The organism is Phenylobacterium sp., from assembly GCF_035569475.1.
In the GTDB taxonomy this organism is placed as follows: domain Bacteria; phylum Pseudomonadota; class Alphaproteobacteria; order Caulobacterales; family Caulobacteraceae; genus Phenylobacterium.
On the sequence record NZ_DATMNA010000020.1, the window covers coordinates 1 to 57671 of the forward strand.

46 protein-coding genes (1 of these 46 running past the window's edge) are annotated in these 57671 nt (G+C 70.1%); 21 read left to right on the forward strand and 25 right to left on the reverse strand.

Features of this window, described 5'->3' with window-relative positions; genetic code table 11:
* The 6 genes from VNW53_RS02805 to VNW53_RS02830 all read right to left on the reverse strand — a co-directional run.
* A partial coding sequence (locus tag VNW53_RS02805; protein WP_325553499.1) for a DUF1275 family protein occupies positions 1–223 on the reverse strand: 223 nt, incomplete at its 3' end.
* A 16-nt stretch (positions 224–239) separates the two neighbouring features.
* Positions 240–1490: a threonine/serine ThrE exporter family protein gene (locus VNW53_RS02810; protein WP_325553500.1), complete on the reverse strand. Its 1251-nt coding sequence runs from the start codon at positions 1488–1490 to the stop codon at positions 240–242.
* Between the two features lie 65 nt (positions 1491–1555).
* On the reverse strand, positions 1556–2986 hold the full coding sequence (gene fumC / locus VNW53_RS02815; protein WP_325553501.1) for a class II fumarate hydratase: 1431 nt from the start codon (positions 2984–2986) through the stop codon (positions 1556–1558).
* Between the two features lie 346 nt (positions 2987–3332).
* Entirely contained in the window at positions 3333–5174 is a 1842-nt protein-coding gene (locus VNW53_RS02820; protein WP_325553503.1) for a hypothetical protein, read from the reverse strand.
* Between the two features lies 1 nt (position 5175).
* The gene (locus VNW53_RS02825) at positions 5176–6048 is read right to left on the reverse strand and encodes a hypothetical protein (RefSeq protein WP_325553504.1); all 873 of its coding nucleotides are present in this window, start codon (positions 6046–6048) and stop codon (positions 5176–5178) included.
* Positions 6049–6051: 3 nt separating this feature from the next.
* Positions 6052–8496 (reverse strand): cyclic nucleotide-binding domain-containing protein, encoded by a 2445-nt coding sequence (locus tag VNW53_RS02830; protein ID WP_325553505.1) that lies wholly within the window; start codon positions 8494–8496, stop codon positions 6052–6054.
* A gap of 164 nt (positions 8497–8660) precedes the next feature.
* Here VNW53_RS02830 and VNW53_RS02835 point away from each other — a divergent pair, with 164 nt between their 5' ends.
* The 4 genes from VNW53_RS02835 to ccmI are packed head-to-tail and all read left to right on the forward strand — an operon-like array spanning position 8661 to position 12809.
* Complete coding sequence (locus VNW53_RS02835; RefSeq protein ID WP_325553507.1) at positions 8661–10625, forward strand: heme lyase CcmF/NrfE family subunit; 1965 nt, start codon at positions 8661–8663, stop codon at positions 10623–10625.
* Positions 10622–11155: a DsbE family thiol:disulfide interchange protein gene (locus tag VNW53_RS02840; RefSeq protein ID WP_325553508.1), complete on the forward strand. Its 534-nt coding sequence runs from the start codon at positions 10622–10624 to the stop codon at positions 11153–11155. The genes VNW53_RS02835 and VNW53_RS02840 overlap by 4 nt, the downstream gene beginning before the upstream one ends.
* Complete coding sequence (locus VNW53_RS02845) at positions 11152–11616, forward strand: cytochrome c-type biogenesis protein (RefSeq protein WP_325553509.1); 465 nt, start codon at positions 11152–11154, stop codon at positions 11614–11616. The genes VNW53_RS02840 and VNW53_RS02845 overlap by 4 nt, the downstream gene beginning before the upstream one ends.
* Positions 11616–12809, forward strand: coding sequence for a c-type cytochrome biogenesis protein CcmI (gene ccmI / locus VNW53_RS02850; RefSeq protein WP_325553511.1), 1194 nt, complete (start codon positions 11616–11618; stop codon positions 12807–12809). The genes VNW53_RS02845 and ccmI overlap by 1 nt, the downstream gene beginning before the upstream one ends.
* On the opposite strand, the gene VNW53_RS02855 is transcribed toward ccmI, so the two are convergent.
* Complete coding sequence (locus VNW53_RS02855) at positions 12806–14353, reverse strand: M28 family peptidase (protein ID WP_325553512.1); 1548 nt, start codon at positions 14351–14353, stop codon at positions 12806–12808. The genes ccmI and VNW53_RS02855 overlap by 4 nt on opposite strands.
* Complete coding sequence (locus VNW53_RS02860; protein WP_325553513.1) at positions 14350–16404, reverse strand: S9 family peptidase; 2055 nt, start codon at positions 16402–16404, stop codon at positions 14350–14352. The genes VNW53_RS02855 and VNW53_RS02860 overlap by 4 nt, the downstream gene beginning before the upstream one ends.
* Positions 16405–16492: 88 nt before the next feature.
* On the opposite strand from VNW53_RS02860, the gene VNW53_RS02865 reads away from it, so the two are divergent.
* Positions 16493–16990 carry a GAF domain-containing protein gene (locus tag VNW53_RS02865; protein WP_325553515.1) on the forward strand — a complete coding sequence of 166 codons (498 nt, stop codon included), beginning with the start codon at positions 16493–16495 and terminating at the stop codon, positions 16988–16990.
* Positions 16991–17000: 10 nt separating this feature from the next.
* Here the strand turns inward: VNW53_RS02865 and VNW53_RS02870 are convergent, their stop codons facing one another.
* Complete coding sequence (locus tag VNW53_RS02870) at positions 17001–17879, reverse strand: ice-binding family protein (protein ID WP_325553517.1); 879 nt, start codon at positions 17877–17879, stop codon at positions 17001–17003.
* 401 nt (positions 17880–18280) lie between these two features.
* Between VNW53_RS02870 and VNW53_RS02875 the strand changes: the two genes are divergently transcribed.
* Complete coding sequence (locus tag VNW53_RS02875) at positions 18281–19462, forward strand: acetyl-CoA C-acetyltransferase (protein ID WP_325553518.1); 1182 nt, start codon at positions 18281–18283, stop codon at positions 19460–19462.
* A 9-nt stretch (positions 19463–19471) separates the two neighbouring features.
* Positions 19472–20164 carry an SDR family NAD(P)-dependent oxidoreductase gene (locus VNW53_RS02880; protein ID WP_325553519.1) on the forward strand — a complete coding sequence of 231 codons (693 nt, stop codon included), beginning with the start codon at positions 19472–19474 and terminating at the stop codon, positions 20162–20164.
* Here VNW53_RS02880 and VNW53_RS02885 read toward each other — a convergent pair.
* Both VNW53_RS02885 and VNW53_RS02890 read right to left on the reverse strand, forming a co-directional pair.
* Entirely contained in the window at positions 20161–20631 is a 471-nt protein-coding gene (locus VNW53_RS02885; RefSeq protein ID WP_325553521.1) for a hypothetical protein, read from the reverse strand. The two genes, VNW53_RS02880 and VNW53_RS02885, sit on opposite strands and share 4 nt — an antisense overlap.
* 48 nt (positions 20632–20679) lie before the next feature.
* A complete protein-coding gene (locus VNW53_RS02890; RefSeq protein WP_325553522.1) occupies positions 20680–23091 on the reverse strand; it encodes a penicillin acylase family protein in 2412 nt (803 codons plus the stop codon).
* Positions 23092–23230: 139 nt separating this feature from the next.
* Here VNW53_RS02890 and VNW53_RS02895 point away from each other — a divergent pair, with 139 nt between their 5' ends.
* Positions 23231–23599, forward strand: a complete 369-nt coding sequence (locus VNW53_RS02895; RefSeq protein ID WP_325553523.1) for a VOC family protein — start codon at positions 23231–23233, stop codon at positions 23597–23599.
* A 113-nt stretch (positions 23600–23712) separates the two neighbouring features.
* Here VNW53_RS02895 and VNW53_RS02900 read toward each other — a convergent pair whose 3' ends face one another.
* Positions 23713–25041, reverse strand: a complete 1329-nt coding sequence (locus VNW53_RS02900) for a sorbosone dehydrogenase family protein (RefSeq protein WP_325553524.1) — start codon at positions 25039–25041, stop codon at positions 23713–23715.
* Between the two features lie 121 nt (positions 25042–25162).
* On the opposite strand from VNW53_RS02900, the gene VNW53_RS02905 reads away from it, so the two are divergent.
* Both VNW53_RS02905 and VNW53_RS02910 read left to right on the forward strand, forming a co-directional pair.
* The gene (locus VNW53_RS02905; RefSeq protein ID WP_325553526.1) at positions 25163–26341 is read left to right on the forward strand and encodes an acyl-CoA dehydrogenase family protein; all 1179 of its coding nucleotides are present in this window, start codon (positions 25163–25165) and stop codon (positions 26339–26341) included.
* 4 nt (positions 26342–26345) lie between these two features.
* A complete protein-coding gene (locus VNW53_RS02910) occupies positions 26346–27440 on the forward strand; it encodes an acyl-CoA dehydrogenase family protein (RefSeq protein ID WP_325553527.1) in 1095 nt (364 codons plus the stop codon).
* A gap of 116 nt (positions 27441–27556) precedes the next feature.
* Here the strand turns inward: VNW53_RS02910 and VNW53_RS02915 are convergent, their stop codons facing one another.
* From VNW53_RS02915 to VNW53_RS02930, 4 genes are all read right to left on the reverse strand, one after another.
* Positions 27557–29059, reverse strand: a complete 1503-nt coding sequence (locus tag VNW53_RS02915; protein WP_325553528.1) for an amidase — start codon at positions 29057–29059, stop codon at positions 27557–27559.
* A 98-nt stretch (positions 29060–29157) separates the two neighbouring features.
* Positions 29158–29346, reverse strand: a complete 189-nt coding sequence (locus VNW53_RS02920; RefSeq protein ID WP_325553530.1) for a DUF3008 family protein — start codon at positions 29344–29346, stop codon at positions 29158–29160.
* A gap of 56 nt (positions 29347–29402) precedes the next feature.
* Positions 29403–29870: a hypothetical protein gene (locus VNW53_RS02925; RefSeq protein ID WP_325553531.1), complete on the reverse strand. Its 468-nt coding sequence runs from the start codon at positions 29868–29870 to the stop codon at positions 29403–29405.
* Positions 29871–29954: 84 nt separating this feature from the next.
* Positions 29955–32039 (reverse strand): HAD-IIIC family phosphatase, encoded by a 2085-nt coding sequence (locus tag VNW53_RS02930; RefSeq protein ID WP_325553532.1) that lies wholly within the window; start codon positions 32037–32039, stop codon positions 29955–29957.
* A gap of 164 nt (positions 32040–32203) precedes the next feature.
* On the opposite strand from VNW53_RS02930, the gene greA reads away from it, so the two are divergent.
* The 3 genes from greA (at position 32204) to VNW53_RS02945 (ending at position 34476) form a co-directional block, all read left to right on the forward strand.
* Positions 32204–32683, forward strand: coding sequence for a transcription elongation factor GreA (gene greA / locus VNW53_RS02935; protein WP_325553534.1), 480 nt, complete (start codon positions 32204–32206; stop codon positions 32681–32683).
* 84 nt (positions 32684–32767) lie between these two features.
* Positions 32768–33829: a hypothetical protein gene (locus tag VNW53_RS02940; RefSeq protein WP_325553535.1), complete on the forward strand. Its 1062-nt coding sequence runs from the start codon at positions 32768–32770 to the stop codon at positions 33827–33829.
* 59 nt (positions 33830–33888) lie between these two features.
* Positions 33889–34476: a TMEM175 family protein gene (locus VNW53_RS02945; RefSeq protein WP_325553536.1), complete on the forward strand. Its 588-nt coding sequence runs from the start codon at positions 33889–33891 to the stop codon at positions 34474–34476.
* On the opposite strand, the gene VNW53_RS02950 is transcribed toward VNW53_RS02945, so the two are convergent.
* Positions 34473–35378, reverse strand: a complete 906-nt coding sequence (locus VNW53_RS02950; RefSeq protein ID WP_325553538.1) for a hypothetical protein — start codon at positions 35376–35378, stop codon at positions 34473–34475. The two genes, VNW53_RS02945 and VNW53_RS02950, sit on opposite strands and share 4 nt — an antisense overlap.
* Before the next feature lie 109 nt (positions 35379–35487).
* Between VNW53_RS02950 and VNW53_RS02955 the strand changes: the two genes are divergently transcribed.
* Positions 35488–37770 (forward strand): OPT family oligopeptide transporter, encoded by a 2283-nt coding sequence (locus VNW53_RS02955; RefSeq protein ID WP_325553539.1) that lies wholly within the window; start codon positions 35488–35490, stop codon positions 37768–37770.
* 210 nt (positions 37771–37980) lie between these two features.
* Here the strand turns inward: VNW53_RS02955 and VNW53_RS02960 are convergent, their stop codons facing one another.
* The 4 genes from VNW53_RS02960 to VNW53_RS02975 form a co-directional block, all read right to left on the reverse strand.
* Complete coding sequence (locus VNW53_RS02960) at positions 37981–38367, reverse strand: PIN domain-containing protein (RefSeq protein ID WP_325553540.1); 387 nt, start codon at positions 38365–38367, stop codon at positions 37981–37983.
* A gap of 3 nt (positions 38368–38370) precedes the next feature.
* Positions 38371–38610 (reverse strand): antitoxin, encoded by a 240-nt coding sequence (locus VNW53_RS02965; protein ID WP_325553541.1) that lies wholly within the window; start codon positions 38608–38610, stop codon positions 38371–38373.
* 207 nt (positions 38611–38817) lie between these two features.
* Entirely contained in the window at positions 38818–39828 is a 1011-nt protein-coding gene (locus tag VNW53_RS02970; RefSeq protein WP_325553542.1) for an LLM class flavin-dependent oxidoreductase, read from the reverse strand.
* Positions 39828–40751, reverse strand: a complete 924-nt coding sequence (locus VNW53_RS02975) for an alpha-L-glutamate ligase (protein ID WP_325553543.1) — start codon at positions 40749–40751, stop codon at positions 39828–39830. The genes VNW53_RS02970 and VNW53_RS02975 overlap by 1 nt, the downstream gene beginning before the upstream one ends.
* Positions 40752–40914: 163 nt before the next feature.
* Here VNW53_RS02975 and VNW53_RS02980 point away from each other — a divergent pair, with 163 nt between their 5' ends.
* Positions 40915–42510: a GMC family oxidoreductase gene (locus tag VNW53_RS02980; RefSeq protein ID WP_325553544.1), complete on the forward strand. Its 1596-nt coding sequence runs from the start codon at positions 40915–40917 to the stop codon at positions 42508–42510.
* 15 nt (positions 42511–42525) lie between these two features.
* Here the strand turns inward: VNW53_RS02980 and VNW53_RS02985 are convergent, their stop codons facing one another.
* The gene (locus tag VNW53_RS02985) at positions 42526–43158 is read right to left on the reverse strand and encodes a response regulator transcription factor (RefSeq protein ID WP_325553545.1); all 633 of its coding nucleotides are present in this window, start codon (positions 43156–43158) and stop codon (positions 42526–42528) included.
* A 418-nt stretch (positions 43159–43576) separates the two neighbouring features.
* Between VNW53_RS02985 and VNW53_RS02990 the strand changes: the two genes are divergently transcribed.
* Positions 43577–45409 (forward strand): PAS domain S-box protein, encoded by a 1833-nt coding sequence (locus tag VNW53_RS02990; RefSeq protein ID WP_325553546.1) that lies wholly within the window; start codon positions 43577–43579, stop codon positions 45407–45409.
* Here VNW53_RS02990 and VNW53_RS02995 read toward each other — a convergent pair.
* Complete coding sequence (locus tag VNW53_RS02995; RefSeq protein WP_325553547.1) at positions 45372–46910, reverse strand: cytochrome-c peroxidase; 1539 nt, start codon at positions 46908–46910, stop codon at positions 45372–45374. The two genes, VNW53_RS02990 and VNW53_RS02995, sit on opposite strands and share 38 nt — an antisense overlap.
* Positions 46911–47417: 507 nt before the next feature.
* Between VNW53_RS02995 and VNW53_RS03000 the strand changes: the two genes are divergently transcribed.
* Together VNW53_RS03000 and VNW53_RS03005 are read left to right on the forward strand one after the other, a co-directional pair.
* Positions 47418–47810, forward strand: coding sequence for a response regulator transcription factor (locus VNW53_RS03000; protein ID WP_325553548.1), 393 nt, complete (start codon positions 47418–47420; stop codon positions 47808–47810).
* A gap of 77 nt (positions 47811–47887) precedes the next feature.
* Positions 47888–49450 carry an ATP-binding protein gene (locus tag VNW53_RS03005; RefSeq protein ID WP_325553549.1) on the forward strand — a complete coding sequence of 521 codons (1563 nt, stop codon included), beginning with the start codon at positions 47888–47890 and terminating at the stop codon, positions 49448–49450.
* Positions 49451–49554: 104 nt separating this feature from the next.
* Here the strand turns inward: VNW53_RS03005 and VNW53_RS03010 are convergent, their stop codons facing one another.
* Positions 49555–50580, reverse strand: coding sequence for an aldo/keto reductase (locus VNW53_RS03010; protein ID WP_325553550.1), 1026 nt, complete (start codon positions 50578–50580; stop codon positions 49555–49557).
* Positions 50581–50629: 49 nt separating this feature from the next.
* The gene (locus VNW53_RS03015) at positions 50630–51676 is read right to left on the reverse strand and encodes an NAD(P)-dependent oxidoreductase (protein ID WP_325553551.1); all 1047 of its coding nucleotides are present in this window, start codon (positions 51674–51676) and stop codon (positions 50630–50632) included.
* Between the two features lie 476 nt (positions 51677–52152).
* Between VNW53_RS03015 and VNW53_RS03020 the strand changes: the two genes are divergently transcribed.
* The 3 genes in view from VNW53_RS03020 to VNW53_RS03030 are tightly spaced (each overlapping or abutting the next) and all read left to right on the forward strand, a layout consistent with a single transcriptional unit that may run on beyond the window.
* Positions 52153–55356 carry an efflux RND transporter permease subunit gene (locus VNW53_RS03020; RefSeq protein ID WP_325553552.1) on the forward strand — a complete coding sequence of 1068 codons (3204 nt, stop codon included), beginning with the start codon at positions 52153–52155 and terminating at the stop codon, positions 55354–55356.
* The gene (locus tag VNW53_RS03025; RefSeq protein ID WP_325553553.1) at positions 55349–56542 is read left to right on the forward strand and encodes an efflux RND transporter periplasmic adaptor subunit; all 1194 of its coding nucleotides are present in this window, start codon (positions 55349–55351) and stop codon (positions 56540–56542) included. The genes VNW53_RS03020 and VNW53_RS03025 overlap by 8 nt, the downstream gene beginning before the upstream one ends.
* A protein-coding gene (locus VNW53_RS03030; RefSeq protein WP_325553554.1) for an efflux transporter outer membrane subunit crosses the window boundary here: on the forward strand, positions 56529–57671 show its 5' portion. It continues 312 nt past the right edge of the window; only the first 1143 of its 1455 coding nucleotides appear in the window; the start codon lies at positions 56529–56531; its stop codon lies beyond the right edge, outside the window. The genes VNW53_RS03025 and VNW53_RS03030 overlap by 14 nt, the downstream gene beginning before the upstream one ends.

Consider the following 57671-nt stretch of genomic DNA (forward strand, 5'->3'; position numbering starts at 1 on the left):
GCGCCTGGGCCAGGTTGAGCGGGCCGCCCCGCACGGCCACAGCGGCCAGCACCACCAGATTGCCCGTGACGTGGGCGGTGAAGACGTTGCCGAGCGTGAGGAAGCCGGTGAGGTCGACCATACCGGCGATGACGGCCAGCAATGCCGGCAGGCGTTTCTGCGAAAGCGAAAACGCGGGAATGTGAGGCGAGACCGCGGCCGCGCCGGACTTCGTCCCGGACATGGCGTTCCTCCGCAAGTCAGGGGGCCCGGCGCCGGGCGCGTTCACCCAGGCCGTCGATCAGCAGTTTCGGCGTGAGCAGCCCTAGGCTCATAGCCAGGACGATGGTTGCTGCGGTCGCGGCGTTGGACAGAGTCTCGCCGATTACGGACGGATCCGCGCTCGGACCGCCGGCGATCTGCACGAGCCCGCTGGCCATGCGGAACAGGAAGACGCCGGGCATCATCGACACCACCGAGGCGAACCCGACGGCGGCGAAGGGCATCTGCAGGCGGTTGGCGATAGGCGTCAGGACCAGACCGACGGTCAGGCAGGCCGCCAGGGCGCCGGCGGCGGCGCCGAAGCCCGCGCCGGTCATCGCGGCCCATCTGAGGGCGTGGGCCAACATGCCGATGGCCACGGGCCAGCCAAGCATCCGCAACGGCGTGGAGAAAAAGATGCTGTAAGCGGCGACGGCGACGCCGGCCGCGATCGTGTCCTGCCACAGCGGCACGGCCCGGCCCGCGGGATCGACCGGCAGGTCCGCGCCGAAGAGCGCCAGGCCGAACAGCAGCCCCGTCGAGATCGCAACCACCACGAGGCCTGCGAAGACGATCCGCGCCGCGCCCAGAGAGATTCGGCCCCGGATGAGATCGAGGCCCCCGTTGAGCAGGTGGGGTCCCGGCACGAGGATCATGCAGGGGCAGACCGCGACGAGACGTAACGACGAACTGAGCTGGTAGCGGACGGCCAGGGCGCCGACCGCGCCCGCGAGCAGGGCCGCGCAGAATGGCTGCAGGAAGACGTTGGCGCTCAGCCGCGCCAGACCCCGGCGAAGGACGGCGCCGGCGCCGGCGCTGGCGGCGATCAGGGCGACGGCGGCGAGATGGTGGACTCCAAAGATCACGCTCAACGCCGCGGCCCCGGCCGCCGCCGCGATGGCGAACAGCCAGGTCGGGGCTGGAGGCTTCTTCGAGATCGCCCCGACCTCGGTTCTTGCGGCGTCCGGCGACAGTTCGCCGGCGGCCGCCCTGTCGATCAGGTGCATGGCGCAGGCGACGCGGTCCATGTCGACGCCGGTCGGGTCGGCGGCTATGGCGCGGACCAGCCTCTCCGCTCCGTTGTCGGCCTGGAGGGAGAGCTCGCCCCAGCGGGCGAGGGCCGTGACCCGGAGACCGAGGCTCTCACCAAGCCTGCCGGCTGCGGCCAGGGTGTGCTCCGTTGACTGACCGTTGACGTACAGCGCCTTGGCGGCGGCGAGGACAAGGTCGGAGCGCTCCTCGAACGTCATCGCGGTCGCCATCCTGCGGGCGGGTCGGTGGCGCGCCCGAGCCGGACGCGCCACCGCACCATAGCTCAAACGTGCGCGGGCTCAGGCGCCTTGGAGTCGGCCGCGACGAACGGCTGGATCATCTTGCGAGGATCGACGATCCGATCGAACTCAGCCTCGCTGACGAAGTCCAGCTTCAGGGCCGCCGCCTTCAGCGTGAGGTCGTTGTCCATCGCGTAGTGGGCGATCTTGGAGGCCTTGTCGTAGCCGATGACCGGCGACAGCGCGGTGACGAGCATCAGCGACCGCTCGACGTACTCGTTGATCTTCTTGAGGTTGGGTTTCGTCCCCTCGACCAGGAAGGTCCGGAAGTTGACCGCGCCGTCCGTCAGGATCGTGATCGCGTGCGTGACGTTGAAGATGATCAGCGGCTTGTAGACATTCATCTCCAGATAGCCGCCTGCGCCGCCAAAGCCGACGGCGACGTCGTTCGCCATCACCTGGACGGCGATCATCGCCAGCGCTTCGCACTGGGTCGGATTGACCTTGCCCGGCATGATCGAGGAGCCGGGCTCGTTCTCGGGAATCTCCAGTTCGGCGAAACCGGCGCGCGGGCCGCACGACATCAGCCGGATGTCGTTGGCGATCTTGTAGAGCGACACCGCCAGGCCGCGCAGCGCGCTCGAAAGGAAGACCAGGGCGTCGTGGGCGCCCTGCACCGCGAACTTGTTGGGCGCGGTGACGAACGGCAGGCCCGTCAGCTTGGCGATCTCGGCGGCCGATGCTTCGGCGAACCCCGGCGCCGAGTTGATGCCGGTGCCGACCGCCGTGCCGCCCAGCGCCAGGCGGTAGACGCCGCCCAGGGCGCTCTCGATCCGCTCCAGGTCGTCCGTGAGCATCCCGACGTAGCCGGACCATTCCTGGCCCAGCGTCAGCGGAGTGGCGTCCTGCATATGGGTCCGACCGATCTTGACGATGTCGCTCCACGCCTTCGACTTGACGTCGAAGGCGTCCCGCAGCGCGGTGATCGCCGGGATGAGGCGCGCCTTCACATTGACCGCCGCGGCGATGTTCATGGCCGACGGGAAGCTGTCGTTCGACGACTGGGCCATGTTGACGTGGTCGTTGGGGTGAACCGGCGTCTTGCTGCCGAGCGGCGTGCCGGCGAGCTGGCAACAGCGGTTCGAGATCACCTCGTTGACGTTCATGTTGAACTGGGTGCCGCTGCCGGTCATCCACACATGCAGCGGGAACATGTCCTGGTGCTGGCCCGCGAGGATCTCGTCACACGTCTGGACGATCAGCCGGAATTGCTCGTCCTGGAGCCGGCCATCCTTGTGGTTCGCCGTCGCCGCGGCCTTCTTGAGCGTGGCGTAGGCCGCGATCATCTCCCTGGGGATCAGGTCCTTGCCGATGCTGAAATGCTCCAGCGAGCGCTGTGTCTGCGCACCCCAGAGCCGGTCGGCCGGGACGTCCACTTCGCCGAGACTGTCAAATTCCTTGCGAACCTCGACCATCGCCAATCTCCGTTCCGCCTGCTGCACCGAAGGTCTGATGAGCCTGCTAGTCGGTCGGGCATGCGGTCGGTCCGCAGCGGCGGAGCGTCCGCGTCGGCGAAATCGAGCGCGTCGGGCCGCCGGAACGCAAATCAACATTTGTCGACATCGATAACGGCCTGCACGAGAGCCCGGGACCGTCCAAATGAGGCGCCTGCCCGGGCCCGAGCGCTGGCCTCGCGGCGGGCAAGCGGGGACACGCACAAGTTCGCCGACCACCCGCCATTTGAGCCGCGCCGAAAGTCGTATGTGTCCCGATTTTGGGTGTCTCGATTTTAGTCGAGACCCCACGCTGCGTGGCGAGCGGCTAAGGCGCCTGTGGGCCGAGGGTCGGCAGCCCCCTTGGCTTCACGCCCGCCGGCAGGCCGAGCGCGGTGAACAGGCGGTCCTGGCCGGTGGCGGGCGCCTGGCCGGGGCTGTGGAAGCCGTGGCACTCGGAGCACTGGGCGCCGGCGAAGGCGGTGGTGTCGTGCTCGGTCTTGCCGTGGCAGGCCTTGCAGGTGGCGATCCCCTCGATCAGCAGGTCCGACGCATGGTCGGATGTCGTGGCCTTGTGGCAGTCGGCGCAGATCGCCGCGCCCTTGCCGACGCCGGCGTGGGCCGCGACACTGTGGTTGAAGTCGCCCCAGGGCAGCATGCGGCCGGCGAGGTGAACCGGGGCGATCTCGCCGCCCAGGGGGCCGGCGGAGGGGCGCACGGTGTGGCAGTCGACGCAGAGGCCGCCGGGCGCCAGCGCGCGCCGCAGCACCGCCGGCTCGACGCTGGCCGCATCGGCCGGCGTGAGCGAGCCGCGCAAGACGCCCACGATGTTGCGCATGTCGTGGTGGCGCAGGGTCTGCAAGGTCCCGCCGACCTGGGCGAAGGCCAGGGAGTGGCAGGCGCCGCAGTCGCGCTCCATCTCGATCGGCTTGAATCCGCCGCCGTCCGGCCGGTGGCAGGACTCGCAGGTGAGCGCCGCGCCATAGCCCCGCGCGGCGCCCAGCGCCTGGCCCTGCCGCGCCACGCCGCCCACCGGGTTCATATGGATGCGGTGCGAGAAGGTCAGGCCGTTCTGTTCCTGCGGGTGGCCTGTCAGCGACACGCGCTGCACCCGCGGCTGCGGGCCGTCGAAGCCGACGGTGACCCGGGGGCGGAAGTCGGGGTGGCGGTTCCAGTCCGGCGTGTCGATCAGTTCGGTGGACGGCAGGCGCATCTTCAGGCGGCTGTGGCAGCCGGCGCAATCGCTGACCACCACCAGGGCGGGCTTGCCCGGGCGGACCACGTCGGCGGTCCTGGGCACGGCAGGGTCGGGCGGGGCGGTGGTGTGCTCGCGGTGGCAGCTCGCGCACCGGTCCGCCGGGTGGTTCAGGGCGGTCTCGAAGACGCCGGCGACCCGGCCGCGCAGCGTCGCCGGCGGCGGCATGGCGCGCGCCAGCTTCGCGTGGTCGGCGTGCTCGGAGACCAGGAGCGGCAGGAAGGGGCTGCCCTCCGCGGTGACCCTGGCGTCGATGCGGGCGGCTGCGGCGGGGTCCGGGTTGGCCCTGTGGCAGCCGAGGCACGTCTCGTCACGCACCGCCACGAAGGCCTTGGCGTGGCAGGCCTGGCAGTCCTTGTCGAGGAAGGCGTGGGCCTTGGAGAGCGGGCCCGTCGACCACTGCTGGTCGGGATGGATGCGGCTGTGCTGCAGCCAGGCGCGGCCGGCCAGCGGCAGGATCAGGCACAGCGCCAGGATCGCCAGGCCCAGCGTCCAGGCCATCCTGCGGCGCCCGAACAGCGTGGCCTTCAGGGAGAACAGGCTGACGGAGGCGTGGTGCTCCTCCTCGCGGCGCATCACGGTGATCGCGATGTCGCCCTCGCCGCCCTGGCCGAGCAGCAGGTCGTATTCGCCGAAGGTCACCTTGTGGCCGCGCACCACCTCGAGCTCCACGCGGGTCGCGGGCTTGTCGTCTACCAGGAAAGGGCGCCCGCTCAGCGACTCGATGCCGACCCGGCCCTGGCCGGTGACCTTGAGGAGCGCGTGCTCCATGTCGACCGCCAGGTCGGGCAGGTAGATGTCGCTCTCGACGGCGCGGCCGATGGAGGCGTCGTCCCACTCCAGGCGTTTGGTGCGGACGATCTCGCCGCCGCCCGCCTGCCGGGTGATCATTCGGAGCGTGATCGCCTGGGTCATGTCACCAGTAGAGGAAAACGCTGACGATGTGCACGGTCAGCGCCGCCAGCAGGGCGAAGGTCGCCGGAACGTGCACGAACAGCCAAGCTTCCAAAAGAGCTGTTATGTGCATCTGCCGCCGCGCCAGCGACAGGGCGTCGGCCTTGCGCTGCAACAGGTCGGAGACCTTGCGCAGGGCGTCGGCCTCCTTGCCGGTCGCGATCGTCAGGGACGGGCGCAGGCGCACGAGCGCGCCGGCGTTGGCGCAGTCGCCGTAGTAGCCGAACAGCCGCCGCCAGAAGCCGCCGCCGATGTCGGTCTCCTCCAGCGAGAGGCGCACGATGTCGGCCTCGGCGCGCTGCAGCGGCTGGGCCGCCTCGTGGATCTGCTCGTCCAGGGCGTGGATCTGCGCCAGCATCTGCTTGCGGGTGGTCTCGCCGCGGTTGTTGCTGAGCGCGCTGGGCAGGGTGACGTAGGCCCAGACGCCGATGGCGCCCGAGGCGATCACCAGCAGCATCAGGCCGTAGGCCAGGGTGTGGACGTTCCAGCCGAACCGGAAGCCGGTGTGCAGGGTGGCGATCACCGTCAGCGACAGGCCCAGGTAGACGTGCGCCGACACCCAGGCCTTCAGGGAATAGTGGCCATCGGTGATCGCCCGCTTGCGCAGCCCCAGCAGGGCCAGCCAGACGATCAGCAGGGCCCCGATCGTCCCCAGCGCATAGCCGACGACCGTCCCGCCGCCCCGGTGCGGCCGCGCGTCCACCAGGAAATAGGCGACGGCGGCGAGGACGCTGAGCGCGACCGCGACCTTGGCGAACAGGAATCCGCCATGGCGCAGGAAGCTCTCGTGCGCCGCGGTCTTGCGCCGCTGTGTCTGCCCGCCTGCGACCGCCAAGGCCTAGCCTCGCTCCATGAGCGCGACGGAGAGGAACTCTTCGGGCGAGACCCGGATCGCGGCGCCGGTCGGGCAGGCGCGGACGCAGGCCGGCCCGCCGGACTTGCCGCGGCACATGTCGCACTTGATGGCGACCTTGCCCTTTTCCACCGGTCCCTTCGGCTGCTTCTCGCGCCAGGCCTTGTCCGGCTCGCCCGGGCCAGGGCCCTTGCCGAACAGCATCCAGGCCAGGAGGCCGGGCTTTTCCGGCGGCGGCTTGTCCATCTGGATCACGTCGTAGGGGCAGTTGCGCTGGCAGTTGCCGCAGCCGATGCAGGCGTCGGAGATGAACACCTCGCCGTCGGGCCCGCGCTGGATGGCGTTCGGCGGGCAGTCGGTCATGCAATAGGGGTGCTCGCAGTGCCGGCAGGAGGTCGGCACGTGGATCTGGGCGTAGGTCTTGCCGGCCTCCCGGTTCAGCCGCGACAGGCCGTCGTGGCTGTCGGCGCAGGCTTTCTCGCAGTTGTCGCAGCCGACGCAGAGGCTCTCGTCGATGAGCAGGACGTCGGTGGCCTCGCCCAGCCCCTGGTCGATCAGGAAGCGGGCGACGGAGGAGTACATGTCCACCACGCCGCCGAAGTTGTCCTTCTGGTCCTCGACGAAGGCGTTGACCTTGCGCCGGGAGTCCACCTCGTCGCGCATCCGCTTGAGGAGCTCGGGCTTCTTGGCCAGCAGCCGGCGGAACGGCGCGGCGGGCAGCTTCACGACCTGGGAGCGGATCGCGGCCTTCACGGTCGCGGTGCGGCGTCCGCCGTCCAGCAGCGCCATCTCGCCGGAGTAGGAGCCGGCCGGGACGTAGGAGAGGAAGACGTTCTTGCCGCCCACCGTCTTCTCCACGATCATCGAGCCGGAGCGGATGATGAAGAGGTCGTCGCCGTCGTCGCCCTCGGTCATGATCGGCTGGCCCGCCTTGACCTCCATCGTCTGGGCCTCGGGCAGCACTTCGGCGAGGTCCGCGGGCGTCAGGCCTGACTTGAAGATCTGCAGGATCTGCCGCTCGGTGGTGATGCGGTTCACCGCCTCGCGGGCCTCCTGAACCTGGGCCATGAGCTTGAGCGCCGCGGTCCGCGGGATCTCGATGACGATGGTGTTCTCGCCGGCGCGGATCGTCGCGCCGCGGCGGCGGCCGGAGATCAGCCCGACTTCGCCGAAGATCGAGCCGGCCGGGATCGGCACGGTGATCTTGGGGTTCTTCGGGTCGACCTCCACCAGGACCGAGCCCTGGGCGATGCCGAACAGCGAGGACCCGACCCCGTTGCGTTCGAAGATCACCTCGCCGGCGCGGAAGGCGCGCACGTCGGAATCCAGCAGGAACTCGCGCATCTGCAACGGCGACAGGCCGTAGAGGATCTCGACCCGCGTGCGCAGGAACTCCAGCCATTCGGACACCGACAGCCTGCCCGGCAGGCCGGCCAGCTTGGCCTCCAGGATCGGCTCGTCGGCGGGCTTCAGGTCGGTGGCGCCGCAGATGTACTCGACCACGTCGTGGCCCTGGTTCATGCAGTGCTTGATCAGCGGATAGCCGGCCAGCGCGCCGATCACATAGATGCCCGGCGTCGTGCCCTCGAAGGTCGGCGAGAGCTGCGGGAAAGCGCTGGCCGCCTCGCTGGTGAAGGCCACGCCCGCGGCTTCCACGAACTTGCGCGGCGGCGCCGAGCCCATGCGCGCGATGATCCGGTCGCACTTGTGGCGGGCGGTCCCTTGAGGGGTCTCCACCGTCACCCAGCCGGGCTCGATGGCGCTGGGGGTGGTCTCCGAGAGGATGGTGATCCGGCCTGCGTCGCGCGCCGAGTTCAGGGCCTTGACGTTGGCGTCCTTGGCCCGGGCGAAGTCGGCCGAGCGGTTGACCAGGGTGACGACGTTGCCCTGCGCCTGGTCGGCGGCGAGGCCCAGCGCGTTCTCGATGCCCGCGTCGCCGCCGCCGAAGACGAAGATGTGCTCGTCGATGTACTCGGCCGGGTCGTCGAGCTGGTACTGCACGTGGGGCAGGGCGGCGCCGTCGCAGCGCATCAGGTTGGGATTGCCCTGGGTGCCGATGGCCAGGACCACCGTCTCGGCGCGGATCACGTCGCCGTTGGTCAAGGCGATGGAGAAGTCGCCCTTGGCGCCGGTGATCGCCTTGGCCTCGGCGTTGTAGCGGACGTTGACCCCGGCCTTGGCGGCGTCGGCGTTCCACTGGGCCAGCACCGCCTCGCGCTTGCCGGCGGCGAAGTCGCAGTCGGAGCGCAGCACCAGTTGGGCCGGCGTCGCCATGACGTGCTTGCCCTTCTGGTAGCGGAAGATGGTGTCCGACAGGTGGTCGGTCTTCTCCAGCAGGACGTGGCTGACGCCCTTGGCGGCGGCGTGCGCGGCGGCGCTCAGGCCCGATGGGCCCGATCCCACGATCGCAATCCGAAACACCTCCGACATTCCTGGCCTCAGAACCCCATACCCGGCCGTCGTCGCGCCCAATCGGCGGACACCTCGGACGGCTTACGGCTTCACGCCCCCGCGAACCTTTGGCACTGTAGCATTTCCCGTGCCGTGACAATGCGCCCGAAGCGCCGCACAGCCGGAGGGGAGCATAAAAGACCATGGCTGCGGAAGTCGGGCAGTTCGCGCTGATTCTGGCGTTCGTCCTGGCCGTGGTGCAGGCCGGAGCTACGCTGTGGGGCGCGCAGCGCGGCGAGCCGGTGCTGATGGCGCTAGGCCGCGCGGCGGCCGTGCTGCAGGGCGGTTTCGTCATCCTGGCCTTCGCCTGCCTGGCGGCCAGCTACGTCGCCTGCGACTTCTCGGTGGCGCTGGTGGCGCAGCATTCCAACAGCCAGCAGCCGCTCGCCTACCGCTTCGCCGCCACCTGGGGCAGCCACGAGGGCTCGATGCTGCTCTGGGTGCTGATCCTGGCGATCTACGGCGCCGGCGTGTCCCTGTTCGGCGGGACCCTGCGCGAGACCCTGCAGGCTCGGGTGCTGGGCGTGCAGGGGCTGATCGGCGTCGCCTTCCTGGGCTTCCTGATCTTCACCTCCAACCCGTTCCTGCGGCTGTCGCTGGCGCCGCTGGAGGGGACCGAGCTCAACCCGCTGCTGCAGGACCCCGGCCTCGTCAGCCACCCGCCGCTGCTCTACCTGGGCTACGTCGGCTTCTCGGTGGCCTTCGCCTTCGCCGTGGCGGCCCTGCTGGAGGGCCGTGTGGACGCGGCCTGGGCGCGGTGGGTGAGGCCCTGGGTGCTGGCCGCCTGGGTCCCGCTGACGGCCGGCATCACGCTGGGCAGCCTCTGGGCCTACTACGAGCTGGGCTGGGGCGGCTGGTGGTTCTGGGACCCGGTCGAGAACGCCTCCCTGATGCCCTGGCTGCTGGGCACGGCCCTGCTGCATTCGGCCCTGGTGCTGGAGCGGCGCGGGGCGCTGGTGAGCTGGACGATCCTGCTGGCCATCCTGACCTTCTCGCTGAGCCTGGTGGGCACCTTCCTGGTGCGGTCCGGCATCCTGACCAGCGTGCACGCCTTCGCCGTGGATCCGAGGCGCGGGATCTACATCCTGGGCATCATCGCCGTGACCACCGGCGCGGCGCTCGGCCTCTACGCCTGGCGCGCGCCATCCTTGCGCACCGGCGCCCTCTTCGCGCCGCTTTCGCGGGAGGGTGGGATCACGCTCAACAACCTCTTCCTGGTGGCGCTTGCGGCGACGGTGTTCCTGGGCACCTTCAGCCCGGTGTTCATCGAGCTGGTGGGCAGCGACAAGATCTCGGTGGGCCCGCCCTATTACGCGCGCACCTTCGCCCCGCTGGCGATCCCGCTGCTGGCCCTGGTGGTGTTCGGGCCGATGCTGAACTGGAAGCGGGACGCGGCGGCTGCGGTCCTGCGCCGCGTCCGCATCCCGGCGGGCGTCGCCGCGGCGGCGGTCCTGGTCGGCCTGGTCACGGTCGGCTGGAAGGGCGTGGTCTCCGCCGCCGCCCTGGGCCTTGCCGCCTGGCTGGTGGCCGGCGCCTTGGCGATCCCGGCGCGGCGCTGGTGGGCCGGGCGGGCGAACCTGCGCCGATCGATCCGCACCACGCCGCCGGCGGTCTTGGGCCTGTCGCTGGCGCATGCGGGCCTGGGCCTGCTGCTACTGGGCGTGACCGGCGTCACCGCCTGGCACAGCGACAAGGTCCTGACCATGCGTCCGGGCGACTCCACCGTCTTCGCCGGGCGCACCATCACGCTCGAGTCCGTGGGCCTGGCGGACGGCCCCAACTACCAGGCGCGGCAGGCGAGGTTCGACATCACCGGCCGGGGCGGGCCTTACACCCTGGTCGCCGAGCGGCGGGCCTACGCCACCAGCCAGACCACCGAGGCGGCGATCCACGTCACCCCGCTGGGCAACCTCTACATCTCCGGTGGGGATGAGGCGGACGGCGGCGTCGTGGTCAGGCTGTGGGACCATCCGCTGGTCGTCTGGATCTGGATCGGCGGCTTCGTCATGGCGTTCGGCGGCCTGGTCTCGCTCTGCGACCGGCGGCTGCGCCTGGGCGTCGCCGCCCGCGCGCCCCGGCCCGCGCTGGTCCCGGCGCCGGCGGAATGAGACGCGCGCTCGCCCTCCTGCCGGTGGCCCTGTTCGTCCTGGTCCTGGCAGGCTTCATGGTCGGCTTGCGGCGCGATCCGGCGATCCTGCCGTCGATGCTGATCGGCAAGCCCCTGCCGGCCTTCGCGCTCGCGCCGCTACGGCCCGGCGAGCCGGGGTTCGCCTCGGCGGAGCTGACCGGCGAGCCGGTGCTGCTCAACGTCTTCGCCTCCTGGTGCGGGCCCTGCAAGGAGGAGCACCCGGTGCTGCTGCGGCTGAAGGCCGAGGGCGTGAAGATCGCGGGCCTCGACTGGAAGGAAGACGCCGCGGACGGCGCGCGCTGGCTGGCGGCCAACGGCGACCCCTATGTGCGCGCCGGCAATGACGCGAGCGGACGCACCGGCATCGACCTGGGCGTCTCCGGCGTGCCGGAGACCTTCGTGCTCGATCGGCGCGGCCGGGTCCGATACCGCCAGGTCGGCGCCATCACGCCGGAGGTCTGGAGCCGGACCATCGCGCCCCTGATGGCCAAGCTGGAGGCGGAATCGTGAGGCGCCTGGCGCTGATCGCGGCGGCGGCCTTGGCGCTCGCCGGCCCGGCCCTGGCGGTGACGCCGGACGAGCAGCTTCGCGATCCCGCGCAGGAGGCTCGCGCCCGCGCGCTCAGCCAGGAGCTGCGCTGCCTGGTCTGCCAGAACCAGTCGATCGACGACTCCGCCGCGCCGCTGGCGCACGACCTGCGGGTGATCCTGCGCGAGCGTATCGCCGCCGGCGACAGCGACAGGCAGGCGGTGGACTATCTGGTCGCCCGCTACGGCGACTTCGTGCTGCTCAAGCCGCCGTTCCAGCCGGACACCTGGGCGCTCTGGCTCGGTCCGCTGGCGGTGCTGCTGCTGGGCGGGGCCGGCGTGGCGGTCTACATGCGGGGCCGGGCCGCCCGTCCTGAGTCCCCGCTTTCCGTGGCGGACGAGGCGGAGGCGGCGCGGCTGCTGGCGGCGGACAAAGGCGACTGATGCTCTGGATGATCCTGACCCTGATGGTCGCGTTCGCCGCCGTGGGCCTGGCCATCCCGCTGGTCCGCCGCCATGACGCGGCGCGCACCGCCCGCGGCTCGGTCGCCGAGGTGCTGAAGGGCCAGATCGGCGAGATCGAGGCCCAGGCCGCAGCCGGCGCCCTGCCGGCCGACGAGGCCGAGGCGCTCAAGGCCGACGTCAAACGCCGGGTGCTGGCCGAGGGCAAGGAGCCGGACGCCCCGGCGCGGCCGCTCAGCGAGCGCACCCTGCTGATCCTGGCGCTCGGCCTGGTCGCCGTCGTGGTGCTGGCCGCCACCGGCCTCTACCTGAAGATCGGCCAACCGGCCGCCGCCTCGGGACAGGCCACGGCGAGCGCCGGCGGCGCCGGCGCGCTGCCGCCGGGCCATCCGAACGGCGAGGTGGCCTCGATGATCGGCCAGCTCGAGACCCGCATGAAGCAATCGCCCAACGACGCGGAGGGCTGGCGGATGCTGGGCTGGTCCTACCTGCAGGTGGGCCGCAACGCCGACGCCGCCACCGCCTACGGCCGCGCGGTGGCGCTGGACCCGCACAACGGCGAGTACCTGTCGGCCCAGGGCGAGGCAACGGTGCTGGCCGCCCAGGGCCAGGTGACCCCGGCCGCCGAGGACATCTTCCGAAAGGCCGCCTCGCTCGACGCCGCCGATCCGCGCGCCCGCTACTACCTGGCCGTCGCCAAGGACCAGAAGGGCGACGCCAAGGGGGCGATGGACGACTGGATCGCGCTTCTGAAGAGCGCGCCGCCGGACGCCCCCTGGGCCCCGGAGGTCCGCACCTTCGTGGAGAAGGTCGCGCAGGAGCGCCACGTCGATCTCACGGGACGCTTGCCGCCCGCGCCGGCGGCGGTCGCCGAGGCCGGTCCCGCGCCGGCCCCGGGCCCCACCTCCGACCAGGTCGCCGCCGCCGGCCAGATGAGCGCGCAGGGCCGCCAGGCGATGATCGAGGGCATGGTCGAGAAACAGGCCGCCAGCCTGAAGGCCAATCCGCACGACCTCGACGGCTGGCAGCGGCTGATCCGCGCGCGGATGGTGCTGGGCCAGCCGCAGGCCGCGGCCCAGGCCTACCGCGACGCCGCCAAGGCCTTCGCCGGCTCCCCGGCCGACCAGGCGGCGCTGCGCCAGACGGCCGCCGGCGCGGGCGTGCCAGGGGTCTAGCGGGCCGCCGGCGGAGGCTTCAGCCAGGTCGGCTTGGCGTCGGCGTCGGCGACGGTTTCCGCCAGCTTGTAGAAGAAGCGGTTGAACTTGCCGGCCGCGTCGAAATCCATCGGCTGGGTCAGGTCGTCCTGCGGGCGGTGGTAGCGGATCTGGTACCATTCGCGATAGCGCCGCTCGGCCTCTGTCCCCGGGACATAGCCGAAAATGAAGCCGGTTCCCGGGATGCCGGCCTGCATGAACGGCCAGTGGTCGGCGCGGGTCAGCAGGCTACGCTCCGGCTCGGGATCGGGCTGGATGCGGATGCCCATTGAGCCCGCGACCTTGCGGGAGGTGCGGCCGAGCGTGGTGTCGTCGACCGCCAGTTCCGTCATGAGTTCCAGCGGGAACAGCGGCCGAAGTTGGTCGAGGTTGATGTCGGCGACGACGGCGGCCTTGGGCACGGTGGGATGGTCCACGAACCAGTGGGCGCCGAGCAGGCCCTTTTCCTCGCCGGTGAAGGCCGCGATGATCACGCTGCGGCGCAGCGGCTTGCCCTTATGTTTGTCGGCGAAGCGGATCAGGGTCCCGACATAGGCCGCGTCGTCGAGCGCGCCGTTGTAGAGGTTGTCGCCGTTCACCGGCTCGCCATAGCCGTAGCCGTCGAGGTGGGCCGAGAGCGCCAGGTACTGGTCCTTCAGCGCAGGATCGCGGCCGGGCAGGACGCCCAGCACGTTCTCGGCCTTGAAATCGCGCTTCGTCAGGTGGAACTGGGCCTGGAACCGGCCGGGCAGGTCGAAGGCCGGCAGGGGTTTTCGGTCGCCGCCCAGCTTCAGCACCTCGTCGGCGTCGTGGTCCGCGCCGGCGATCACCGTCTTGAAGGCGGCCGCGCTCAGCGTCATCACCGGCAGGCCGGGCGCCGCCGGCGAGGGCGAGCCCGCGATGGCCACGCTCCGCGCATAGGCCGCGGGCCAGCGCGGCGGCTCGACGGTGAAATAGGGGTCGTCGACCTGGATCAGGCCCGCGGCGCCGGCGGCCATCGCCGACTGGACCCGCTGGCCGGCGCTGGGAAGACCGGTCCGCTTGGTGTTGAAGCAGACCACCACCTTGCCCCTGGCGCCGTCGAGATCCTTGGGCCCGCAGTAGCCGCGGAAGGTCATGGGCGCGTCGAGCGCGGGGGGCAGCTCGTCGGCGGCCCGCACGGTGATGTCGTGGAGGAAGGCGAGCGGCGTGGGCGCGGCGCCGGGCTGGGTCACGCGGAACCAGGTGCCGTCCTTTTCGACCCGGCTCTCATGAACCGGGAAGGTCTGGATATAGGTCCCGTTGTCGCCGGCGGGCTTGAGGCCCGCGGTCTTGAAACGGGCGGCGACGATCAGGGCGGCGCGATGGTGCCCCGGCGAGCCCACATCGCGGCCCTCCATGGCGTCGGAGGAGAGCGCCTCGGCGATCTGCCACCAGGCCTTGGTGTCCGGGTCCTTGATCCCGGCGGAACGGGGCGGCGCGGCGCTCGCCCCGCCGGCGCAAGCGCCGATGAGCGCAAGGCCGGTCAGGAAGGGACGCAGTCTCATTGGTAGCGATGGAACCAGGCCATGATCGCATTGGCCTTGGCCGCCGCCTGCGAGGGCCGTTCCGCCAGCCCGCCGTGCGAGGCGCCCGGCACCTGGATCATCTCGGTGGGCACGCCGCGGATCTGCAGGGCGTCGAAGAACTGCTCCGCCTCGGACGGCGGGGTGCGGTGGTCGTCGGTGCCGACGATCACCAGGGTCGGCGTCGTGACGTTGCCCACCAGCGACAGGGGCGAGCGCCGCCAGTAGTTCGCCTGGTCCTCCCACGGCATCTTGCCGAACCAGGACGTGGCCATGAAGTTGTAGCCGTCGGTGGTGAGGACCTCGCTGGTCCAGTTGATCACCGGCTTCTGGGCCGCGGCGGCGCGGAAGCGGGCGGTCTTGCCGACGATCCAGGCGGTCAGCGCCCCGCCGCCGGAGCCGCCCGTGACGTAGAGGTGGTTCGGATCGACCGAGCCCTTGGCGACGGCGGCGTCCACGGCGCTCATCAGGTCGTCGTAGTCGTGGCTGGGGTAGTTCTTGTCGATCTCGTTGGCGAAGGCGTCGCCATAGGACGTCGACCCGCGTGGGTTGGCGTAGACCACCATATAGCCGCCGGCCGCATAGAGCTGGTCGTCGGTGGAGAACACCGGGCCATAGGCCGCGAACGGGCCGCCGTGGATCTCCAGGATCAGCGGGTACTTCTTCGACGGATCGAAGTTGGGCGGGGTCACCAGCCAGGCGTCGATCGGCTTGCCGTCGAAGGAGGACTTGACCGCCAGGGGCTCGACCTTGCCCAGGGTCTTGTCGGCGAACAGGTCCTCGTTGAGGTGGGTGAGCTTGACGGTCTTGCCGCCCTTGACCACGCCGATGTCCGGCGGCGAGGAGGCGTCGCCCATGGTGAAGGCGACCAGCCCGTTCCTGCCGACCGAGAACGACCCGCCAGTGTAGGGCCGGTCCATCTCCGCGCCGTCGGTCAGGCCGCTCGCGACCTCCTGCATCTTCCCGTCCAGGGTGACGCGGGCGATCTTGGTGATCCCGTGGTCGGCGTAGTCGACATAGAGGCTCTTGCCGTCGGCGGCCCAGACGGGGGCGCCCACGCTGCGGTCGAAGTCGCCGTTGATCACGCGGCTGTTCTTGCCGTCGCGGTCCATGACGTAGAGGTGGATGTTGTCGTAGCCGCGGTGGCCTTTGTCGTCGAAGCCGACGTAAGCGATCTTGCTCCCGTCCGGCGAGGGCGTCGGCGCCTGGTCGGGGCCTTTGCGGGTGGTCAGTTGGGTGATGGCGCCGTTGGCGACGGAGACCTCGTAGATGTCGCTCTCGCCGGCGTCGCGCTCCCAGTCCTTCGAGCGGTTGGACGAGAACAGCAGGCCCTTGCCGTCCGGGGTGTAGGCGAGCTGGCCGCCCTCGTCGAACTTGCCGAAGGTGATCTGCCGGGGCTGGCCGCCGTCGGCGGACACCGTGAACAGGTGACGGTAGCCGGGCCGGATGTAGCCCGCGCCGTCGCGGCGGTAGGTGACGCGCTCGATCAGCTTCAGCGGCTCGGCCCATTTGGCCCCCGGAGGCGCCGCCATGGGCGCGCCCAGCGGCTGCGGCGGGACCGGCGTCAGCATGACGAAGGCCAGCGTCTTGCCGTCCGGCGACCAGGTGATGGCGTTGGGCGCCTGCTCCAGGTTGGCGACCTTGGCCGAGTGTCCCGTGGCCATCCACCGCACATAGAGCTGGGCGCCGCCGGGGCCGGCGGAGATGTAGGCGATGCGCGTCCCGTCGGGCGACCAGACCGGGTGCAGGTTCGCCGTGTCGTCCGCCGCCAGCGGCGTCTGGGCGCCGGTCGCCGGGTCGATCAGCCAGATCGAGGGACGGCCGTTGTCGGTCATGATGTCCTGGGTCGTGCGGACATAGGCGATCATGCCGCCGTCGGGCCGCACCTGCGGGTCGCCGGCCGCGCGCAGGCCGAAGATGTCGCGGCCCTGGAACATGCGGTTGGGGCCGTCCGCGACCTGGGCGGCGGCGGGCGCGACGACGGACGACGCACACGCGATCGCGAGCGCGGACACGAGCAAGGCAAGACGCATGGAAAATCCCCGAAACTTGACGCGCGCCTAGAAAGGCTGCGCCGGGAGGGTTTGTCCAGCGCGGCGCGGGTCGCTACATGCTGGCGCCATGGCCGAAGCCTTCAACGACAAGATCCTGCCCGCCGACAAGGCAAGCCGCTACGCCGCCGTGGCCGAGGAGATCGCCGCGGTGCTGGACGGCGAGCCGAACCTGACGGCGCGGATGGCGACGGTCGCCTCCATGCTGGCCGCCAGCTTCGACCATTATTTCTGGACCGGATTCTATGTGGTCGACCCGGACAAGCGCGAGGAGCTGGTGGTGGGGCCCTACCAGGGCACGCTCGGCTGCCTGCGCATCGCCTTCGGCCGCGGCGTCTGCGGGGCGGCGGCGCGGACCCGCCAGACCCAGATCGTCGAAGACGTGGAGGCCTTCCCTGGCCACATCGCCTGCGATAGCCGCTCCAGGAGCGAGATCGTGGTGCCGGTGGTGGACGCCGACGGGCGGCTGATCGCGGTGTTCGACGTGGACGCGGAGGTCACCGGCGCCTTCGACCAGGTGGACGCCGACTGGCTGGAAGGCATTCTGCAGGACACCTTCGCGGACTAGCGACCGGCGTCTAGATCGCGAACGCCGCTCGCCGACGGCGCAGGGCCGCGCCGGCCGCGCCGAAGCCAGCGAGCATCAGCGCCCAGGCGGCGGGTTCCGGCACGGGACCGCTGGCGGCGCCGGAGCCGCTGAAGCCCTGGCTGCCGAAATCGCCGCGGCCCGAGTCGTAGCCGCCACCGCCCGCGCAGTTGCTGGAGATGGTGTTGGTGTCCATGGTGACAGCCGCATTCAAGGCGATCGCCCGGCCGCACAGGATCCGCGCGCTGTTGTTCAGGGTGACGCTCTGGTCGGCGAGGATGTTGCCGGCGAAGGTCGTGGTCGTGCCGAGCGTCGCGGAGCTTCCGACATCCCAGTAGACGCCGCTGTCGGCGCCGCCGTTCAGGACATTGACGGACGAGCCGCTGGCGGTGGTGAGCGTCGAGCCGATCTGGAACACGAAGTACCCGCCCGGGTCGTTGGCGAAGTTGAGCGTGAGCGTTCCCGTCAGCAGCGCTGAAGTGTCGAACTTGTAGACCCCCGGGGTCAGGATCAGTCCGCCGAGATCGTGCCCCGTCAGGTCGGAGGTGAAGCTCAGCGCGCCCAGGGTCGCGAACGCCTTGCCGGCGTCGATCTCGGCCTGATGGGCGACCGCGTCGGTCTGATGCACGGCGCCGGTGAGGGTGACGGACCCCAGGCCCGTGATCGACGAGCCCGGAAAAAGGCCCAGGTCGCCGTTGATCGTGGTCGAGCCGGTATTGGTCACCGTGGACGCCCCCAGAACCGCGAAGCTCTCCGCCGAACCCAGAAGCGGGGCCGCGGATGCCGGGGAGGTCAAACACAAGAGCGCGGCGACCGGGATCGCGAGTACCCAGCGCGCGGGAATGTTCATGGAAGCGCCCACGTATTCCATATCGATTTACCTCATGGAGAAAATATTCGAGAGGAAATGCGGAATGTTCCGGAATTTCCCATGAACTGCCATCGGGCGAAAATCTCAGAACAACCGATGGTTCCAATCTGTCGGCAACCATTGGTAGTTTATTTTATTTCAACTCTCCGATTGCTTCTGAAGTTTGGCGGGCTCTAGACCAAGCCTGGTCTGGCCGCGCAGGGCGGGGACGGGTTCAAGGGACGGAACCAGCCATTCGCTTTCGCGGCGTCGGCCTAGCCCGCGCCGAACGCGCCATTGCCACAGGCGGGAGGCGCAATGGTTGACGTTCGCGTCAACCGGTCTTGTCTTACGCAGCGGCGCCTTCACACAGTCGTTTTGACGCGCCATAGAGCGCTGGAATTTCACCAGGGAGCACGGCCATGGCCGAAGCCTATATCGTAGCTGCGACGCGCACCGCCGGCGGTCGCAAGGGCGGACGTCTCCGGGAATGGCACCCGGCCGACCTGGGCGCGGTGGTGCTGAACGAGCTGATCGACCGTACGGGCGTCGACCCGGCCGTGGTCGAGGACGTGGTCATGGGCTGCGTCATGCAGGTGGGCGAACAGGCCACCAACATCGCGCGCGGCGCGGTCCTGGCGTCCAAGCTGCCGGAGAGCGTGCCGGCCACCAGCGTCGACCGGCAGTGCGGCTCCTCGCAGCAGGCCCTGCACTTCGCCGCCCAGGCGGTGATGAGCGGCACCATGGACGTGGTGATCGCCTCGGGCGTCGAGAGCATGACCCGCGTGCCGATGGGCCTGTCGGTCGCCCTGCCGGCCAAGGAGGGCTTCGGCAATCCGATGAGCCCGAACCAGCAGAAGCGCTATCCGAACATCCAGTTCAGCCAGTTCATGGGCGCCGAGATGATGGCCGCCAAGTACGGCCTGACCAAGGACCAGCTTGACGAATACGCCTACGGCTCCCACCAGCGCGCCATCGCCGCCACCCAGGCCGGCGCCTTCAAGGACGAGATCGTCGCGGTCGACGGCCGGGACGGCAAGGACGCCGAGGGCAATGTCGTCCGCCACGACAGCGACGAAGGCATCCGCTACGATTCCAGCCTCGACGCGATCCGCGGCGTGAAGCTGCTGCGCGAGGGCGGGGCGATCACCGCGGCCACCTCCAGCCAGATCTGCGACGGCGCCTCCGGCGTGATGGTCGTCTCTGAGAAGGCGCTGAAGGAATATGGCCTGACGCCGCTGGCGCGCATCCACAACCTGACGCTCATCGGCCATGACCCGGTGATCATGCTGGAAGCTCCGCTTCCGGCCACCGAGCGGGCGCTGAAGAAGGCCGGCATGTCGATCGACGACATCGACCTCTTCGAGGTCAACGAGGCCTTCGCCTCGGTGCCGGTGGCCTGGCTGAAGACCACGGGCGCGGATCCGGCCAAGCTCAACGTCAATGGCGGCGCCATCGCGCTCGGCCACCCGCTGGGCGCCTCGGGCACCAAGCTGATGACCACCCTGCTGCACGCGCTGAAGGCCCGCGGCAAGAAGTGGGGCCTGCAGACCATGTGCGAGGGCGGCGGCCTCGCCAACGTGACGATCGTGGAACGCCTCTAGGCGGGCCCGATGGCCGGTCGCGTCTATGCCATCACAGGCGCGTTCGGCGCCCTCGGCTCCGCCGTCGCCAGGGCCGCGGCGGCGCAGGGCGCGCGGCTGGCGCTGATCGACTTTGCGAAGACGCCGCCGCCGGGATTGCCGGACGGCGGCGACGTGCTGGTGCTCGGTGGCGTCGACCTCACCGACGCGGTGGCGGCCGGAGCGGCCATCGACGCCGTAGCCGACCGTTTCGGCGGCTTGGATGTGCTCCTGAACATCGCCGGCGGCTTCCGGTGGGAGACGCTGGAGACCAGCCTCGCCGAGGGCTGGCATCGGCTGTTCCTGATGAACGTCCAGACCGCCGCGAACGCCAGCCGCGCGGCCATTCCCTACCTGCGTGAGAGCAAGTCGGGCCGCATCGTCAACGTCGGCGCCAACGCCGCGCTGAAGGCCTCGATGGGCATGGGGCCCTATGCGGCGTCCAAGGCCGGCGTGCACAGTCTGACCGAGAGCCTGGCCGAAGAGCTGAAGGCCGACGACGTGACCGTCAACGCCGTCCTGCCCTCGATCCTCGACACGCCGACCAACCGCGCCGACATGCCCAAGGCCGACTTCGCCGCCTGGGTGCGGCCGGACGAGCTCGCCGCCGTCATGCTGTTCCTGGCCGGCGAGGACGCCAGCGCCGTCACCGGCGCCCTGATCCCGGTGACGGGAAGGGTCTAGCCCGCGAGCTCGCGGCGATCCTGGCGCGCGAGGCCGAACACCTGACCGCCCGGCGCGGCGAAATAGAAGGTGGTCGTGGCGGCATAGCGGATCTGCGGCAGGCCGGCCGCGAGCACGGCGGCTTCCAGGGCCGAGGGGTCCGCACACCTGAGCTCCAGCCAGGCGCCGCGCCGGGCCGCGGTCTCGTCGAGCGCCCCGGCCGTGAACTGCACGCTGACCGAGCCGCCGCTGGGGAACCTGAACGCCAGGATCGGCCCGGCGGGGTCGTGGGCGGGCAGAACCGTCGGCTCGCCGCAGCCGAGCACCTTCGAAAAGCACGCCACCAGCGCGTCGCGGAATTCCGGCCGCGCCAGGAAGTGCGCCCGATCGCCGAGCGAGATCGCCGTGTCCGCCGCCTTCGCCTGCGGGCCGGCCGCGGCGGCGACCGCAATGCCGAGGCATCCCCTACGATTGATCTGCGAGTCCATCCCAAGTCTCCTGCGGCCCCAAGAGGCGGCCCCAGGTAGACGATTCAGCTACCGCGGATTCGACACCTGCGGCGTCAGGGTGACCACCAACTCGGCGTCGCGGTCGACGGCGGCGCGGCTGAAGTCGAGGGGCACGTAGGCGCCGGACGCCCACAGCGGGAAGAGGTCGCGGTAGTGGACGCTGAACGGGTCGCCCGACTGCCCGGGCGTGTTGACGGCCACGGAGTTGTCCCAGGCTCCCACGTCCATCACCAGGCGCACCGAGGCGCCGGCGGTCTGGTTGAAGTCGCTGGGGCGATAGGTGGCCGCGCGCGGGCTTTGCGCCGAGCCGGGGATCTCCAGGGCGCCGGTGCTCATCTGCCGGGCGAGCTGGCGGTCGGCGAGGACGGCCGCGGGCGGCGTGAAATCGGCGTGATGCAGCCGCCCCCAGCTCCAGCTCGCCATGTCGGGGCCCAGGCGGGTCTCCAGGTCGCCGACGGCCTCGGCGAGGCTGGTGAGCAGCAGGGCGTCGCGGGTCGAGGCGGCCTCGGGCGTCTCCAGCCAGGTGACCACGCCGTCGATGCTGCCGGAGCCGACCACGTCGCGGGCGGCCGGCGGGATGACGGCGGCGACCACCGCCTTGCCCAGGTGATTGGTGGCCCAGACCTGGTAGATGGCGGCCGCGGCGCTGCCGGTGGTCTCGTCGTTGTCCCAGCCGCGGAGCAGTTCCAGGGCGCGGGCGACGGACGGGTCGGGGGACCTCAGCCCCTTCAGCAGCGCGATGGTCCGGCGCGACAGGGCGTCGTGGCTGTCGGTCTGCAGGGCCATGGAGTCGGCGAGCGTCGCCTTCGGCAGCGCGCCCAGCACCTCCTCGATGCGGGTGATCCGCGAGCGGTCGGCCCACTCGTAGCTGATGGTCCGGTTGGCCGGATAGTCGGCCGGCAGGTTCATCTGGTTGGCGGTGGCGACGAAGCCCCTGGGCGGGTTGTGCAGGGCCGGGAGCTGGCTCTCCGGCATCATCCCGGCCCATTCGTAGCGCCCGTCGCCGGGGACCGGAAGCAAGCCGTCCCAGTTGGGCCGGGCCGGCGTCAGGCCCGCGGCGGACCAGCCGATGTCGCCGCTGGTGTCGGCGAAGACCAGGTTCAGCGGCGGCGTGCCCCAGGACTCCTGGCCGCTCTTGAAGTCCGCCCAGGACCTGGCCCGCCACATCCGCGAGGAGCCGAAATAGCCGGACGCGCCCGGCAGGTTCCAGACGGTGCGCATGGCGAAGGCGTGGGCCCCCTTTCCAGTGTCTGGCGTCTCGGCCAGCACCGGGCCGTGGCGGGTGAACTTCAGCGTGACCTCGCGCGGCGCCTCGCCCTTCACCTCGATGCTTTCGCGGACCACCTTCATCGGCTCGGAGCCGGACTTGTAGCGGTAGGAGTCGCCCTTCGTGTCGTAGACGTAGAGGTCCTCCTGATCGATGTAGAAGATGGTCAGGCCCCAGGCCATCTGGGCGTTGTGGCCGAAGGAGACGCCGGGAAGTGACGGCTCGCCCGCGCCGATGATGTCCAGGTCCGGCGCGTTCAGGTGGACGATGTAGCGCAGCGACGGCGCGCCTACCGGCCGGTGCGGGTCGTTGGCCAGGATCGGCCGGCCAGTCGCCGTGCGCGAGGGCGCGATCACCCAGTTGTTGGAGCCCTCGTTCTGGTAGGCGTCGAGCGCCTGGGCGAGCTTCACCTGGGCGGAGGGCTCGGCCTCGGCCGTCTTCCCGCCGGGCGCCAGGGCCTCGAAGCTCACCGGCTCGGTGGCCAGCAGGTAGTCCTTCAGCACGTCGGCGGGCACGGCGCAGGGGTCGAGGCCGGCCGGGACGGCGGTGGCGTGCGGCGGCTCGAGCTTGCGGCGCAGGCGGTCGGCCGGCAGGCCCGCGGCGCAGGCCACCTGGGCGCGGGCCACTTCGGAGGCGACGTTGGAGACCAGCGCGTGGCTGCGGATGCGCAGGATGTCCTCCGGCGCCCAGGCCTCCGGCCGGCTGGCGGTCAGCCTGAACTCGACGGGCAGCGGCCGCTTGCCGGCGTTCACCTCGGCCACATAGGCGTTGACGCCGGCGGCGAAGGCCTCGACCGCGTCGCGCGCGCCCGGCGCGTAGGCCGCCCACTCCGCCGCCATGTCGCCGCGATAGAGGAAGAGCCGCGCGGCGCGATCCTGCGCCACATAGGACGGCCCGAAGCTGGCGGAGAGGCGGCCCAGGCCGCGCTTGCGCCACAGGTCGATCTGCCAGAGCCGGTCGCGGGCGGCGTTGTAGCCCTGCAGGAAGAAGGCGTCCCGGGAGGAGCCGGCGAAGATGTGCGGGATGCCCCAGCGGTCGACCACCATCTGGGCCGGAGCGTTCAGGCCCGCGACGCTCCAGGCCTCGCGCCTGACCGCCGTCGAGCCCGGCTCCGCCTGCGCCGCGCCCGCCAACAGCGCGCCGGCCACAACGCCCGCCAACAGCCTGTCCATGCCCGCCATTCCCGCCGCTCCCCGCACTGGTCGATTGGAGTTGACGACAGATCGCGGCTTTCGTCCACGCGGCCTTGCAGAGGTTGGGCTATCGGCGTTTTGATTGGGATTGTCTGCCACCCTGAGCAGGGGAAACGCCATGATCGGCTACGCCACAATCGGAACCAACGACCTCGACCGCGCCCGCAGCTTCTACGATCCGGTGATCGGCGCCTTGGGCGGCAAGCGGACCATGGCCTTCGACCGCATGCAGTTCTACGGCGGCGTCGGCCAGACCCTGCTGGCGGTCTGCACCCCCTACGACGGCGGGGAGGCCACGCCCGGCAACGGCTCCATGTTCGGCATCCCGGCGCCCAGCCGCGAGATCGCCGACGCCGCGCACGCCGCCGCGATCGCCGCCGGCGGGACGTGCGAAGGCGCGCCCGGCCAGCGGATGGAGGGCTTCTACGGCGCCTATTTCCGCGATCCGGACGGCAACAAGCTCTGCGTCTTCTACACGGGGAAATAGTCGCGCCCGATTGGGGTCGGCCGCGCCGAGATCGAGGCCGGTCCTTCCAGCGATGGGCTCGTCGCGTGGCGTCGCCGGCGGTCCCGCTTCCCGCCCAGCGGCAGGGAAGGGGACTACTTCGCGGGCGTCGGGGTCACCCGCCAGACGATGCCGCCCACGTCGTCGGCGACCAGCAGGGCGCCGGTCTTGTCGACTACCACGCCCACCGGGCGGCCCTGGATCTGCTGATGCCTGTCCAGGAAGCCGGTGAGGAAGGCCTGCGGCGCATTCTGCGGCCGGCCGTTGGCGAAGGGGATGAACACCACCTGGTAGCCGTTCAGGGGCTTGCGGTTCCACGACCCGTGCTGGCCGATGAACGCCCCGCCGCGGTACGACATCGGGAAGGCCGCGCCGGTGTAGAACACTAGGCCCAGCGAGGCGGTGTGGGGACCCAGGCCGAAATCGGGCGCGATGGCCTTGGCGACCATCTCCGGGTTCGCCGGCTTGGCGCGGACGTCGACGTTGTGGCCCCAGTAGCTCCAGGGCCAGCCGTAGAAGCCGCCGTCCTTGACGCTGGTCAGGAAGTCCGGCGGCAGGTCGTTGCCGATCTCGTCGCGCTCGTTGGAGACGGTCCACATGACCCCCGTGGTCGGCTCGAAGTCGATGCCGTTCGGGTTGCGGATGCCGCTGGCGAAGATCCGCGCGCGGGCGGTGGCGATGTCGTATTCCCAGATCGCCGCGCGGCCGGTCTCGTTCTCCAGGCCGTTGTCGCCGACGTTCGAGTTGGAGCCGACCGTGGCGTAGAGCTTGGTCCCGTCGCGGCTGGCCACCACGTTCTTGGTCCAGTGGTGGTTGATCGGCGGCCCGGGCAGGTCGAACACCTTCTGTCCCGTTCCCGTCTCCGAGGTCTGGCCGTCGGCGTAGGGAAAGCTCACCACGCCGTTGTCGTTGGCGACATAGAGGGTGTGGCCCACAAGGGTCATGCCGAAGGGTCGCGTCAGCCCCTGGGCGAACATCATCCGGCTTTCGGCGACGCCGTCGCCGTCCGCGTCGCGCAACAGGAAGATCTTGTTCGGGCTGGGCTTGGCGGAGCCGACCTTCTTCATCAGCATTTTCTGGAAGAAGCCCTTGACGCCCTGGTTCGACTTGTCGGCGGGCGAGGGTTCCGACGCCGACTCCGCCACCAGGACGTCGCCGTTCGGCAGGACGTAGAGCCAGCGCGGATGGTCCAGGCCCTCGGCGTAGCGGGTGACGGTGAAGCCCTTCGGCGCGACCGGGGCGGCGCCTTGCGCCCAGCCCACCACCTTCGGCGTGCCGACCGTGGGGATCAGCGCGCTCTGCGGCTTGGGCAACGGCGGGTTGGGCCCATAGCCGGTCCAGGGGTCGGAGGATCCCGCCGGCATGCAGGCGCTGAGCGACAGGACGGCGAAGGCCGCGGCGGCGAAGAGGGCGGATTGGCGCATGTCTTGAGTCTCCCGAACGCCCTTATAACCCAAGCTTCGCCGCCTCTGTTGCATGCTGACGCTGCGTCGCCGTTGCGCGAGGGCCGTAAAGGGGGTTCAGCTTAGGTCCAGGAGCGACGACATGGACCTGAACGAAACGCCCGAGATGGCGGCGTTCCGCGGCGAGGTGAGGGCCTTCCTGGCCGCCCACAGCGACGACTACGCCGCCGGCGCGCCCAAGGACCCGAAGGCCTGGCAGCAACTGTTGATCGCCAACGGCTACGCGGCCCGAACCATTCCGCGCGAATACGGCGGCTATGGCGTGGAGCCCGACATCCTGAAGTCGCGGATCATCGCCGAGGAGTTCATCGCCGCGGCCGCCCCGCGCGGCATCGCCAACCAGGGCGTCTCCATGCTGGTCCCGACCCTGCTGGAGGTGGGTTCCGAGGCGCAGAAGAAGCGCTGGATCGAGCCGACGCTGAGAGGCGAGATCGTCTGGTGCCAGGGCTATTCGGAGCCGGGCGCGGGATCGGATCTCGCGAACCTTCAGACAAAGGCCGTAGAGGACGGAAAAGACTTCATAATCTCCGGATCCAAGATCTGGACGAGCACGGCCCACATGGCGCAGATGATGTTCGCCCTGGTCCGCACGGAGCCCAAGGCCGCCAAGCACGAGGGCATCTCCTACGTCCTGATCCCGATGGATGCGCCCGGCGTCGAGGTCCGGCCGCTGAAGACCATGACGGGAGGGTCGGAGTTCAACGAGGTGTTCTTCACCGACGTCCGCGTGCCGCAGGACCAGGTGGTGGGCGGCCGCGGGCGCGGATGGTTCGTGGCCAACACGACGCTCAAGCACGAGCGCGGCATGCTGGGCGATCCGAACGCCACGGAAGCCCGCCTGGGCGCCCTGATCGAGCTGATGAAATCCGAGACGGTCGACGGCCAGCGGATCATCGACAACCCGGTCTTCCGCGACCGGCTGATGCAGCTCCAGGGCCGGGTGCTGGCCATGAAGTTCAACGGGCTGCGGCTGCTGACCGCCCAGCTCACCCAGGAGCCGGCGGGCCTGGCCGGGCTGATCGTCAAGCTGCAGGGCTGCGAGCTGAACCACCAGCTGGCGGCGCTGGCCATCGACGCCCTGGGCGAACTCGGCATCCTCTATACGGACGGGCCGCACCTGCGCGCCAAGGGCCGCTGGCAATGGAACTACATGTTCGACCTGGGCCTGATCATCGGCGGCGGGACGGCGCAGATCCAGAAGAACATCATCTCCGAGCGCGGCCTGGGCCTGCCGCGCGAACCCAAGCCGGCGGCGGCCTGAGGCGATGGATTTCGCCCTCACCCAGGACCAGCGGCTGATGCAGGAAGGCTTGGCCAGGACGCTTGAGCAGGCCAGCGGCCTGGAGCGCGTGCGCAAGTTCGCCGGCGACCTGAAGGACCGGGGCGGCGATATCTGGCAGGCGCTCGTCGAGTTCGGCCTGGCGGGGATCGTGGTCCCGGAAGAGCACGGCGGCCTCGGCCTGGCGATGCTCGACGCGGCCTTGGCGTCGGAAGCCCTGGGCGCGGCCATCGCGCCGGTGCCGTTCATGGGCGTCGTGCTCGGGCCCATCGCGCTGTTGCGCGGCGGTTCGGCGGAACAGCAGGCGCTCTGGCTGCCGAAGATGGCGTCCGGAGAGGTGATGGCGGCCGCGGCGATCTCGGAGCCGATCGCCGGCGCGCGGGACGGCGCGGGCGTCACGGTGGCGGGCGGCAAGCTCAGCGGCAAGGCGCTGTTCGTGCCGGGCGGCATGGCGGCGGGCCTGCTGATCGTCGCGGACACCGCCGGCGGCCTGCATCTGGTGAAGGGCGACGCCGCCGGGCTGACGCGCAGCCTGATGCCCGGCATCGATGAGACGCGCCGGCTCGCGGAACTCGGCTTCGACGACGTGGAGGCCGAAGCCTTGGCTGGCGGCCCCGAGCTGCTTGCCGCTCTGCGCGATGCGGGCTGGGTGCTGGTGGCCGCCGATAGCCTGGGCGCGGCCCAGGTCATGCTGGACAAGGCGGTGGCCTACGCCAAGGAGCGGCGGCAGTTCGACCGGGTGATCGGCTCGTTCCAGGCGGTGAAGCACATGTGCGCCGAGATGGCGGCCGAGCTGGAGCCCTGCCGCTCGCTGGTCTGGTACGCGGCCTACGCCTTCGACGCGGCGCCCCCAGGAGTCTCTGGCGAGACCTCGCTGATGGCCGCCCACGCCAAGGCGCTGACCTCGGAGGTCGGGCGCTTCGTGGCCCGCACCGCCACCGAGGTGCATGGCGGCATGGGCATCACCGACCTGCTCGGCCTGCACTTCTGGTTCAAGCGCCTGGGGCTCAACCGCCAACTGCTCGGCGGCCCGGAGCGCGTCCGCGAGATCGCCGCGCGGATCCAGGGACTGGCGGCCTGAGCGCGAAGTTGCTCCCCTTCGGGGGAGCTGTCAGCGAAGCTGACTGAGGGGCCCTCAGCGGCGTCTGAGCGGACCTCCTCCGGCGCTTCGCGCCACTTCCCCGGAGGGGAGGAACTCTAAACGCGCACCGGCGGGATGCGCTGGGCCCAGGGGCTGGCGGCTTCCAGCTCGTAGGCCAGCTCGAACAGCATGCGCTCATTGCCGGCGCGGGCGGCGAACATGGTCCCGATCGGCAGGCCGGCCTCGGTCCAGTAGAGCGGCACGCTCATGGCCGGCGCCCCGGCCAGGTTGTGGATCGGGGTGTAGCCCACGTACTCGGTGAGGCGTCCGATCAGGCTGTCGAACGGAACCAGCGGCCCCACCTCGCCGAGCCGGGGTGGGCCGGACGACAGCACCGGCGACAGGACCACGTCGAACTGGTGCGCCGGGAACCAGGTGTCGTAGGCAAGCGCATTGGCGCCCAGGCGCTGCAGCGCCGCGCCGAACGCCTGGGGGCCGGCCCTGCGCGCCATCTCGACGAGGCCGAGGCTGAAGGCCTCGAGGTCGCGGGCGTCCGGGGCGCGGCCCAGGACCGGGGCCAGCCGGTTGGCGAAGCCCAGGGCGCCGTTGGCCCAGAGCAGCAGGAAGTCCTGGATGAACTGGCCGCCGTCGTAGGGCAGGTGGGTGTAGTCGATCCGGTGGCCCAGGCCGGCGACCAGCTTCGTCGCGTGGTCGGTGGCCGCCACCACCTCCGGCGTCGGGCTGTGGCCCAGGCCGTTCTCCAGCAGGACCCCGACGCGCAGGCGACGCTTCGCGGGGCCGCTCACCAGCCCGACCGGCGGGAAGCTGGCCCGAAGCGCGGTGTCCTCGGTGAGCGCGAACAGGGCGGCCGAGTCGCGCACGGTGCGCGAGACGACGTGTTCGACGCCAACGTCGGTGATCCCGGCCTTGCCCTCGAAGTCGACGATCCGCCCGCGCGACGGCTTCAGGCCGAAGAGCCCGCAGTGCGAGGCCGGGATGCGGATCGAGCCGCCGCCGTCGGTCGCGTGGGCGACCGGCACGATGCCCGCGGCGACTGCCACCGACGACCCGCCCGAGGAGCCGCCCGAGGAACGCGTCAGGTCCCACGGATTGCGGGTCACGCCTGTGGCCACCGGCTCGGTGGTCGGCAGAAAGCCGAACTCCGGCGTCGCCGACTTGCCCAGGGTGACGAAGCCGGCACGGTCGAAGGCGTCGCAATTCGGCGCCTGGTTGGTGGCGATCGGGGCGTAGCGGCCCGATTGCGAGCCGCTGCGGGTCGGCAGGCCGCGGTAGTCGACCAGGTCCTTGACCAGGAACGGCACGCCGCCAAACGGCCCGGCCGGCGTCCCGGCGCGGGCCTTGGCGAGTGCGCGGTCGAAGTCCGAGTTGACGATGACGTTGAGCGTGCCCTGCAACGCCTCGGCGCGGGCGATGGCTGCCTCGACGACCTCGGCGGCGGACACCTCGCCGCGGCGGACGCGGGCGGCGGTCTCGGTGGCGTCGGGCCAGGGCGAGACGGGCGCCGGGGCGACCGGCGGCGGCTTGGGCGCTGCGACCGCGCGCGTGGCGGCCAGGGCCAGGGGGACGGCGGCCAGCGCGCGGCGGGTGATGCGAGTCATCCCCCGAGCTTGAGCGCCACGACGTGGGCGCGCAATGCCCGGCGGTCGCCTAGGCCGGCCGATGGTCCCCCTTCCTAGTCATGGGAAGGGAGATTGATCTACCGGCCCTTGGCCACGTGCTCGGGTTTTCCCTTGCGCTTGGTGTGGGCCATCTTCTCCAGCTCGGCCTCGCTCATCGACATCATCGACCTGGACGCGCCCTGAAGCTTGGATTTGGGCGTGTCGCCGCGCTTGGCGGAGAGCGCGGCGCCGGCGGCCTTCTGCTGGGCGGCGGACTTGGCGGGCATGGGGACCTCCCTTGGGTGTGGTCCCCGTTCAACTCGGAGCCCTGGCGGCGGTTTCCCTATTTGCCAGGACGCGGGCGGAAATCCTGGTCGGGATAGGCGTTCGCCGCGGGTGACTTGATCACCACCTCGGGGTGGGCGTTGCTCTGGTGGCAGGCGTTGCAGCCCTTGGTGACCTTGCCGTAGGCCATCGCGAAGGCTGCGGCGTTGCGCGCCTTGATCGCCGCGTCGAGGGCGTCCAGCGGCGCCTTCATGTTCTGCTGGGCGGCGCCGGCGATGTCGTTGTCGCGGTAGACCGGGATGGTCTTGGCGACGCGGTCGAAGGCATGCCGCAGCTCGCTCGATTCATAGGCCGCGTAGGTCCAGTTGTGGGCCTGGCCGGCCAGGCCGAGTTTGGTGTGGCGCGGCTGCACCGCCATGGTCATCAGGTCGCCCATGCTGGGGTGATAGTCGGGCTGGGGCGGGGCCGCCGCGGCCGCGCCGGCGGCGATGGCGAAGAGCAGGATCAGGGCGAGCGTCTGTTTCATGGCGCCCTCGATACCGGCCGTGGATTGCGGCGCGATTGCAGGCTTGACCGTTGCCAGGGGCTGGGCCACGGGCCGGCGGAACCCTCAGGCCGTCAGGCTGCGGCGCCAGACGTTCTCGCCGACCGGCTCGAAGCCGTTGTCGCGGTAGAGGTTTCGCACCGGCGTGTTGCGCGAGGTCTCGACGATCCGCGCGGTCAGCGCCGCGCGATCCGGGCTGAGGGCTTGCACGACGTGCTGCAGGAACCGGTGCTCCACGCCGAGGCCGAGCACCCGGCAGCTCAGGGCGAAGGCGGTGATCTCGTCGCCTTCGATCACCGCGGCGCCGACCAGCCCGTGGTCGCCGAAGCGGTCGGAGACCTGGATGGCGAACACCTCGGCGTCGGCCCGGCGGATGAGGGCGTCCAGGTTGGCCTGGGAGAACTTCGCGCCGGTGGCGTTGAACTGGGTGGTGCGCTGGAACAACTCCTCGATGCGGTCCAGGCGTGCGCCGGGCTCCAGCCGGACGATCTCGGTCCGCACGTCGAGCGAGGCGACGAACGCCTGCTCGTCGGCGGCGTCGGCCCGGGTGCGCTGGCGGCTGAGCTGGGCCTGGGTGAGCGCGGTGCGCTGGGCCGACTCCTCGCTGACCCGCGGGGCCTGGAGGCGGGGATCGTTGAGCAGGCGGCGGCGCAGGCTGAAGAGTTCGTCGCCCCAGACCTCGACCTCGGGCAGCCGCTGGCGGACGTTTTCGCGCTCCACCGGATTGTCGTCGATGAACAGGAAGGCTTCCGCCGCGAAGCCGAGCTCGTCGGCGATCGAGCGGATGTTGTCGACCTTGTTGTCCCAGTTGACCCGCCAGGTGACGAAATCGTCGGGGGTCAGCAGCCGCTCGCGCGGATAATGGTCCTCGTACTTCCAGAGTTCGCGGACGGTGGCTTCGTCGTTCTTGCTGACGCAGGCCAGCAGGATCCCGCGCTGCTTGAGGCTGAGCAGGGCTTCGTGCAGGCCGAAGAACAGCCCGATGTAGGAGAACGGCCCGCTGACCTCCGGCGACCAGGCGAAGGGGGCGCCCGTCTCGGCCAGGACGCCCGGCCACAGCACCCCGTCCAGATCGACGATGACGCACTTCTTCCGGTCCAGGCCGGTGACGACCTGCAGGGCGTCCACATGGGCCTTGGCCATCGCCGCCTCGCGGCCGTAGGGGTCGCCGCCGACGGCCTGGGCCAAGGGCGCGACGTCGGGGAAGATCCCGTGGACGGCGGCCATCTCGTCGGGCGTCCGCTGCAGCATCCAGCCCGGCGATCCGAAGTGGGTGTAGCCGACCTGGCCGTCGTCCAGCAGGCGCTCGGCGCCGATCCCGCCCAGGGTCGCGGCGACGTCGACGACGTGCACGTCCGGGTAATTCTCGGCGAGGTCCGACAGCAGGATGTTGGCCAGGCGGAAGCGGTTGCGATGGCTGTAGCCGCCGCGGTCCGCCATGCCCAAGGGCTGGACCGTAGGCTCGGGCAGGTTATCCAGCAGGATCGGCGCGGCGGTGTGGGCGCGCAGGCCCTCGATGATCCCGCGGGCCTCGGCGATGTAGGGCGCGCAGGGCGGTGCGGAGTCGTCGGGCCGCAGGGGATCGGTGATCGCATGGCGCGCGGCGAGCGCGCCGATGATGATCGCGTCGTGCTTGCGCTCGGCCGCGAGGCGATGGTCGTCGGGGAAGGTCGCGGCGACCCGCAGGTCGAGGCCGCGTCCGGCGGCCTCGCGGCGCAGGAAGTCGGCCTCCATCTGGATGTCGCAGTCGCCGAACAGCAGCACGTCCAGCCGCCGGGCGCCCGGCTGCAGGTCCGCCGCGCTCAGCGCCGCGCCCGCCGACCAATAGGCCTCGCCGCCCTCCTTCGCCCCGCGCCGCAGCCGGTCGAGCGCCTCGACCGGATCGCGCCCGTAATAGGCGCCCAGCTCGCCGGTGAGCTCCGCCAGCTCCTCCTGCGGCGTCTTGTCGGTCAGGATCTGGCGCTCGATCAACGCCGTGAAGGACCCGACGTCGGCCTCGGGGCCCAGGTCGCGCGGCTCGCGGAAGAACGCGATCATCTCGGCCAGCTCGCGGTCGACGACCAGCCGCATCTGGCTCGCGGCATGGATCACCAGCACCCGCCCGTCGGCCACCGGCAGCAGGTGTGCGAATTGCGAAAGGCGCAGGATCATCGGGGGCGGTTCCGGGCGGGCGGGGCGGCGGTCCGAAGATCGGCGCCGTTGGTTACCGATCGCCTAGCGAGTCTGAAGTAATCCGCACCCCGCGCCAACGGCGTCCGGTAGCCTTCGGCGCCCCGGCCCTTTCGCTTCACGCCTGCGAGCCCTAAGTCTGGGGCATGGCCGTCGCCTTCACCCGCGAGGAAGACTACGAGGCCCAGGCGGCGAACCTGCCGGACCGGCCGGTCTCGACGCATCCGAACCTGGTGACCGCCAGCGGCCTGGCCGCCATCGACGCCGATCTGGCGAGCGCACGGGCGGCCTATGCGGCGGCCCAGGCCGAGGGCGGCATCAGCGCCGACCGCACCGCCATGGCCCGGGCCACCCGCGACCTGCGCTACTGGTCGGCGCGCCGCGCCAGCGCCCAACTGACCGAGCCGGAGCCGCAGGCGGGCAGGGTGCAGTTCGGGGGAACGGTGGAGATCGAGCGCGAGGACGGCCGGCGCCAGGCCTTCCGCATCGTCGGCGAGGACGAGGCCGACCCGGCCAAGGGCAGCGTCTCCTACGTCTCGCCCCTGGCGCGGGCCCTGCTGGGCAAGGCGCCCGGCGATACCGTCGCCGTCAACGGCGCCGAGGTCGAGGTGGTGGCCGTCCGCTGAACGGGCGGCTCGCCAGCCCTCTTTGCGATTGATAGTCTGACCTGCCTAGACGCCGGCATGGGCGCGGGGCCGGGAGGGAAGACTATGAATCGCACGATCGGATCGACACTGCTTGCGGGGCTCGCCGGCCTCGCCGCGCTCTGCGCCGCCGGCTCCGCCAGCGCCAAGGATATGCTGGGCGTGGCCTGCAAGAGCCCGCCGCCGGCGCACTGCTCGGGCGACGCCTGCCAGGCGCTGCTGGCCGACCCCGGCAACGCCACCGACCCCAAGACCGGCCGCAAGTTCTGGCTCGACTACCCCTGCGACCTGAAGCCCGGGGACAAGGTCGTCTTCATCCTCAACATCCACGGGGCCGGCTCGATCGGCGAGTGGCAGCGCCACTACTTCCCGGCCATGGACTACAAGGACAAGTACAAGCTGGTGGTGGCGACGCCGACCGCGGCGACCTCGCCGGCGCGCGTTCCGGGCCAACCCGGCGTGCGGGTCTGGGTGGCGGACGCCGACGACGCCCACCTGCAGAACATCACCAACCTGGTCTTCGACGCCTTCGGCAGGCAGAACATCAAGGCCTTCTGGCTGGCCGGCCACAGCCAGGGCGGGATGACCTCGCATCGCATCGTCTGCTCCGACTTCTTCAAGGACAAGGTCGACGGCCTCCTGAGCCTCTCCGGCGGCCGCGTCGGACGCGCCGAGATCAACCCGCGCTTCGGCCCGCCGAAGCCGGACGGCTCGCCGCCCGATCCGCGTCCGCCGGGCGGCGGCCTGCTGGGCGGGGCGAACCTGCCCGCCTGCCAGTTCAGCCACATCTTCGAGACCGGCGAGCATGAGATCGTCAGCCTGCCGGCCACCTCGCCCCTGGCCGACCAGTGGGCCTGCGCCGCCCGCGTCGAGGAAAAGGACGTGGTGGACGACCAGCCGGGCTATGTCTGGGACTACGCCCGCCAGGGCTATCCGGTCTGGGGGATGAAGGCGCGGCCGGGCACGGCCCACGTCTGGGTCTATCCCAAGTGCCAGGGCGGCCGCGTGGTCGCCGACGTCGAGCGCCTCGACAAGGGCCATACCGAGGGCCTGGAGCCGCACGTCACCGAGGCGATCATCAAGCTGATGGTGGCCGCGCCCGGCGGCAAGGTCGCCAAGGGCGGGTAGGCGCGTCCGGGTCCGTGCGCGGCTTGGCGAGCGGACCCGAAGCGTCGCAAGGTGGCGCCATGTTTCCGCGTCACCGCCTCGACAGCCTGACCGACGGGGTCTTCGCCGTGGCCATGACCCTGCTGGTGCTGGAGGTCCGGTTGCCGGAAGGGGCGGACCCGCAAACCGCCCAGGCGCTGATCGACCAGCTCTATGGCCTCTCGCCCAAGTTCTGGCCCTATGTGCTGAGCTTCGCGGTCCTGGGCGTGCGGTGGCGCGAGCTGATCAAGGGGCGGTCGAGCCACGGGGAGGTCAGCCGCCGCGTGGTGAACTGGGGCCTGGCCTATCTGCTGCTGGTCACCCTGGTGCCGTTCTCCACCATGGTCCTGGGCCGCTACGCCTCGCTGCCGCCGAGCATCTGGCTCTATACGGCCAACCTCACAGGCATGGCGATCTGCGCCTGGCGGCTTTCCGCCTCCCTGCCGCGGGCCGAGCGGGCGCAACTCGGCGACGGGTCGGTGAGCCTGGCGGTGTTCCTCGTGTCGGCCGCCCTGGTGGTGGGCCTGAGCTTCCTGCACACCGCCTGGGCCTGCCTGGCTTTCGCGCTCAACGGCGTCACCCCGGCCGCCGAACGGCTGTTCCGCAGCCGCGCGGCAAAGCCCGCCTAGGCCTGAACGGAGACCGAAGGGGCGGCGGCCGCGGGGGGCGCGACGGCCTGGCCCGCGGCGGAATAGCCGGCCGTCGCGTCGTTCGCGCCCAGCGCCTTTTCCGCATCGCGGATCGCCTGTTCAGCGGCGCTCATCTTGTTCTGGTCGTCCTGCAGCTCGGCGGGACTGGCATGCTGCAGCTTCGCCTTGGCGATGGCGGCCTTGAGGATCGCCTTGGCCTGGGCCGCCAGTCGCTTGGCCTCTTCGATGACCGGGTCGGGGCCCGAGGGGCGCGCTCCGGCGGATGCGGGCGTGTCGGCTGTCTTCGCGGGCGAGGCGGGATCGGCCTTGGCCGGGTCGGGGGATGTCGCGCCCGACGCTGAAGGGGAGGCCGCTGTCGGACGCGACGCCGCCAACGGCGCGACAGCCGGCGCATCGCCGGCAGAGGCCGTCGCGGGAGCCGCGGCGTTCTGTCCGCCGTCCACCGCCGCAGCGGCGCTGGCCGTCGCCTGGTTCGACGCGGCGGAGGCGTCGGCGGCGGCCGAGGTGGCCGCGGGCTGCGCGTCGGAGCCGCCGCCCATGACGTCGGCATAGTCCTTGGCCGCCTGCCCGATCTCCTTGGCGATCTGGGCCGCTTCCTTGGCGACCTCCTTGGGATCGCCGCCGAACATCATCAGCGTCTTCAGGCGCTGTTTCAGGGCGTCGAGCTTCTGCTTGGCCATGTCCGCCGACGCGGCGTTGGAGGCGGAGCGAAGGCCCTTCAGGATCGTGAGCGCGCTCTCGGCCTGCTGCAGCTTGTCGGCCTGCCGCGCCTGGTAAGCCTTCGACGTGTCGGTGCTCGCCGTGGCGCCGGCGTTCGACGCAGCCGCCGTCGTCAGGACCTGCGCCCCGGCGGCAAGGGATGGCTTGGCCGAGGCGATCACGCGGCCATCCTGCAGGGCACAGGTTAAGGGGGTGTGGTGGCCCGGCGAAGACGGTCTAGCGGCGTTCTTCGGGCCATGGTCTAGTCTGCGCTCGCCGCGGAGAGCCTGAGTGACCGACACCACCCTGAAGCCCGCTTCGCTGAAGCCGGCCAAGCCCGCCTTCCGGCCGTTCATTCCGGCCAGCGCCAACCTTCCCGAGCTGACCGTCCTGCACGTGGTCACCGGCGCCATCCTGGGGGTGATCTTCGGGGCCTCGTCGCTCTACCTGGTCCTGAAGGTGGGCCTGACGGTCTCGGCCTCGATTCCGGTGGCGGTGATCTCGATCACGCTGTTCCGCCTGCTGCAGCGGCTGGGCATCGCCAAGGCCTCGATCCTGCAGAACAACATCGTGCAGACCGCCGGGTCGGCGGGCGAGTCCATCGCCTTCGGCCTCGGCGTCACCATGCCGGCGATCATGATCCTGGGCTTCGACATGGAGATCGCCCACGTGATGCTGGTGGCGGTGCTGGGCGGCCTCCTGGGCATCCTGATGATGATCCCGCTGCGCCGCGCCCTGATCGTCGAGCAGCATGGGATCCTGAAATATCCCGAAGGCACCGCCTGCGCCGAGGTGCTGAAGGCCGGCGCCACCCGCGAAGAGCACGAGATGGGCATGGAGGCCAGCCAGGCGCAGACCGAGGCGGAGGTCTCCGCCGGCGCGCGGACCATCGTCGCGGGCTTCGGCCTGGGCCTGGTCTACAAGCTGGCCGAGGGCGTCTTCAAACTCTGGAAGGATACGCCTGAGCACATCTTCGGCGCGCCGCTCGCCAAGGCCTCGATCGCCGCGGAGATTTCGCCGGAGCTGCTGGGCGTGGGCTACATCATCGGCCCGCGGATCGCCGCCACCATGGCGGCCGGCGGGGTGCTGGCCTACATGGTGCTGATCCCGGCGATCCAGTTCTTCGGCGCGGCCGCGACGGGGATCATTCCGCCGGGCAAGACCCTGATCAGCGCCATGTCGCCGGGCGACATCCGCAGCGCCTACATCCTCTACATCGGCGCGGGCGCGGTGACCGCGGGCGGGCTGATCAGCCTGGCGCGGGCCATGCCCACCATCTGGCGCAGCCTGAAGGCGGGCCTGAGCGACTTCGGCATTCGCCCCGACCCGGCGGCGGGCGCGGTCGCCGTCCCCCGCACCGACCAGGACCTGTCGCTGAAGTGGGTGGCGCTGGGCATCGTGGTGCTGATCGCGGCCATCCTGATGGCGCACTCGCTGCGGATGAACATCGCCGGCGCCCTCCTGATCGTGCTGTTCGGCTTCCTGTTCGTGACGGTGTCCTCGCGGCTCACCGGCGAGCTCGGCTCCTCGTCCAACCCGATCAGCGGCATGACGGTGGCGACGCTGCTGCTTACCTGCCTGATCTTCCTCCTGCTGGGCTGGACGGGCCCGACCTACTACGTCACCGCGCTTTCGGTGGGCGGCATCGTCTGCATCGCGGCCTCCAACGGCGGGTCGACGTCGCAGGACCTGAAGACCGGCTTCCTGGTGGGCTCCACGCCGCGCGCGCAGCAGATCGCGATCATGATCGGCGCGCTCGCCTCGGCCATCGCGCTGGGGCCCATCCTGCTGTCGCTCAACCAGGCGGCCACCGTCTATGTGCCGCAGCCGGCCGGCCCGGCCGTCGTGCCGCCCGCGGCCGTCGCCAGCCTGCCGGCCGAGGCCCTGATCGGTCCGCAGCACGTCCAGGACGGCCAGACCTACCATGTCTGGCAGAAGGCCGATCCGTCCGGCGGGGCGGCCACGCGCTACTTGGTGCGGGCCGACGGCACGGCGGCCTATCTGGTCGACCCCGGCATCAACGGCCACGTGAAGGTGCGCCCCGACGGCACCACGGTGACCAAGTTCGACGCGCCGAAGGCCACCCTGATGAGCTACATCATCAAGGGTATCCTGAACCGCCAATTGCCCTGGGCGCTGGTGCTGCTGGGGGTGATGATCGCCGTGGTGCTGGAGATGTGCGCCATCCCGTCGCTGGCCTTCGCGGTCGGCGTCTACCTGCCGGTCTCCTCGTCCTTGCCGATCTTCGTGGGCGGGGCCGTGCGCTGGCTGGTGGACCGCCGCAGCCGTGGCCTGGCGCACGCCGAGACCCTGTCCGAGGCCGAGCTCCTGGCCCAGTCCGACCGCAGCCCCGGCGTGCTGATGGCCTCCGGCTACATCGCCGGCGGGGCCATCGCCGGCATCGGCATCGCCTTCTCGGCCGGGGTGCTCGGGAACTTCGACCGCGACATCACCAAGCTGATGGAGGGGATCAATCCGGTGTTCAACGGCCCCTGGTCGGACCTGCTCTCCTGCCTCCCGTTCCTGGGCCTGCTGGCGCTGCTGTTCCGGGCCGGGGCGGTGAAGAAGGTTTAGGGGCCAGAATCAATTGGGTCCTAAAGAAATCAATAGCTTGCCTCAATTCACATCCGCTCATCCCCGCGAAAGCGGGGACCCAGGTTTTTTCCGTATTGTGGGCGGCCGGAGGGATTTCTGCGGTTCAGGCTCGGCGACCCAAAACGCCTGGGTCCCCGCTTTCGCGGGGATGAGCGGTATTGAGTAGGGACCCTAGGGATCCGCCGCCGTTCACCAGGCCAGCAGATCAAGGCCCGGAATGTCCTGGAAGCCCGCCGGGTTCTGGGTGACGAGCGTGGCGCGGTGAACGAGCGCCTGGGCGGCGATCATCCGGTCCAGGAGCTTGCGCCGCGAATAGCCGGCGGCCTCGACGATCGCCCGGTAGGCATCGGCGTCTGCGTCGCCGAACGCGAGGACAGGCATCCGCTCGAGAATCTCATCGAGCCTGAGGCGTCGCGCGAGCGCGTCCGCCGGATCGCGGTGAGCGCCGCCTTCGAGTTCGATACGGGTTACGATCGAAAGGACCGCCGAGGTCGACAGGGCCGCGACGCGGTCTTCGATCTCCGCCTCGCCGTCGCGAAGACGGATCACGATGTTGGTGTCCAGCAGGTAGGCCAAGAGTCAGAGGCCCGGGCGTTCAGGCAATTCCTCTTCGTCGCGCACTTCGATGCTGCTGGGTTTCGGAAGCGCCCGGAGACGGTCGATGAGCTCGCGCATCGGCGGCTTCTTCGGATAGATCGTCAGCACGTCGCCGGAACGCACCACGGTCACCTCGACATCGCGGCCAAAGGCCACCTCCTTCGGCAACCGGACGGCCTCGCTGTTGCCGCTGCGAAAGGTCCTGCTGTCGACAACAGTCATCGGAGCCTCCGTGTCATCACGTGTATATACACGCTGCGAGGAGTCGAGGACAAGACTCGGCGCGTGAGCTGATCGTTCAACCCGCAAGCCGGCTCATAGAGGTTTGGCGCCTGTCAGCGGCAGGGGCGTGAATTCGGTATTGTGTCCCAAGACCGCCCCACCTCCCGCCGCTTCGCAGGGGAGGTAGGGCGGGCGGCCCCGCCTAGCTCAGTTGATCACCTTCTCCGCGAACCGCTCCATCTCCTCGTACTGCGGGCTCATCTGCAGCAGCAGCAGGTCCAACCCCGCGGCTTCGTAGGCGGCGACGCGTTCCTTGATCTGCTCGGCCGTGCCGATCAGGCCCGGGCGCAGGCCGCGGTTGGAGACGGAGTACTCCGCGATCTTCATCTCGCGCTCCAGCTGGGTGCCGGAGAGCCACTGGTCGTAGTTGCCGAAGCCGGGGGCGTTGGGGTCCAGGGTGGTGATCCGGGCGACCTCGGCCTTGGCCTCCGCCTCGGTGTCGCGGACGATGGCGTAGGCGGCCATGCCGAAGGTCATGGGCGGCTTTCCGGTGGCGGCGCGGCGAGCGCGCATGTCGGCGATCTTCTCGGCGATCACGTCCACGGTATCGCCGTGCATGACATAGGCGTCGCACTGGTTGGCGATCAGGGTCTTGGCCGCCTCGGACTCGCCGCCGGCGTAGACCACGGGCTTGCGGACCGGCTTCGGCTCGCAGATGGCGTCCTTGAGCTGATAACGGGCGCCGTCGTGGGTGAACTTGGGCTCGCGCCACAGGCCGTCGACCACGTCCAGCCACTCCGACGTGCGGCCATAGCGGTCGTCGTGCTGGTCGAACTGCAGGCCGTAGCTGGTGGCCTCTTCCGCCCACCAGGAGGAGACCACGTTCAGCGCCAGACGGCCGTTCGAGATGTTGTCGATATTGGCCGCCTGCTTGGCCAGCAGGGCGGGGTGGTGGAAATTCGGGCGGACCGCCACCATCAGCTCAAGGGTGTCGGTGACGGCGGCCAGCGCCGCGGCCGTCGACCAGGCGTCCAGCGCCGGCTGGTCGGTCCCCTTGATGTCGTTGAGGTTGAGCTCGGCGACCAGGGTCAGGTCGTAGCCGATCTTCTCGGCCCGCTGGCAGAGGCGCTTTGTGTAGTCCCAGGTCGCGGCCATGTGCTCGTCGGGGACATTGCGCAGCCAGCCGCCGAAGACCGGGGTCCAAAACCCATACCTCATCAAGCGGCAGCCTTCTGTTGTGCGGCGATCAAGGGGAGCAGCCAGTCCACCAGCCGGTCATGTGGGTCCCAGCCCAGCACCTCCAGCGGCTTGGCCACGAAGTTGGACATGGCGTTGAGGTCGTAGAACCTCGCCCGCCCGTCGCGGTCGTCGATCATGTATTCGATGCCGCCCACGTCGAGGCCGCTCATCACCGCCACGCGCTCGACGGCGCGTACGATGTCGGCGGGCGGCTGGAAGGCGCTGATGGTGATGGTGGGCTTGTCGACCATGCAGACGTCCGCCGGACAGAGGTCGAAGGTCGAGCCCGCGCCGTCCAGCGCCAGCGCATAGAGCAGCTTGCCGTCCAGCATCTCGCAGCGGATGACGCGAGCGTCGCGGGCCGGGACGTAGGCCTGGATCAGGGCCACGCCGTCGACGCCGACCGGGGTCAGGTTGTCCGCCACGGCGGCGGCCAGCTCGTCCTCGCTGTCGTAGCGGATCATGCCCGTGCCTGAGCCGCCGACGTTGACCTTGACCATCACCGGATAGCCCACCTCCGCCGCCAGCCGCACCACGTCCTCGCGGCGGTGGGCGACGCGGGTGGCGGGGATGTCGAGGCCCGCCTTGCGGAAGAGGCTGAGCTGGCGGGCCTTGTTGGTGTCGTAGGCCAGGACGCCGGGGCCGTTGATCACGCGGGCGCCCAGCGTCTGCCAGTGGTCCAGCGCCGCCAGGCTGTAGAACAGGGCGTGCTCCTCCTGGCGCAGGAAGGAGGACATGGCGAGCCGGTTCAGGATCACCGGCGCCGGCAGGGCCGTGTCGGCCGGGTCGAAGGTGTGGGTCTGGATCGGCACGGCGGTCCAGTCCACGCCCCGGCGGTCCAGGGTGGCGAACAGGGCTTCGAACCACTGCGGGTGCTCGTAGAAGACGGCGAGGTCGGCCAAGGCGAAGGACTCCGGAACGCTCCTGCGCGGCGCTCACGCCGCGTCAGGCGACCAGATAGTTCACCGCGCGGCGTTTGGCATCCCCGCTTTGCGCCCGACGAAGCCGGCCGTGTAAGAAGGCCAGGGGTCGCCGAGCCGGCGGGGCTCGAACTGCGGAGGGCCGGTGGCCGAGACGTTCGACTACATCATCGTCGGCGGTGGCTCGGCCGGCTGCGTGCTCGCCAACCGGCTGTCGGCCGATCCGCGCCGGCGCGTGCTGCTGCTGGAGGCCGGCGGGCGCGACGACTGGATCTGGTTCCACATTCCGGTCGGCTACCTCTTCACCATCGGCAATCCGCGTTCGGACTGGATGTACCAGACGGACCCGATCCCGGGCCTGGGCGGCCGCACGCTGCACTATGCGCGCGGCAAGGTGATCGGCGGCTCCTCGGCGATCAACGCCATGATCTACATGCGCGGCCAGGCCGCCGACTACGACGGCTGGCGCCAGCTTGGCCTGACCGGCTGGGGCTGGGACGACATGCTGCCGCTGTTCCTGGCCCAGGAGGACCACATCGCGCCGGGGCCGCTGCACGCGGCGGGCGGCGAGTGGCGGGTGGAGCATCCGCGCATGCGCTGGGCCGTGCTCGACGCTTTCGCCGACGCCGCCGCCCTGGCCGGCATCCCCAAGGTCGACGACTTCAACACCGGCGACAACGCCGGAACCGGCTACTTCCAGGTGAACCAGCGCGCCGGCGTGCGTTGGAGCGCGGCGACGGGCTTCCTGAAGCCAGTGCTGCGGCGCCCCAACTTGAAGCTGGAGACGGGGGCCCAGGTTGGCCGCGTCCTGGTGGAGGCCGGCCGCGCGGTGGGGGTGACCTGGACCCGCGACGGCCAGGCCTTCGAGGCGCGCGCCAACGCCGAGGTCGTGCTGGCCGCCGGCGCAGTCGCCACGCCCCAGCTTTTGGAGCTTTCCGGAATCGGCGACGGGGCGCGGCTTTCGGCGCTGGGCGTCGAGACGGTGAAGCACCTGCCGGGCGTGGGCGAGAACCTGCAGGACCACCTGCAGGTGCGCCCCTACTATGGGGTCAGCGGCGTGCCGACCATGAACGCCCTCTACGCCTCCTGGTGGCGCAGGCCGCTGATGGCGCTGGAATACGCGGCGCTTCGGCGCGGGCCGATGTCGATGGCCCCGTCGCAGCTCGGCGCCTTCGCCCGCTCGTCGGACGACCAGGCGACCCCCAACCTGCAGTTCCACGTCCAGCCGCTGTCGCTGGAGAAGTTCGGCGCGGCGCTGCATCCCTTCCCGGCGATCACCGTCAGCGTCTGCAACCTGCGCCCGACCAGCCGCGGGTCGATCCATGCCGCCTCGCCGGACCCGGCCCAGGCCCCGCGGATCCAGCCCAACTACCTGTCGACGCGCGAGGACGAGCGGGTGGCCGTGGACGCCCTGCGCCTGACCCGCCGCATCATGGCGCAGCCGCCGATGCAGCGCTTCTCGCCGCAGGAGAAGCGCCCGGGCGAGGCCGCCCGGTCCGACGCCGACCTGCTGCAGGCCGCCCGCGAGCTCGGCACGACCATCTTCCATCCGGTGGGCACGGCGAAGATGGGCCTGGCGTCGGATCCGATGGCGGTGGCGGACGAGCGGCTGCGCGTCTTCGGGGTCGGGGGCCTGCGCATCGCCGACGCCTCGGTGATGCCGGCGATCACGTCGGGCAACACCAACTCGCCCACCATGGCTATCGCCGAGAAGGCCGCCCGGATGATCGCAGGCGGCTGAGGCCCGCGGCCGGCTTCAGGACGGGGCCGCCTCGCCCGAGGTCCGCAGCTTCTCCGCCATCAGCACCAGGTCGACGACGGATGCGGCTTCCATCTTCTTCATCAGGCTGCCGCGGTGGACCTTCACCGTGATCTCGCTGACGCCGATATCGCCGGCGATCTGCTTGTTGAGGCGCCCGGCGACCACCAGCGCCATCACCTCGCGCTCGCGTTGCGTCAGCGAGCTGAAGCGGTCGCGAAGCCGTGCGATCGCTTCGTCCTTCTGGCGATGGCTGCGGTCCCGTTCGAGGCCCGACTGGATCGCGTCGAGCAGGTCCTGGTCGCGAAAGGGCTTGGTCAGGAACTCGATGGCGCCGCCCTTCATCGCCTGGACCGACATCTGAATGTCTCCGTGGCCGGTTATGAACACGATGGGCAGGTAGATGCCCCCGTTGGTGAGCTCGCGCTGGAAATCGAGGCCACCCTGGCCGGGCAACCGCACGTCGAGCACCAGGCAGCTTGGGCCGTCCGGCCGCCCCGCCGCCAGGAACTCCGACACCGAGCCGTGCAGGCTCGTCTGCAGGCCCACCGAGCGCAGCAGGCTGCCCAGCGCCTCCCGCAGGCCGACGTCGTCGTCGATGACGATCACCGTCGCGGGCGCGTCATCCATGGCGCGGGATCCCGGCGGCGGGCAGGCGGCCGCCAATCCCATCGACGCCGCGGTCGGCGCCTGATCGTTCGAGCAATTGAAAGCGCTCCATTGGACCGTCCCGAGGGGAACCCGATCAGACTCGAATATTCCCTGAAACCTGCGGACAATACAGGGCCTCCGCGCCGGAAAATGCGGGGTCGATCCCGCCTTGCCCGGCGGCGGCCGAGGCGAGGCCGGCAAAGGCCCCCAACCGCAGCGGCGCCGGGCGGCTTGCGATCTATCGTCCATGATCTCAGTATGGTGTTCCGATCCCTCGTCCGGGATCAGCGAAGCGGCCATGGCGGGCCGGACAGTGGATAGGCGGACGAGATCTTGAATCTCAGCATCGGCGGGCGCGGTCGGCTTCGCGGCGCTGACACGGAAAGGTCTGCTTAGGATGGCGGGCGCTCCGGCCACGGGCAGGCGCACGGGCGCAGAGCTCTTCTTCGGCGGAATCGCGCTCGCCTTGCTGAGCGTCATCTGTTTCCAGGTCGGCGCCGGGGTCGCGCCGACGGCCTTCGTCTATCTGGCCGTCATCGTGCTGGTCTCCCTGCGCGGAAACCTCATTTCAGCGGTCATCCTCTCGATCGCCGCTGTAATCTGCTTGGCGTTTTTCGTCGCATTTCCAGTCTTCAATTTCGAGAATTACGTTCCCGAAGACATCATTGTCATCAGTGTTTTCTTGCTGACCTCGCTGATTGTAACCCGGCTCGTCAATAACATAAAGAAGCGCTCGGACGCGCTATTGGAAAGTGAAGAGCACTGGAAAGAAGTCTTCGAGCAGAACCCGAACATGTATTTCATGGTCGACGCGACAGGGAAGGTTCTCTCCGTGAACTCCTTCGGCGCCATACAGCTTGGCTGCGCGGCTGGAGATCTGGTCGGCCAGCCCGTACTCGACGTGTTCTGCGGCGATGACCGGGAATTTGTTCAAAAAAATCTTGATATATGCCTGGAAAATCTGGGTCAGACGCGGAGTTGGGAAGCCCGGAAGATGCGGAAAGATGGCACGCTGATCTGGGTGCGTGAGAACGCCAAGGCCGTGCGGTGGGCGAAGGACGAGCCGATCTTCCTCGTGTCCTGCGAAAACATCACCGAGCGCAAACACGCCGAAGAAAAGCTCCAGCAAAGCGAGGCCTTCCTCTCCGAGGCGCAGCGTCTCAGCCACACGGGCAGCTTCGCCTGGCACGTTCCGACCGGCGACATCTCATGGTCGGACGAGATGTTCCGCATCTATGAGCTCGATCCGTCGATCAAGCCCACCCTCGAGCTGATCCTGCAGCGGACCCATCCCGATGACCGGGCCCGACTCCAGGAGCGCTTCGTCGGGCGGCGAGAGATCTCGATCGGCGAGGACGAGGTGCGGTTGCTGATGCCGGACGGGCGGGTCAAGCACGTCCGGGCGCTGAGGGGCACGGCGGAGCCCGAGTACGCTCGCACCCTTACCCTGGTCGGTTCGGTCATCGACATCACCGAACGCAAGCAGGCCGAGGAGGCCTTGCGGCAGGCGCAGGCGGATCTCGCGCGGGTCGCCCGCGTGACCACCATGGGAGAGCTGACCGCCAACCTGGCGCACGAGGTGAGCCAGCCGATCACCGCGGCGGTCACCAACGCCAACGCCTGCCTGCGCTGGCTGGCGGCCGACACCCCCAATCTGGACGAGGCGCGGGCCGCCGCCGGGCGGATCGTGAACGACGGAACGCGGGCCGCGGAGATCATCAGCCGCACCCGGCAGCTCTTCGAGAAGGGCGCGCTGGACCGGGAGCCGGTCGACATCGACGACGTCATTCGGGAGACCATCACGCTCCTGAACGGCGAGGCCGCGCGTAACGCCGTGTCGGTCCGGCAGCTCCTGGCCGCCGGCTATCCCGAGGTGATGGGCGATCGCATCCAGTTGCAGCAGGTGGTCATGAACCTGATCATGAACAGCATCGACGCCCTGAAGGACGTCGAGGACGCCCGCGAACTGCTCATCAAGTCGCAGCGGACCGGCGACGACGAGGTCCTGGTCTCGATCAGCGACAGCGGGATCGGGCTGCCGCCGGAGCGGGCGGAGCAGCTCTTCGAAACCTTCTTCACGACCAAGCCCCATGGCACCGGCATGGGCCTGTCGATCAGTCGTTCGATCGTGGAGGCGCATGGCGGACGCCTGTGGGCCGAGCCCAACACGCCCCGCGGCGCGGTCTTCCGGTTCACCCTGCCGACGGAGGTCGCCTCGCCGCCGGCGTGAAGGCCTTGGCGCTCTTCAGGGCGGCAGCGGTCGGCGCGTACCCATCTGACAGGGTCTGCATGAAGGCGACGATCGCGTCTTCCTCCGCGTCCGTCAGGCCCAGGCGTCCCACGTGGCTGGTGTTCATATTCTGGGTGGTCTCCGGCGCCGGCCAGCAGGTCGTCCCCTCGCCGGGATCATGGGCCCCGCAGCGCGGCAGGGTGTCGCGCGTGTTGTAGAAGTGCACGATCGCCTTCAGGCTCGTGAAATAGCCGTTGTGGCCATAGGCTTTGACGAAGGCCGGGTAGGGCCGCTTGTCGACATTGCGCAGGGTGGGCGTCTGCACGCGGCCCTGGTTGGCCGCCGCCAGCTTGAGCCATCGCGCATCCACAGCGGAGGGCTGGCTCAGCAGGCGCCCGTTGTCGAGGAAGGTCCCGACGCCGCGATCGACGTAGCGGGGTCCATCCGGATTGGCGACGTAGCCCAGGCGGTCGGGCCGATCCTCGCGATAGAACGGAAGTCTCGGGTTGGCCGGGGTTCCGATATTGGCGGCCGTGAAGTCGGTGAACAGGGGGTCTTCGCCGGGGCCGCCGTCGCGGTGGCAGGCGTTGCACTGGCCCTTGCCCTTGAACAGGGCGTAGCCCAGCTCTTCCTGCGCCGTGAACTTCGCCTTGCCCGCCAGCATCGCGTCGTATTTCGAGGTGAAGTTCGTGTCTTCGGCGGAGGCCTCGTAGCCCGCGATGGATTGCGCCATCTGGTCGAAGGTGGCGTTGGCGCGGCCGCGATCGGCGGCGCTGAGACGCACCGGGAGCGGGTTGGCGGCGGGCGCCGGGCCGGGCCGGTTGCAGACGTTCTCCACATCCTTCGGCCACGCGATCGCGAAGGCCTGGGCGCCCCATAGCTTTTCGAACATGGCCCGGTAGGGCCGTTGCGAGGCGCGATAGACGGCGCAGGCGATGTCGGGCAGGCCCATCTCCACGGGGTTGGTGGGCGGCCCCTCCGCCTGCTCGGCGGCGGGGTTGCCCAGCCGGCGGCCGGTGGCGCGCATATCCCAGAAATTGCCGCCCACGAGGTCGCCCTGCCCGGGATTGTAGTGCAGGACCGGCGAGAGGGCGGCGTAGGCGTGCGATTGCGGCTTGCGGCTGCTGAAGCGGGTGCGCACGGATCCCGGATAGGCGCCGGTCGTCCGGTTCAGCTCCGACACGCCGCCGGCGAAGCCCGCCTCGGGCGTGTGGCAGAAGGCGCAGGCCTCGTTGCGGTTCACCGAGAGCTGCTTGTCGAACATCAGCAGCTTGCCGAGCAATTCGGTCTGCTGGACCTGGTTGTCCGGCGGGGCGGCGAGCCGTGTCAGGGCCTGCGCCTCGGTGCGGTCGATCTCGGCCTCGATCTGGGTGATTTCCTTCTGCGCCTGAGGCGACAGCGAGCCGCCGTCCTGCCCCGGGCTCGGCGCCTCGGCGCCCAGGGCGGCGCCGATGACGACCGCCGCCGCCGCCGCCAGCCATTGGGCGCGCGGGGCCCTCACCTTGGGCCAGCCTTGCCCGGGCGCGGCCTTGCAGGCGCAATGACGAGGCTGTCGATGACCGGCCTCCTCAATTGGGTCGTGCGCCGCGCGGGTCTTGACGCCAGGCGCCCGGGGCCGCGCGGCCGGCTCGGAGACTGGGGACCCTCAGCCGTCCATACCTTCGTAATCGTTGTCGCTTTCCCACCCATCGTCAATCTCCGGATTGGTCGGCGCCGCGAGCGCGACGCTAGGCGCGGCTGGCCGCCGGGTCCTTGGGCCCGCGCTGAGATTTCCTGAGGCGCCCCGCGCCGATCGTGTCCCCGCGGCCCGGCGGCGGGCGGGACGGCCTCTTGTTCCGGCCGAAGGCGGCGGAACCCCAGGCGGGGAGGCGGCCTATACGCAGGTATAGGTGTCGCACAGCCGAACGACAGGCGATCCTTCCGAAAAGCTGAGTGAAATGCACCCCCCGTGCAATGGCCAGCGGCCACCGTGTTGAGCGAGTATCCTCGCCTAAGTGAGAGTGAGCCCTTGGCAAAGAACATTCCGATTTCGATCGTCGACGACGACGAGTCGGTTCGCGACGCTATGGCGGGTCTGATGAAATCGTACGGCTATCTCGTTGAGACGTTCGATTCGGGCGCGAGCTTCCTGAACTCCGACCGCCGCACGCGCACCGATTGCCTTATCGCCGACGTGCAGATGCCGGGGATGAGCGGGTTCGAACTCCACAGTCAGCTCGTCGCAGCCGGCGAACCCATTCCGACAATCCTGATCACGGCGCACCCCGACGAAAGGGCGCGCGCCCGGGCGATAGAGGCTGGCGTGCTTTGCTACCTGGCCAAGCCGTTCAGCGAGGACGACCTGCTCAAGTGCATCCGCAGGGCCGTCGAGCAGCAGGGGGCGAATGGGAGACGAATATGACCTTGGCTGAAGCTGCCGCATCGGCGCCTGCCGCGGCAGGCGGCGTTCATCTGGACCCCTTTCATCGGCCGCAGGCGATGAGTGCGGAAGACCTCCCGGAGAGCCGGGGCCTGGGCCAACTGGTGTCCATGGACGCGGCGCGGTTGAACGGTTCGGGCGCGCGGGCGCTCCTGTTCGGCCGGTTCCGCCTGGTTCTACGGAGCCGCGAACTGCTCGCCGACGGCGTCCCCGTCGCCATCGGAAATCGCGCGCTCGACGTTCTCATCGCCCTGATCGAGGCCTGCGGCGAGTTGGTCACCAAGGACGAACTGCTGACTCGCGTCTGGCCGGACACCACCGTCGAGGAGAACAACCTCCAGTTCCAGATCTCGACCCTTCGCAAGGCGTTGGGGGCGGATCGCGACTTCATCCGCACGGTCTCCGGGCGCGGCTACCGGTTCGTCGCCGAGCTCGCCGTCGAGCGGCGCGCAACCCGCCCGGACGGCGGGGCCGGCGCCTGGGATCAATCCCCGGCGAATGTGGTCCAGTTCGTCGATTCGCCGCCGCCCGGGGCCCTGCCGGCGGCGAGGTCCGAACTCGTCGGGCGCGCGGCCCAGCTCTCGGATGTCGCCGCGCTCGTGGCGGCCAACCGGCTGGTCACCCTGGTCGGCGCCGGCGGCATCGGCAAGACGCGCCTCACCCTGGAGCTCGCGCGGCGTCTGGCGCCGAGCTTCGAGGACGGCGTGAGGATCGCCGAGCTCGGTCCCCTGTCGGATCCGGGGCTTGTCCTGCCGACCATCGCCGCGGCCCTGGAGCTGGGCGGCGCGGCCGCCGGGCCGGAGCGTCTCGCGGCCGCCCTCGGCCCACGCCGCCCGCTGCTCGTGCTTGACAACTGCGAGCATGTCATCGACGAGGCGGCGGCCGTCGCCGAGGCGCTGCTGCATGCCAACCCCTCGCTGCAGATCATCGCGACCAGCCGGGAGCCGCTGCGGGCGGAGGGCGAGTGGGTCTATCGCGTCCCCCCGCTCGACGTGCCGCCGGAGGGTGAGGAGGCCTTCGAGGAGGTGCTGCAGCACAGCGCCGCCCAGTTGTTCATGGCGCGCATCAGCGCCGCCCAGCCCGCGACCTCGCCCGACCGGCGCGTCGGCGCGGCCGTGGCGAAGATCTGCCGCCAGCTCGACGGCGTGCCCTTGGCCCTCGAACTCGCCGCGGCGAGCGCGGCGGCGCTCGGCATAGAAGGTCTCGCGTCGCGGCTCGACGACCGCCTGAGCCTGCTGACCGAGGGCCGTCGCACGGCGCCCACGCGCCAACAGACGCTGCGGGCGACCCTCGACTGGAGCTATGAGCTGCTGTCCGAACCGGAACGCGCGGTCATGCGGCGCCTCGCCGTCTTCGCCGACGACTTCACGATGGAAGCCGCAAGCGCCGTCGCGGCGGGCGAGGACGTGGCGGCCGCCGATGTCGTCCGTTGCTTGGCGGGCCTGGTCACGAAATCGCTGGTCGCCTCCGATGTCGGGGGGCCGGTGCCGTACTATCGGCTGCTCGAGACCATGCGGGCCTACGCGATGGAGCGGCTCGCCGAGAGCGGCGAACTCGAAGCCGTGGCGGCGCGTCATGCCGCCGTCGATTTCGATCCTTTCCAATGCGTGGAGGCGCCCTGACCGGGTGCTGCGATCTCCGGCGCGGCCGCGCGGGCCTGCAGCGCGGACCCGACCGGATCGCCCTGTCGGCATAGGCCGTTTTCCCGGTCGAGTCCGCACGCGGATCAGGCGGCTGCGCGCGCCGGCGGCGCCATGAATTCCGGCCCGACCGGCTCGGCGATCGTCGCGGCCAGGATGCGGTCGACCTCGGCCTTGTCGGCGGCGTCGAGCCGCCATCCGGCGATCTGGCCGATGGGCTGCAACTGGCGAGGCTGGCGCGCCCCCCACAGAGCCGTGTCGACACCCTGGTCCAGCATCCAGCGCACCGCCAAATGGATCGCGCGCTTGCCGAACCGCCGCTGCGCGAGGCGGTCGAGCAGCTCCACGGCGGCGAGATATTGCGCGAAGCGCGGCGGCTGGAACTTCGGATCGGTGCGGCGCAGGTCGTCGCCATCGAACCTGGTGTCCGCCCGCATGCGGCCCGAGAGCAGGCCCCGGCACAGGGCGCCGTATCCCAGGGTGGCGATCCGGTTTTCGCGGCAATAGGGCAGGACCTCGGCGTCGATCTCGCGCTCGAAGAGATTGTAGGGCGACTGCAGCACGTGCAGCGGCGCGACGCTGCGGAAGCGCTCCATCTGCGCCACCGAGAAGTTGCTGACGCCGATCGCGCGGATCTTGCCCTGCTCGAACAGGGCCCGCATCGCCTCGGCGGTCTCTTCCATCTCGACCTGGGGGTCCGGCCAATGGACCTGATAGATGTCGATGTAGTCGGTCCGAAGCCGGCGCAGGGAGTCTTCCACTTCCTGCAGGATCCGCGCGCGGCTGGCGTTGCGGAACACGCTCCCGTCCTTCCACTCCAGGCCGACCTTGGTGGCGATGAGCACGCGCGACCGCAGCTTGCCCTCGGCGATCGCCTTGCCGACGACCTCTTCCGAACGGCCGAAGCCGTAGGCCGGGGCCGTGTCGATGACATTGACGCCATGCTCGACCGCCGCGCGGATCGTGGCGATCGATTGGGCGTCGTCGGTTCCGCCCCACATCCATCCGCCCATCGCCCAGGTGCCCAGCGCGACGCGCGACGCCTTGAGCGATGTCCCGGGAATGTCGGCGAACTCCATGTCCGCCGAAGGCGCCTCGGATTGCTGAACCATGATCGTATTTCCTTGTTGGGGCGGTCTCGGCCTGTCGCCGCCGCGGGACTCAGCCGACCGTGAGCGGAGGAACGAGATAGAGGCCCGCCTCCTCGGCCGCGATGAGGCCGAGCGCGCTCCAGTCGAGATCGGCGTAGCCGCGGGAGAGCCCGGTGATCAGCCGGTCCCGCACGACGCCGACCGAGGGCATGGGCGAGCCGGCGCATTCGGCTTCGGCAAGCGCCAGGCGGACATCCTTGAGCACCAGCGGGAGCACGAAGCCGGGCGCGTAGGACTGGCTGGCGATCTTGTCGCCATAGATCCTGTGCGCCCGGCCGCCGAACATCGTGTTGGTCATGACGTCGATGAAGAGCTGCGGATCGAGCCCGCGCTTGAGGAACACGGCGACGGCCTCGGACATCATCTCCAGGGCGGTCGCGCTCATCATGTTGCCGAGCAGCTTGATGAGGTTTGCGTGCCAGGGATGGTCGCCGACCACGAAAGTCCGTTGCGAGAGGCTGTCCAGGATCGGCTGGCAGCAGTCGATGTCGGCGGGGTCGCCGGCGGCGATGACGAACAGTTGGCGCGCCTGGGCGGCCTGCGGATTTCCGAACACCGGCGCGGCGACGTAGCCCTGCCCGAGACGGGCATGCTCGCCCGCCAGGCGGGAGGCGGCGGCCGTGCTGATCGTGCTCATGGAAAGGTGGATTGCGCCCGGCTGCAGGCCTGTGCCAAGTCCGCGGACGCCGTCACCGCCAAACACAACGTTGCCGACCGCGGCGTCGTCCGGCAGCATGCTGATGACGACCCTGCAGCCGAACAGGTCGGCGATGTTCGTCGTGGGCCTGATGCCGAGGGTGGCGAGCTTTTCCATCTGCTCCGGCGCGCGGACGTAGGCCACCACCCGCCCGCCGTCGGCGGCCAGGTTCGCGGCCATGGCCGCGCCCATGCGGCCAAGGCCGACAAAGCCGATTTCACCTTGCGCGGCCAGGCGGACGCCGGACGCGGCGGAGCCGGTCCGCTCGCTCGGCGCGCCGCCGACGGTTTCGCGAACCTCCGCCGCGGGGCGGTCACGGACGGAGCCTGGGTCGGCGGCGTGTCTTGCGTGTCCGGGCATCGTCGACTGTCCACCTTGCCGCGACCTTGGAAAGGGTGCGGCCGGCCCCGGGGGGGAGGGGGGCCGGCCGCTTATGCGGCCATGGGGCTGGGGGCAAACTGGCCGCATACGGACCCGATCGGGGCGGGCCGGGTCCGATTGCGGGCAAGACTAAGGCCGGCGCCGGGCCGAAATCCCTGGGGCGGCGCTGAGTTCTCTTGAGAAGACCTGAGGGCGGGCGCCGCGCTCCCGGAGCGCCGCGCGATGCGGCCTTGGTCCACGGCGCTCAGGCCTTCTTAAAAGACCTCAGTTTTCCGCCAAGGACGCCGACGGCCGCCCGCCCGTAGTCTGCAGCATCTGCAAGGCGGTGTCCTGCGGGGTCTGCGCGGCGAGTTCACGCCGCGCGAGGTCCCCGGAAATCGGCTCCGCGCTCGCACCGCTCATCCCTTGAGCGCGCGGCCGCCGCGCCCACCATCCCGGACTGGAAGTGGACTGAAATGATCTGGATCGTTCGCGTCGCGCTGCAGCGGCCCTACACCTTTATCGTTCTTGCGCTGTTGATCCTGATCGCCGGTCCGCTGGCGGCGATGAAGACGCCCACCGACATCTTCCCCAACATCGGGGTGCCGGTGATCGGGGTGGCCTGGACCTACACCGGCTTGCCGCCGGACGACATGGCCGGCCGGATCATCACGCCCTACGAGCGTTCCCTGCCGCTCACGGTCGGGAACATCGAACACATCGAGAGCGAGTCGCTGGCGGGAATGGGTGTGGTCAAGATCTACTTCCAGCCCGGCGCCGACATGCGAACCGCCACCGCGCAGGTCACGTCCGTCTCGCAGTCCGTCTTGAAGCAGCTGCCCCCCGGCGCAACGCCGCCGCTCATTCTGAACTACAACGCCTCGACCGTGCCGATCCTGCAATTGGCCACGTCCAGCCTCCGGCAGTCCGAGCAGCAGGTGCTCGACCTGACCATGAACACCATCCGGCCGCTGCTCAGCTCGGTCCCGGGCGCGGCCATTCCCTATCCCTATGGCGGCAAGGTTCGCGAGGTGGAGATCGATCTCGATCCGCGCGCGCTGCAAGCCAAGGGGTTGTCGGCGCAGGACGTCGAGACCGCGATCGCCGCCCAGGACCAGATCCTGCCGGCCGGTACGGCCAAGATCGGCTCGCTGCAATATACGGTGAAGCTCAACGACTCGCCTGAGACGATCGAAGAGCTGAACGATCTGCCGGTCAAATCGGTGGGCGGCGCAACCATCCTCGTCCGCGACGTCGGCCATGTGCTGGACGGCGCGCCGCCCCAGCAAAGCATCGTCCACGTCGACGGCTCGCGCGCCGTGCTGACCACCATCCTTAAGGCGGGTTCGGCCTCGACCCTGTCGGTCGTGCAGGGGATCAAGGACGACCTGCCGCGGGTGAAGGCGTTGATGCCGGCGGACTTCCGGATCGTCGCGCTGAACGACCAGTCGGTGTTCGTGAAGGCCGCGGTTTCGGGGGTGGTGCGGGAAGGGGTGATCGCCGCCGCCCTGACCAGCCTGATGATCCTGTTGTTCCTCGGCAGCTGGCGGTCGACCGCGATCATCGCGACCTCGATCCCGCTGGCGATCCTATGCGCGCTGATCGGCCTGTCGGTGACGGGTCAGACCCTGAACATCATGACGCTGGGCGGACTGGCGCTGGCCGTCGGCCTTCTGGTCGACGACGCGACGGTGACTATCGAGAACATCAACTGGCACCTGGAGCAGGGCAAGGACGTCAAGACCGCCATCCTCGATGGCGCGGCCCAGATCGTCACCCCGGCCTTCGTCAGCCTGCTCTGCATCTGCATCGTCTTCGTGCCGATGTTCACCCTGCAGGGCGTCGCCGGTTTCCTGTTCGTGCCGATGGCCGAGGCGGTGGTGTTCGCCATGATCGGCTCGTTCGTGCTGTCGCGGACCCTGGTCCCGACCATGGCGATGTATCTCCTGAAGCCGCATGACCATGCCGCAGCGAGCGCGGCGGCGACGTCGCGCAACCCACTCGCGCGCTTCCAGCACGCTTTCGCCACCGGCTTCGACGGAATCCGCGACACCTACAGCCGTCTGCTCGACCTGGCGCTCGAGCACCGGCGGATCTTCGTCGTAGGCTTTCTCGCGGTCGTGGTCGCCTCGTTCGGCCTGGCCCCGTTCCTCGGCGCGAACTTCTTCCCGTCGGCGGATTCCGGCCAGATCACGCTGCACGTGCGTCCCCAGGTCGGCACGCGGATCGAGGACGCCTCGGCGATGTTCGGGGACATCGAAAAGGAGATCCGCAAGGTCATCCCGCCCACGGAGCTGACCACGATCGTCGACAACATCGGCATGCCGATCAGCGCGGTGAACACGGTCTACAGCAACACCGGCATGATCGGTTACCAGGACGGCGACATATTCATCAGCCTGAACGCGAAGCACCATCCGACGGCCGACTATGTACGCACCTTGCGCGAGCGACTGCCGGCCGCCTTCCCCGGCGCGACCTTCTCGTTCCCCCCCGCCGACATCATCAGCCAGATCCTGAATTTCGGCTCGCCAGCGCCGCTGGACCTGCAGATCGCCGGCCCGGACCTGAAGAAGAACCAGGCCTACGCCCTGGAGCTGCTGCGCCGGATGCGGACCGTCCGGGGGATCGCCGATGCCCGGATCCAGCAATCGATGGATAACCCGGAGCTGCGCGTCGACGTCAACCGCACCCGGATGGCCCAGCTGGGCCTGACCGAACTCAACGTGACCAACAGTGTCACCACGTCCCTGGCGGGCAGCTCGCAGACCGCGCCGGTCTTCTGGCTGAACCCCGCCAACGGGGTCTCCTACCCGGTCGTCGCCCAGACGCCCGAGTACAGCGTCAACACCCTGCCGGCTCTGGAAAACCTGCCGGTGACCAGCGCCACGCCAACCAGCGGACTGCAGATCCTCGGCGGACTGGGCAAGATCACCCGCGATCAGTCGAACGCGGTGGTCAGCCACTACGACATTCAGCCGGTGATCGACATCTACGCGACGACGCAGGGGCGTGACCTGGCCGGGGTCGCCCGCGATGTGCAGGCCCTGATCAAAGCCACCGCCAAGGACGCGCCGAAGGGCGCCCTCGTCAACCTGCGCGGCCAGGTCACCACGATGAACACGGCGTTCTCGGGCCTGTTCCTCGGACTGCTCGGCGCGATCGTGCTGATCTACCTGCTGATCGTCGTGAACTTCCAGTCGTGGCTGGACCCGTTCGTGATCATCACCGCCCTGCCGGCGGCGCTGGCCGGGATCGTCTGGATGCTGTTCGCCACCGGCACGACGCTTTCGGTGCCTGCGCTGACCGGGGCGATCATGTGCATGGGTGTGGCCACCGCTAACTCCATCCTGGTCGTGAGCTTCGCCCGGGAGCGTCTGCAGGCGACCGGCGATGCAGTCCTCGCCGCCACCGAGGCCGGCTTCACCCGCTTCCGCCCGGTGCTGATGACCGCGCTGGCCATGATCATCGGCATGGGGCCGATGGCTCTCGGCCTAGGCGAAGGCGGCGAGCAGAACGCCCCGCTGGGCCGCGCGGTGATCGGCGGGCTGATCTGCGCGACCTTCGCCACCCTGATGTTCGTGCCGGTGGTGTTCAGCCTCGTTCACGGCCGCAAGGCGGCCCAGCCCTCCGGCGCCGAGCCAAACACGGCGCTGCACACTGGAGACTCCTATGCCTGACCAGCCCGATACGTCCCGGCGGTTATCGCCCCGGCGCCTGAAGATCGCGGGCGCCGCGGCGGCCGGCCTTGCGGTCGTCGTCGTCGCAGTCGGCGTCGTCACCCGCGTCAACGCCGACCAGAAGGTCGGAACCTGGACCAACGCCCAGGCCGTCCCGACGGTCAAGGTGATCAGCCTGGCGGACCCCACCGGGTCCCAGACGCTGATCCTGCCGGGCGATGTGCAGGCCTTCAACACCGCGCCGAGCTACGCCCGGGTGTCGGGCTACCTGAAGCGCTGGTATGTCGACATCGGAACCCCGGTGAAGGCCGGCCAGGTGCTGGCCGACATCGACACGCCCGACCTCGACCAGCAGCTCGTGCAGGCCAAGGCCGACCTGCAGACGGCGATCGCCAACCAGCACCTGTCCGACACCACCGCCCACCGCTGGGCCGGCCTGCTTTCGCAGGACGCCGTGTCCCAGCAGGACGCCGACACGAAGAACGGCGATCTGGCCGCCAAGAACGCCCTTGTGGCGTCGTCGCGCGCCAATGTCGCGCGGCTGGAGGCCCTGGAGTCGTTCAAGCGCATCACTGCGCCGTTCGACGGGGTGGTCACCACCCGCGCCACCGATATCGGGGACCTGATCAGCGTCGGTGGCCCCGCGGCGACGCCGCTGTTCACCGTCTCCGACGAAACCAAGCTGCGGATCTATGTGCGGGCGCCGCAGAACTATTCGGCCGCCATCCAGCCGGGCATGACCGCCACCTTCACCGTGCCGGAGTATCCGGGCCGCACCTTCACCGCCAAGCTCGCCGCCAGCGCCGACGCCATCGCGACCACGAGCGGCACCCTGCTGGTGCAGTTGCAGATCGACAACACCGACCGCGCGCTGAAGCCCGGCGGCTACGCCCAGGTCCGCTTCAGCCTGCCGGCCAACCGCGGGGCCATCCAGGTTCCGGCCACGGCCCTGATGTTCCGCGACAGCGGCATGTCGGTGGCGACGGTCGGCCCCGGAAACAAGGTCGCGATGAAGCCGGTGACCGTCGTGCAGGACCTGGGAACCACCGTCGAGGTGGCCGGCGGCATCACCTCCGCCGACCGCGTGATCGACAGTCCGCCGGACTCCCTGCGGGCCGGCGATGTGGTGCGGATAGCGGCCTCGAGCGCGCCGCCTGCCGGAGGGAGCGCGCATGCCGCGGGTTAAGCTTTTCGGCCTCGCCGGGACCGCGCTCGCGCTCACCGGCTGTTCCCTCGCGCCGCCCTATACGCCGCCTCAGATGACCGTGCCGCCAGCCTACAAGGAGACCGGCCCGTGGACGCCGGCGAGCCCAGCGGACGCCGCGCCGCGCGGCGCCTGGTGGACGGTCTATGGCGACGAGACCTTGAACGGCCTCGAACAGAAGATCGAGACCGGCAACCCGAACCTGGCCATGGCGCTCGCGCGCTACGACGAAGCCCAGGCCAACCTGGCGCAGGCGCGCGCCTCGCTGGTTCCCGAACTGGACGTGGGCGGCAGCGCGACGGGCAATCGGCAGTCGGCCAATCGCCCCCTGCGCGTGGGCGGGCCGAGCTACTACCAGAACAACACCGTCGGCGCGACGATCTCCTACGAATTCGACCTCTGGGGCCGCGTCCGCAACATGGTCGCCGCGGGCAAGGCCGAGGCGCAGGCCAGCGCCGCCGACGTCGCCTCGGTGCGGCTCAGCCTGGAGGCCCAGGTCGCCGACGCCTACATGAACCTGCGGGGCCTGGACGCCCAGGCCGCGCTCCTGGATCAAACGACCGCCGCCTACGCCAAGGCGTTGAACCTGACCCAGGTCCTGCATACCGGCGGCGCCGTGGCGGGCCTCGATGTGGGCCGGGCCGAAACCCAACTGCAGACGGCCCAGGCTCAGAGGACCGACGTCGGCGCCCAGCGCGCCCTCTATGAGCATGCGATCGCCGCCCTGGTCGGCGAACCGGCCTCGGTGTTTTCGATCGCGCCCGACGCCAAGCTGCCGCCCCCGCCGCGGACGCCGGTGTCGGCGCCCTCGCTGCTCCTCCAGCGGCGGCCGGACATCGCGGCGGCCGAACGGCGGGCGGCCGCGGCCAACGCCCAGATCGGCGTCGCGCGGGCGGCCCTCTTCCCGACCCTGACACTTGACGCGACCGGCGGCTTCCAGACCGCCGGCGCGGGGAACCTCTTGAGCCTCGCCAATAGCTGGTGGACGCTCGGCCCCTCGCTTGCGATGGCCCTGTTCGACGGTGGCCGGCGCAAGGCGGTCGTCCGGGCGAGCCACGATCAGTTCGACGAGGCCAGCGCCACCTATCGCGCCACCGTGCTGACCGCGTTC

Excerpts from the sequence above, each read along its gene's own strand:
- VNW53_RS02940 (WP_325553535.1), top strand. The coding sequence starts at position 32,768 with ATGAATCGCACGATCGGATCGACACTGCTTGCGGGGCTCGCCGGCCTC.
- VNW53_RS02925 (WP_325553531.1), bottom strand. The coding sequence starts at position 29,870 with ATGAAACAGACGCTCGCCCTGATCCTGCTCTTCGCCATCGCCGCCGGC.
- VNW53_RS02965 (WP_325553541.1), bottom strand. The coding sequence starts at position 38,610 with ATGACTGTTGTCGACAGCAGGACCTTTCGCAGCGGCAACAGCGAGGCC.
- VNW53_RS02865 (WP_325553515.1), top strand. The coding sequence starts at position 16,493 with ATGGCCGAAGCCTTCAACGACAAGATCCTGCCCGCCGACAAGGCAAGC.
- VNW53_RS03010 (WP_325553550.1), bottom strand. The coding sequence starts at position 50,580 with ATGGTTCAGCAATCCGAGGCGCCTTCGGCGGACATGGAGTTCGCCGAC.
- VNW53_RS02915 (WP_325553528.1), bottom strand. The coding sequence starts at position 29,059 with ATGACTCGCATCACCCGCCGCGCGCTGGCCGCCGTCCCCCTGGCCCTG.
- VNW53_RS02885 (WP_325553521.1), bottom strand. The coding sequence starts at position 20,631 with ATGGACTCGCAGATCAATCGTAGGGGATGCCTCGGCATTGCGGTCGCC.
- VNW53_RS02945 (WP_325553536.1), top strand. The coding sequence starts at position 33,889 with ATGTTTCCGCGTCACCGCCTCGACAGCCTGACCGACGGGGTCTTCGCC.
- VNW53_RS03005 (WP_325553549.1), top strand. The coding sequence starts at position 47,888 with ATGAGTGCGGAAGACCTCCCGGAGAGCCGGGGCCTGGGCCAACTGGTG.
- VNW53_RS02840 (WP_325553508.1), top strand. The coding sequence starts at position 10,622 with ATGAGACGCGCGCTCGCCCTCCTGCCGGTGGCCCTGTTCGTCCTGGTC.
- greA (WP_325553534.1), top strand. The coding sequence starts at position 32,204 with ATGGCCGTCGCCTTCACCCGCGAGGAAGACTACGAGGCCCAGGCGGCG.
- VNW53_RS02895 (WP_325553523.1), top strand. The coding sequence starts at position 23,231 with ATGATCGGCTACGCCACAATCGGAACCAACGACCTCGACCGCGCCCGC.
- VNW53_RS03020 (WP_325553552.1), top strand. The coding sequence starts at position 52,153 with ATGATCTGGATCGTTCGCGTCGCGCTGCAGCGGCCCTACACCTTTATC.
- fumC (WP_325553501.1), bottom strand. The coding sequence starts at position 2,986 with ATGGTCGAGGTTCGCAAGGAATTTGACAGTCTCGGCGAAGTGGACGTC.
- VNW53_RS02910 (WP_325553527.1), top strand. The coding sequence starts at position 26,346 with ATGGATTTCGCCCTCACCCAGGACCAGCGGCTGATGCAGGAAGGCTTG.
- VNW53_RS02990 (WP_325553546.1), top strand. The coding sequence starts at position 43,577 with ATGGCGGGCGCTCCGGCCACGGGCAGGCGCACGGGCGCAGAGCTCTTC.
- VNW53_RS02820 (WP_325553503.1), bottom strand. The coding sequence starts at position 5,174 with ATGACCCAGGCGATCACGCTCCGAATGATCACCCGGCAGGCGGGCGGC.
- VNW53_RS02870 (WP_325553517.1), bottom strand. The coding sequence starts at position 17,879 with ATGGAATACGTGGGCGCTTCCATGAACATTCCCGCGCGCTGGGTACTC.
- VNW53_RS02860 (WP_325553513.1), bottom strand. The coding sequence starts at position 16,404 with ATGCGTCTTGCCTTGCTCGTGTCCGCGCTCGCGATCGCGTGTGCGTCG.
- VNW53_RS02930 (WP_325553532.1), bottom strand. The coding sequence starts at position 32,039 with ATGATCCTGCGCCTTTCGCAATTCGCACACCTGCTGCCGGTGGCCGAC.
- VNW53_RS02880 (WP_325553519.1), top strand. The coding sequence starts at position 19,472 with ATGGCCGGTCGCGTCTATGCCATCACAGGCGCGTTCGGCGCCCTCGGC.
- VNW53_RS02970 (WP_325553542.1), bottom strand. The coding sequence starts at position 39,828 with ATGAGGTATGGGTTTTGGACCCCGGTCTTCGGCGGCTGGCTGCGCAAT.
- VNW53_RS02900 (WP_325553524.1), bottom strand. The coding sequence starts at position 25,041 with ATGCGCCAATCCGCCCTCTTCGCCGCCGCGGCCTTCGCCGTCCTGTCG.
- VNW53_RS02810 (WP_325553500.1), bottom strand. The coding sequence starts at position 1,490 with ATGACGTTCGAGGAGCGCTCCGACCTTGTCCTCGCCGCCGCCAAGGCG.
- VNW53_RS02835 (WP_325553507.1), top strand. The coding sequence starts at position 8,661 with ATGGCTGCGGAAGTCGGGCAGTTCGCGCTGATTCTGGCGTTCGTCCTG.
- VNW53_RS02920 (WP_325553530.1), bottom strand. The coding sequence starts at position 29,346 with ATGCCCGCCAAGTCCGCCGCCCAGCAGAAGGCCGCCGGCGCCGCGCTC.
- VNW53_RS02905 (WP_325553526.1), top strand. The coding sequence starts at position 25,163 with ATGGACCTGAACGAAACGCCCGAGATGGCGGCGTTCCGCGGCGAGGTG.
- ccmI (WP_325553511.1), top strand. The coding sequence starts at position 11,616 with ATGCTCTGGATGATCCTGACCCTGATGGTCGCGTTCGCCGCCGTGGGC.
- VNW53_RS02855 (WP_325553512.1), bottom strand. The coding sequence starts at position 14,353 with ATGAGACTGCGTCCCTTCCTGACCGGCCTTGCGCTCATCGGCGCTTGC.
- VNW53_RS03025 (WP_325553553.1), top strand. The coding sequence starts at position 55,349 with ATGCCTGACCAGCCCGATACGTCCCGGCGGTTATCGCCCCGGCGCCTG.
- VNW53_RS03015 (WP_325553551.1), bottom strand. The coding sequence starts at position 51,676 with ATGCCCGGACACGCAAGACACGCCGCCGACCCAGGCTCCGTCCGTGAC.
- VNW53_RS02830 (WP_325553505.1), bottom strand. The coding sequence starts at position 8,496 with ATGTCGGAGGTGTTTCGGATTGCGATCGTGGGATCGGGCCCATCGGGC.
- VNW53_RS02875 (WP_325553518.1), top strand. The coding sequence starts at position 18,281 with ATGGCCGAAGCCTATATCGTAGCTGCGACGCGCACCGCCGGCGGTCGC.
- VNW53_RS02985 (WP_325553545.1), bottom strand. The coding sequence starts at position 43,158 with ATGGATGACGCGCCCGCGACGGTGATCGTCATCGACGACGACGTCGGC.
- VNW53_RS02890 (WP_325553522.1), bottom strand. The coding sequence starts at position 23,091 with ATGGACAGGCTGTTGGCGGGCGTTGTGGCCGGCGCGCTGTTGGCGGGC.